Source organism: Thermomonas sp. XSG (genome assembly GCF_014678725.1).
Taxonomy (GTDB): domain Bacteria; phylum Pseudomonadota; class Gammaproteobacteria; order Xanthomonadales; family Xanthomonadaceae; genus Thermomonas.
Window position 1 is genome coordinate 622,660 of record NZ_CP061497.1, and the last position, 54,979, is coordinate 677,638.

Annotated in this window: 57 protein-coding genes, 1 tRNA gene and 1 pseudogene (2 of these 59 running past the window's edge); 28 read left to right on the forward strand and 31 right to left on the reverse strand. The window is 68.2% G+C overall.

Translation table 11 applies throughout. From position 1 onward, the window contains the following. Positions 1–824 carry the 3' portion of an archaetidylserine decarboxylase gene (asd, locus tag ICG51_RS02865; protein WP_190281559.1) on the forward strand. It extends 19 nt beyond the left edge of the window, so 824 of the gene's 843 nt are visible here — the last part of the coding sequence; the start codon falls outside the window, past its left edge; it ends in the stop codon at positions 822–824. A 6-nt stretch (positions 825–830) separates the two neighbouring features. On the opposite strand, the gene ICG51_RS02870 is transcribed toward asd, so the two are convergent. Continuing rightward, a complete protein-coding gene (locus ICG51_RS02870) occupies positions 831–2,045 on the reverse strand; it encodes an FAD-dependent oxidoreductase (RefSeq protein WP_190281560.1) in 1,215 nt (404 codons plus the stop codon). Between the two features lie 140 nt (positions 2,046–2,185). Here ICG51_RS02870 and ICG51_RS02875 point away from each other — a divergent pair, with 140 nt between their 5' ends. Then, complete coding sequence (locus ICG51_RS02875) at positions 2,186–4,294, forward strand: catalase (protein ID WP_190281561.1); 2,109 nt, start codon at positions 2,186–2,188, stop codon at positions 4,292–4,294. 185 nt (positions 4,295–4,479) lie between these two features. Here the strand turns inward: ICG51_RS02875 and ICG51_RS02880 are convergent, their stop codons facing one another. The 4 genes from ICG51_RS02880 to ICG51_RS02895 form a co-directional block, all read right to left on the reverse strand. Next, complete coding sequence (locus ICG51_RS02880) at positions 4,480–6,171, reverse strand: AarF/UbiB family protein (protein WP_223809553.1); 1,692 nt, start codon at positions 6,169–6,171, stop codon at positions 4,480–4,482. 180 nt (positions 6,172–6,351) lie between these two features. After that, positions 6,352–6,690 carry a hypothetical protein gene (locus tag ICG51_RS02885; protein ID WP_190281563.1) on the reverse strand — a complete coding sequence of 113 codons (339 nt, stop codon included), beginning with the start codon at positions 6,688–6,690 and terminating at the stop codon, positions 6,352–6,354. A 138-nt stretch (positions 6,691–6,828) separates the two neighbouring features. Continuing rightward, positions 6,829–7,218: an MAPEG family protein gene (locus ICG51_RS02890; RefSeq protein WP_190281564.1), complete on the reverse strand. Its 390-nt coding sequence runs from the start codon at positions 7,216–7,218 to the stop codon at positions 6,829–6,831. A 172-nt stretch (positions 7,219–7,390) separates the two neighbouring features. Beyond that, the gene (locus tag ICG51_RS02895; RefSeq protein ID WP_190281565.1) at positions 7,391–8,386 is read right to left on the reverse strand and encodes a S41 family peptidase; all 996 of its coding nucleotides are present in this window, start codon (positions 8,384–8,386) and stop codon (positions 7,391–7,393) included. 64 nt (positions 8,387–8,450) lie between these two features. Between ICG51_RS02895 and ICG51_RS02900 the strand changes: the two genes are divergently transcribed. Both ICG51_RS02900 and ICG51_RS02905 read left to right on the forward strand, forming a co-directional pair. Continuing rightward, positions 8,451–8,765, forward strand: coding sequence for a DUF1153 domain-containing protein (locus tag ICG51_RS02900; RefSeq protein WP_180883440.1), 315 nt, complete (start codon positions 8,451–8,453; stop codon positions 8,763–8,765). Then, a complete protein-coding gene (locus ICG51_RS02905) occupies positions 8,765–9,583 on the forward strand; it encodes an IS3 family transposase (protein WP_223809406.1) in 819 nt (272 codons plus the stop codon). Before ICG51_RS02900 ends, ICG51_RS02905 begins: the two co-directional genes overlap by 1 nt. Here ICG51_RS02905 and ICG51_RS02910 read toward each other — a convergent pair. The 11 genes from ICG51_RS02910 to ICG51_RS02960 all read right to left on the reverse strand — a co-directional run bounded on the left by ICG51_RS02910 (position 9,572) and on the right by ICG51_RS02960 (position 17,216). Beyond that, entirely contained in the window at positions 9,572–9,838 is a 267-nt protein-coding gene (locus tag ICG51_RS02910; RefSeq protein WP_190281566.1) for a hypothetical protein, read from the reverse strand. The genes ICG51_RS02905 and ICG51_RS02910 overlap by 12 nt on opposite strands. Positions 9,839–10,097: 259 nt before the next feature. Then, positions 10,098–10,322, reverse strand: coding sequence for a hypothetical protein (locus ICG51_RS02915; protein ID WP_190281567.1), 225 nt, complete (start codon positions 10,320–10,322; stop codon positions 10,098–10,100). Between the two features lie 172 nt (positions 10,323–10,494). Continuing rightward, positions 10,495–10,842 carry an excalibur calcium-binding domain-containing protein gene (locus tag ICG51_RS02920; RefSeq protein ID WP_190281568.1) on the reverse strand — a complete coding sequence of 116 codons (348 nt, stop codon included), beginning with the start codon at positions 10,840–10,842 and terminating at the stop codon, positions 10,495–10,497. A gap of 106 nt (positions 10,843–10,948) precedes the next feature. Further along, on the reverse strand, positions 10,949–11,326 hold the full coding sequence (locus ICG51_RS02925; RefSeq protein ID WP_190281569.1) for a nuclear transport factor 2 family protein: 378 nt from the start codon (positions 11,324–11,326) through the stop codon (positions 10,949–10,951). Positions 11,327–11,501: 175 nt separating this feature from the next. Further along, the gene (locus ICG51_RS02930; protein ID WP_190281570.1) at positions 11,502–12,155 is read right to left on the reverse strand and encodes a hypothetical protein; all 654 of its coding nucleotides are present in this window, start codon (positions 12,153–12,155) and stop codon (positions 11,502–11,504) included. A gap of 271 nt (positions 12,156–12,426) precedes the next feature. Then, the gene (locus ICG51_RS02935; RefSeq protein ID WP_190281571.1) at positions 12,427–13,041 is read right to left on the reverse strand and encodes a hypothetical protein; all 615 of its coding nucleotides are present in this window, start codon (positions 13,039–13,041) and stop codon (positions 12,427–12,429) included. Positions 13,042–13,494: 453 nt separating this feature from the next. Then, positions 13,495–14,160: a hypothetical protein gene (locus tag ICG51_RS02940; RefSeq protein ID WP_190281572.1), complete on the reverse strand. Its 666-nt coding sequence runs from the start codon at positions 14,158–14,160 to the stop codon at positions 13,495–13,497. A gap of 97 nt (positions 14,161–14,257) precedes the next feature. Then, the gene (locus tag ICG51_RS02945) at positions 14,258–14,548 is read right to left on the reverse strand and encodes a lysozyme inhibitor LprI family protein (RefSeq protein ID WP_255428739.1); all 291 of its coding nucleotides are present in this window, start codon (positions 14,546–14,548) and stop codon (positions 14,258–14,260) included. Between the two features lie 145 nt (positions 14,549–14,693). After that, complete coding sequence (locus tag ICG51_RS02950; RefSeq protein WP_223809505.1) at positions 14,694–15,041, reverse strand: DUF488 domain-containing protein; 348 nt, start codon at positions 15,039–15,041, stop codon at positions 14,694–14,696. A gap of 230 nt (positions 15,042–15,271) precedes the next feature. Beyond that, on the reverse strand, positions 15,272–15,619 hold the full coding sequence (locus ICG51_RS02955; RefSeq protein WP_190281574.1) for a TfoX/Sxy family protein: 348 nt from the start codon (positions 15,617–15,619) through the stop codon (positions 15,272–15,274). 82 nt (positions 15,620–15,701) lie between these two features. Beyond that, on the reverse strand, positions 15,702–17,216 hold the full coding sequence (locus ICG51_RS02960) for a lytic transglycosylase domain-containing protein (RefSeq protein WP_190281575.1): 1,515 nt from the start codon (positions 17,214–17,216) through the stop codon (positions 15,702–15,704). 74 nt (positions 17,217–17,290) lie between these two features. Here ICG51_RS02960 and ICG51_RS02965 point away from each other — a divergent pair, with 74 nt between their 5' ends. Beyond that, complete coding sequence (locus ICG51_RS02965; RefSeq protein ID WP_255428740.1) at positions 17,291–18,862, forward strand: helicase HerA-like domain-containing protein; 1,572 nt, start codon at positions 17,291–17,293, stop codon at positions 18,860–18,862. 7 nt (positions 18,863–18,869) lie between these two features. Next, complete coding sequence (greB, locus tag ICG51_RS02970) at positions 18,870–19,376, forward strand: transcription elongation factor GreB (protein WP_190281577.1); 507 nt, start codon at positions 18,870–18,872, stop codon at positions 19,374–19,376. A 38-nt stretch (positions 19,377–19,414) separates the two neighbouring features. On the opposite strand, the gene ICG51_RS02975 is transcribed toward greB, so the two are convergent. Beyond that, entirely contained in the window at positions 19,415–19,762 is a 348-nt protein-coding gene (locus ICG51_RS02975) for a hypothetical protein (RefSeq protein ID WP_190281578.1), read from the reverse strand. 309 nt (positions 19,763–20,071) lie between these two features. Between ICG51_RS02975 and ICG51_RS02980 the strand changes: the two genes are divergently transcribed. From ICG51_RS02980 to ICG51_RS03025, 10 genes and pseudogenes are all read left to right on the forward strand, one after another. Next, the gene (locus tag ICG51_RS02980; RefSeq protein ID WP_190281579.1) at positions 20,072–21,394 is read left to right on the forward strand and encodes a DEAD/DEAH box helicase; all 1,323 of its coding nucleotides are present in this window, start codon (positions 20,072–20,074) and stop codon (positions 21,392–21,394) included. A gap of 108 nt (positions 21,395–21,502) precedes the next feature. After that, positions 21,503–21,691: a hypothetical protein gene (locus ICG51_RS02985; RefSeq protein WP_190281580.1), complete on the forward strand. Its 189-nt coding sequence runs from the start codon at positions 21,503–21,505 to the stop codon at positions 21,689–21,691. 52 nt (positions 21,692–21,743) lie between these two features. Then, the gene (locus ICG51_RS02990) at positions 21,744–22,214 is read left to right on the forward strand and encodes a hypothetical protein (protein WP_190281581.1); all 471 of its coding nucleotides are present in this window, start codon (positions 21,744–21,746) and stop codon (positions 22,212–22,214) included. Positions 22,215–22,312: 98 nt separating this feature from the next. After that, positions 22,313–24,106, forward strand: a complete 1,794-nt coding sequence (locus ICG51_RS02995) for an acyl-CoA dehydrogenase C-terminal domain-containing protein (RefSeq protein ID WP_190281582.1) — start codon at positions 22,313–22,315, stop codon at positions 24,104–24,106. A 191-nt stretch (positions 24,107–24,297) separates the two neighbouring features. Beyond that, positions 24,298–24,861, forward strand: a pseudogene (locus tag ICG51_RS03000) (HNH endonuclease); the annotation flags it as partial. Between the two features lie 202 nt (positions 24,862–25,063). Beyond that, positions 25,064–26,110, forward strand: a complete 1,047-nt coding sequence (locus tag ICG51_RS03005; protein ID WP_190281584.1) for a hypothetical protein — start codon at positions 25,064–25,066, stop codon at positions 26,108–26,110. Between the two features lie 67 nt (positions 26,111–26,177). Then, the gene (locus ICG51_RS03010) at positions 26,178–27,326 is read left to right on the forward strand and encodes a polyamine ABC transporter substrate-binding protein (protein WP_223809506.1); all 1,149 of its coding nucleotides are present in this window, start codon (positions 26,178–26,180) and stop codon (positions 27,324–27,326) included. A gap of 1 nt (position 27,327) precedes the next feature. Then, positions 27,328–28,476: an ABC transporter ATP-binding protein gene (locus ICG51_RS03015; RefSeq protein WP_190281585.1), complete on the forward strand. Its 1,149-nt coding sequence runs from the start codon at positions 27,328–27,330 to the stop codon at positions 28,474–28,476. A gap of 119 nt (positions 28,477–28,595) precedes the next feature. After that, on the forward strand, positions 28,596–29,462 hold the full coding sequence (locus ICG51_RS03020; protein ID WP_223809555.1) for an ABC transporter permease subunit: 867 nt from the start codon (positions 28,596–28,598) through the stop codon (positions 29,460–29,462). After that, entirely contained in the window at positions 29,459–30,262 is an 804-nt protein-coding gene (locus ICG51_RS03025) for an ABC transporter permease subunit (protein WP_190281587.1), read from the forward strand. Before ICG51_RS03020 ends, ICG51_RS03025 begins: the two co-directional genes overlap by 4 nt. Positions 30,263–30,274: 12 nt before the next feature. Here the strand turns inward: ICG51_RS03025 and ICG51_RS03030 are convergent, their stop codons facing one another. Genes ICG51_RS03030 through ICG51_RS03040 form a run of 3 tightly spaced genes read right to left on the reverse strand, consistent with a single transcriptional unit; the run spans position 30,275 to position 33,214 of the window. Further along, positions 30,275–30,511, reverse strand: a complete 237-nt coding sequence (locus tag ICG51_RS03030) for a hypothetical protein (protein ID WP_190281588.1) — start codon at positions 30,509–30,511, stop codon at positions 30,275–30,277. Positions 30,512–30,552: 41 nt separating this feature from the next. Next, a complete protein-coding gene (gene rlmKL / locus ICG51_RS03035) occupies positions 30,553–32,685 on the reverse strand; it encodes a bifunctional 23S rRNA (guanine(2069)-N(7))-methyltransferase RlmK/23S rRNA (guanine(2445)-N(2))-methyltransferase RlmL (protein WP_190281589.1) in 2,133 nt (710 codons plus the stop codon). Positions 32,686–32,689: 4 nt separating this feature from the next. Beyond that, positions 32,690–33,214, reverse strand: coding sequence for a hypothetical protein (locus ICG51_RS03040; protein ID WP_190281590.1), 525 nt, complete (start codon positions 33,212–33,214; stop codon positions 32,690–32,692). A gap of 22 nt (positions 33,215–33,236) precedes the next feature. Here ICG51_RS03040 and ICG51_RS03045 point away from each other — a divergent pair, with 22 nt between their 5' ends. The 4 genes from ICG51_RS03045 (at position 33,237) to ICG51_RS03060 (ending at position 41,224) form a co-directional block, all read left to right on the forward strand. Further along, a complete protein-coding gene (locus ICG51_RS03045; protein WP_190281591.1) occupies positions 33,237–33,794 on the forward strand; it encodes an N-acetylmuramoyl-L-alanine amidase in 558 nt (185 codons plus the stop codon). A gap of 110 nt (positions 33,795–33,904) precedes the next feature. Further along, positions 33,905–39,448 carry an IPT/TIG domain-containing protein gene (locus tag ICG51_RS03050; RefSeq protein ID WP_190281592.1) on the forward strand — a complete coding sequence of 1,848 codons (5,544 nt, stop codon included), beginning with the start codon at positions 33,905–33,907 and terminating at the stop codon, positions 39,446–39,448. Between the two features lie 112 nt (positions 39,449–39,560). Then, on the forward strand, positions 39,561–40,424 hold the full coding sequence (gene tesB, locus ICG51_RS03055) for an acyl-CoA thioesterase II (protein WP_190281593.1): 864 nt from the start codon (positions 39,561–39,563) through the stop codon (positions 40,422–40,424). Then, a complete protein-coding gene (locus tag ICG51_RS03060) occupies positions 40,421–41,224 on the forward strand; it encodes a hypothetical protein (protein ID WP_190281594.1) in 804 nt (267 codons plus the stop codon). Before tesB ends, ICG51_RS03060 begins: the two co-directional genes overlap by 4 nt. A 72-nt stretch (positions 41,225–41,296) precedes the next feature. Here ICG51_RS03060 and ICG51_RS03065 read toward each other — a convergent pair whose 3' ends face one another. Next, positions 41,297–41,881, reverse strand: coding sequence for an EF-hand domain-containing protein (locus tag ICG51_RS03065; RefSeq protein ID WP_190281595.1), 585 nt, complete (start codon positions 41,879–41,881; stop codon positions 41,297–41,299). 111 nt (positions 41,882–41,992) lie between these two features. Between ICG51_RS03065 and ICG51_RS03070 the strand changes: the two genes are divergently transcribed. After that, positions 41,993–42,712 carry an arginyltransferase gene (locus ICG51_RS03070; RefSeq protein WP_190281596.1) on the forward strand — a complete coding sequence of 240 codons (720 nt, stop codon included), beginning with the start codon at positions 41,993–41,995 and terminating at the stop codon, positions 42,710–42,712. Between the two features lies 1 nt (position 42,713). On the opposite strand, the gene ICG51_RS03075 is transcribed toward ICG51_RS03070, so the two are convergent. Next, entirely contained in the window at positions 42,714–43,058 is a 345-nt protein-coding gene (locus ICG51_RS03075) for a hypothetical protein (protein ID WP_190281597.1), read from the reverse strand. Positions 43,059–43,133: 75 nt separating this feature from the next. Between ICG51_RS03075 and ICG51_RS03080 the strand changes: the two genes are divergently transcribed. The 7 genes from ICG51_RS03080 (at position 43,134) to ICG51_RS03110 (ending at position 48,134) form a co-directional block, all read left to right on the forward strand. Then, positions 43,134–44,045, forward strand: a complete 912-nt coding sequence (locus ICG51_RS03080) for a hypothetical protein (protein ID WP_190281598.1) — start codon at positions 43,134–43,136, stop codon at positions 44,043–44,045. A gap of 93 nt (positions 44,046–44,138) precedes the next feature. After that, complete coding sequence (locus tag ICG51_RS03085; protein ID WP_190281599.1) at positions 44,139–45,023, forward strand: SPFH domain-containing protein; 885 nt, start codon at positions 44,139–44,141, stop codon at positions 45,021–45,023. Between the two features lie 3 nt (positions 45,024–45,026). Next, positions 45,027–45,206, forward strand: coding sequence for an Arc family DNA binding domain-containing protein (locus ICG51_RS03090; protein WP_190281600.1), 180 nt, complete (start codon positions 45,027–45,029; stop codon positions 45,204–45,206). Then, on the forward strand, positions 45,203–45,385 hold the full coding sequence (locus ICG51_RS03095) for a DUF4177 domain-containing protein (RefSeq protein WP_190281601.1): 183 nt from the start codon (positions 45,203–45,205) through the stop codon (positions 45,383–45,385). Before ICG51_RS03090 ends, ICG51_RS03095 begins: the two co-directional genes overlap by 4 nt. A 1-nt stretch (position 45,386) precedes the next feature. Beyond that, positions 45,387–46,700, forward strand: coding sequence for an alpha/beta fold hydrolase (locus tag ICG51_RS03100; RefSeq protein WP_190281602.1), 1,314 nt, complete (start codon positions 45,387–45,389; stop codon positions 46,698–46,700). A gap of 3 nt (positions 46,701–46,703) precedes the next feature. Next, positions 46,704–47,273, forward strand: coding sequence for a PH domain-containing protein (locus ICG51_RS03105; protein ID WP_190281603.1), 570 nt, complete (start codon positions 46,704–46,706; stop codon positions 47,271–47,273). A gap of 27 nt (positions 47,274–47,300) precedes the next feature. Continuing rightward, positions 47,301–48,134 (forward strand): M15 family metallopeptidase, encoded by an 834-nt coding sequence (locus tag ICG51_RS03110; RefSeq protein WP_190281604.1) that lies wholly within the window; start codon positions 47,301–47,303, stop codon positions 48,132–48,134. A 15-nt stretch (positions 48,135–48,149) separates the two neighbouring features. Here the strand turns inward: ICG51_RS03110 and rfbD are convergent, their stop codons facing one another. The 9 genes from rfbD to pheS form a co-directional block, all read right to left on the reverse strand. Then, complete coding sequence (rfbD, locus tag ICG51_RS03115; RefSeq protein WP_190281605.1) at positions 48,150–49,046, reverse strand: dTDP-4-dehydrorhamnose reductase; 897 nt, start codon at positions 49,044–49,046, stop codon at positions 48,150–48,152. After that, entirely contained in the window at positions 49,043–49,603 is a 561-nt protein-coding gene (gene rfbC / locus ICG51_RS03120) for a dTDP-4-dehydrorhamnose 3,5-epimerase (protein WP_190281606.1), read from the reverse strand. Before rfbC ends, rfbD begins: the two co-directional genes overlap by 4 nt. Then, entirely contained in the window at positions 49,600–50,502 is a 903-nt protein-coding gene (gene rfbA / locus ICG51_RS03125) for a glucose-1-phosphate thymidylyltransferase RfbA (RefSeq protein ID WP_190281607.1), read from the reverse strand. The genes rfbC and rfbA overlap by 4 nt, the downstream gene beginning before the upstream one ends. After that, the gene (gene rfbB / locus ICG51_RS03130; protein WP_190281608.1) at positions 50,499–51,554 is read right to left on the reverse strand and encodes a dTDP-glucose 4,6-dehydratase; all 1,056 of its coding nucleotides are present in this window, start codon (positions 51,552–51,554) and stop codon (positions 50,499–50,501) included. Before rfbB ends, rfbA begins: the two co-directional genes overlap by 4 nt. 106 nt (positions 51,555–51,660) lie before the next feature. Continuing rightward, positions 51,661–51,737, reverse strand: a tRNA-Pro gene (locus ICG51_RS03135). Between the two features lie 51 nt (positions 51,738–51,788). Further along, entirely contained in the window at positions 51,789–52,145 is a 357-nt protein-coding gene (locus tag ICG51_RS03140; RefSeq protein ID WP_138348861.1) for a MerR family transcriptional regulator, read from the reverse strand. Further along, positions 52,138–52,440, reverse strand: a complete 303-nt coding sequence (locus ICG51_RS03145) for an integration host factor subunit alpha (protein WP_028839024.1) — start codon at positions 52,438–52,440, stop codon at positions 52,138–52,140. The genes ICG51_RS03140 and ICG51_RS03145 overlap by 8 nt, the downstream gene beginning before the upstream one ends. Before the next feature lie 12 nt (positions 52,441–52,452). Further along, a complete protein-coding gene (pheT, locus tag ICG51_RS03150; protein WP_190281609.1) occupies positions 52,453–54,837 on the reverse strand; it encodes a phenylalanine--tRNA ligase subunit beta in 2,385 nt (794 codons plus the stop codon). Between the two features lie 9 nt (positions 54,838–54,846). After that, on the reverse strand, positions 54,847–54,979 hold the end of the coding sequence (gene pheS / locus ICG51_RS03155; protein WP_190281610.1) for a phenylalanine--tRNA ligase subunit alpha. Its footprint extends 878 nt past the window's final position; only the last 133 of its 1,011 coding nucleotides appear in the window; the start codon falls outside the window, past its right edge — the gene reads right to left on this strand; its stop codon occupies positions 54,847–54,849.

Below are 54,979 nucleotides of genomic sequence, written 5' to 3' on the forward strand. Positions count from 1 at the left end.
TCACCTACGTGCTGCCGCACCGCCTGCTGTCCTCGCTGGCGCGCCGACTGGCCTATTCCACCAACCGCGGGCTCAAGCAGTGGCTGATCGACACCGTCACCCGCCGGTTCGGCGTGGACCTGTCGGAAGCGGCGGAGCCTGACCCCACCGCCTATCCCAGCTTCAACGCCTTCTTCACCCGTGCGTTGAAGCCCGGCGCGCGCACGCCCGATGCCGACCCGCGCGCCCTGCTGATGCCGGCCGACGGCCATATCAGCCAGTGCGGCGCGATTGTCGATGGCCGCATCTTCCAGGCCAAGGGCCAGGGCTTCACCGCTGCCCAGCTGCTGGGCAGCGAGGCCGATGCCGCGCCGTTCCGCGACGGCAGCTTCGCCACCGTGTATCTGTCGCCGCGCGACTACCACCGCGTGCACATGCCGTGGACCGGCACCCTGCGCGAAACCGTGCACGTCCCCGGCCGGCTGTTCTCGGTGGGCACCGACGCGGTGGCCAGCGTGTCCGGCCTGTTCGCCCGCAACGAGCGGCTGGTCTGCCATTTCGATACCGACTTCGGCCCGATGGTGCAGGTGATGGTGGGCGCGCTGCTGGTCTCCGGCGTGGAAACCGTGTGGAGCGGCGTGGAGATCCCCGCCTACGGCGATGCCATCACCCGCAAGGACTACCGCGGCAAGGGCATCACCCTGGAACGCTTCGCGGAAATGGCGCGTTTCAACTACGGCAGCACCGTGATCGTGCTGCTGCCCCCGGGCGTGGCCACGCTCAGCCCCGACCTGCATGCGGAATCCCCCGTGCGCCTGGGCCAGCGTCTGGCCACCCGCGGCTGAGGCGGATCAGCGCGCGGCGCGCTCGAAGCCGAACAGCGCCCCCAGCGGATGCTTGCGGCGCTCGATGATGGCGCGCAGCAGGCCGGCACCCAGCATCGAATAGGTGATGCCGTTGCCGCCGTAGGCCATCGCGAAGAGCACCCGCGGGCCGTGCTGTGGGTGCGGCCCGAACCACGGCAGGCCGTCTTCGGTTTCGGCAAAGGTGCCACCCCACGCGAACGCGGGCGTGACCGGCAGGTGCGGGAGCATCGCGGCGACCCGTTTGGCCAGTTTGCGCGCCCTGCGATCCACTACGGCATCGCGGCGGGCGGGGATATCGATCGCGTCGTCTTCTCCCCCCACCAGCAGGCGGCCGTCGCTGGTGGTGCGCAGGTACAGATAGGGCCGCGCGGTTTCCCAGACCAGCGTGTGGCGCAGCGGGCCCAGCAGGTCCGGGTCGATGGGATCGGTGACGAAGGCATAGCTGCTGCGGTTGACCGCCACCTTGCGGTCGATCAGGCCCTGCGCCTGGTAGCCGGTGGCCATCACCAGATACTTCGCCTTCACGAGGGTGCCGTCGGCGCACTCCAGTTCCACGCCGCGCACGCGCGGGGTGAAGCGCACCACGGTGGTGCGGTCGTGCACCGCCACCCCGCGCCGCTCCAGTTTCACCAGCAGACGGTAGGCCAAGCGGTAGGGATCCACGCGCGCGGCGTCGGCGGACAGGATCGCGGCGGGCGCGTCGAACCCGAAGCGCTCGCGCACCCGCCCGGCGTCCAGCCAGGCGACATCCAGGCCATGTTGCCGCCGCATTGCGAATTCCGATCGCAGCGACGGCAAGTCGCGCCGGCGGCTGGCGAAATACAGGCTGCGGGCCCGCGCGAAGCCGACGTTGCCGGCGTATCGCGACACATCCTGCAGACGGTCGATGGCCTCCACGCAGCTGCGGTAGGCCAGCACCGCGTCGGCCTCGCCGTAGCGGTCGCGCAGGTCGGTCATGTGGGTGTCGATCTCGTACTGCAGCATCGCCGTGCTGGCGGCGGTGCTGCCCCAGCCCACGTCGCGCGCGTCCAGCACGCACACGGAATGGCCATGGTCGGCCAACTCGCTGGCGATCAGGGCGCCGGTGATGCCCGCGCCCATGATGGCCACGTCGCAGTGGGTGTCCCGCGCCAGCGGCGGGAAGGCGTGCAGCAGTCCATTGCTGACCGCCCAGAAGGGATAACCGCTTTTCAGGTCCATGGGGTTCGCTGTGCTCCGGCCTCGCCGCAGCGGCGATTAGCCGGCGTGCCGCGTGCAAACAACGTCAACGACCCGCGTCGTTTCCCCCGCTTCACATGCCGTGGCGGACCCTTGGGAACTCCCCCGCCAAGGAAACGCGCATGGCCACCAGGAAGACCCCCGCCCGCCCCGAGCAGAAACCGCGCAAGGCCGACACGCCGTCGCGCCGCGGCAACGGCGGTGAACCCCGCCAACAGGCCGAGGACCGCTACGACACGTTGACCACCGCCCAGGGCATCCCGGTCTCGGACAACCAGAATTCGCTGCGCGCCTTCGAGCGCGGGCCGACGCTGCTGGAGGATTTCATCCTCCGCGAGAAGATCACCCACTTCGACCACGAGCGCATTCCCGAACGCGTCGTGCACGCGCGCGGCTCCGGTGCCCACGGCTATTTCCAGCTCAACAAATCGCTGGCGAAATACACCACCGCGCGCCTGCTCACCGAGACCAAGGTGCGCACGCCGGTGTTCGCCCGCTTCTCCACGGTCGCCGGCGGCGCCGGCAGCGTGGACACCCCGCGCGATGTGCGCGGCTTCGCGGTGAAGTTCTACACGCAGGAAGGCAACTTCGACCTGGTGGGCAACGACTTCCCCGTGTTCGCCATCCAGGACGCGATGAAGTTCCCGGATCTCGTCCACGCCCTGAAGATGGAGCCCGATCGCGCCTTCCCGCAGGCCGCCAGCGCCCATGACACCTTCTGGGACTTCGTGTCGCTCACCCCGGAAACCTGGCACATGACCCTGTGGGCGATGTCGGACCGCGGCCTGCCGCGCAGCCTGCGGATGATCGAAGGCTTCGGCATCCACACCTTCCGCCTGGTGGACAAGGACGGGCGCTCGACCTTCGTGAAGTTCCACTGGCGGCCGCACCTGGGCGTGCAGTCGCACATCTGGGACGAACACATGAAGATCCAGCACGCCGACAATGACTTCCATCGCCGCGACCTGTTCGAGGCGATCCAGGCCGGCGACTTCCCGGCATGGGACCTGGGGGTGCAGCTGTTCACCGAGGAACAGGCGGCCGAATTCCCGTTCGACCACCTGGACGCCACCAAGCTGATCCCCGAGGAACTGGTGCCGGTGCAACTGATCGGCACCATGGTGCTGGACCGCTGGCCCGACAACTTCTTCGCCGAGACCGAGCAGGTGGCCTTCTGCCCGGCCAACATGATCCCCGGCATCGATTTCTCCGACGATCCGCTGCTGCAGGGGCGCCTGTTCTCCTACCTCGATACGCAGCTGCTGCGCCTGGGTGGGCCGAACTTCACCCATCTTCCGATCAACGCGCCCAAGTGCCCGTTCGCCAACCACCAGCGCGACGGCCACATGCAGACGATGGTGCCCAAGGGCCGCGCCGCCTACGAGCCCAATTCGCTTTCGCAGCCGGGCGACGCCACCGCGCGGGAAACCGCGGCCGGTTTCCGCAGTTTCCGCGCCGCCGCCGGGGAAGACGGCAAGCAGCGCATCCGCGCCGAGCTGTTCGCCGACCACTTCAGCCAGCCGCGCATGTTCTGGAACAGCCTGACCGACATCGAAAGGGCGCACGTGGTGTCCGCGCTGGTGTTCGAGCTGTCGAAGGTGGAGAACGAGCACATCATCGTGCGCACCGTGGCCCAGGCACGCAACATCGATGAGGCGCTGGCGCAGCGCGTCGCCGACGGCCTGGGGATGCCGCTGCCGGCGCGCATCCCGCCGGCGCGTGAACCGATCGACATGCCGCCCTCCCCGGCCCTGTCCATCCTGCGCAACGCCAAGGACACGCTGCAGGGACGCGCGGTGGGCATCCTGGTGTCCGAAGGCAGCGACGTCGCGCAGGTCAACGCGCTGCGCAAGGCTGCGGAGAAGGCCGGCGCGCAGGTCAAGCTGATCGGCCCCAAGCTGCACGTGGCGCTCTCCGACGGCAAGCGCCGGCGCCTGGACGGCAAGGTCGACGGCATGCCGTCGCTGGTCTTCGACGCGGTGGGCAGCGTGCTGTCGCTGGACGAGGCCAAGAAACTGGCGAAGGAAAGCGCGGTGATCGACTTCTTCCGCGACGCCTTCGGCCACCTCAAGGCGATTGCCGCCTGTGGCGGCACCCGCGCGCACATCTTCAAGGCCGCCGGCATCAAGCCGGATGCCGGCGTGGTGGAGCCCGAGGACACCGCAGGCTTCGTTGCCGCAGCCAAGGTGCGGCAGTGGGCGCGCGAGCCCACCCTGCGCACCCTGCCATGAGGTGATGTGCAAAGGCCCGCTTCCTTCGGGAAGCGGGCCTTTGTTTTTTTTGGGGGAACCGGAGGCGCGTTGCCGCCGGCGCGGGCGCGAAATCAAGGAGGAGAGGCCGACGCCATGTCGGCATCGGGGGACATTCGCGCCCGCACCGGCGGCAACGCGCCCTTTCTGATTTCGACCGCGACGTCTCAGCCCGTGCCCGGCGTTTCCTTCGGCTTGGCCCGCCGGTCGCGCAGCAGCGCACTGACCACGATGCCCAGCCCCAGCACGGCCGCCACGATGAAGAAGACCAGCGCGATCGCCGGATAGCCGAGCAGGCGGGCGCCACCTTCGTGGCGCATCAGCATGGCCGAGGCCAGGATCAGCGCGGCCACGATGATGCCGGTGCTGATCCGGTTGGCGATCTTCTGCATGTTCTCCATCAGCCGGGATTCCTCCAGCCCGGTGACCTTCACCTGCAGCCGGTTGTCGGCCAGCAGGCCGAGGATGTCGGAGACCCGTCGCGGCGCGCCGCGCACCAGCGCCTGCAGCTCCATCGCCTCGCTGGCCAGATTGGCGGGCGAGAACGATTTCTTGAGCCGCTGCCGCATGACCTGTTCCAGGTGGTCCTCGACCACCTGCTTGACGTCCAGCTGCGGGTCCAGCCCGTTGCAGACGGCTTCCAGGTTGAGCAGCGTCTTGCCCAGCAGGCTCAGTTCCGGCGGGGTGCGCAGGCCACATGCGCTGCCCAGCAGGACCAGGTCCAGCACCATCCGGCCTTCGGGGTGGGAGCGACCGCCAGTCAACGCGGCGTAGCGGGCGATCATCTGCCCCACTTCGCGGTGGTAGCGCTCGCTGTCGAAGCCTTCCAGCCGCGTGCCCATGGCGATGGCCTCGGCGGCCACGTCCTCGCCGCGCCCGTCCACCGCGGCGAACAGCAGCTTCAACAGCTGCTCGCGGCGGCGCGGCGGGATGTGCGCCACCATGCCCAGGTCCAGCAGCGCGATGCGGTTGTCGCGGGTGAGCAGCACGTTGCCCGGATGCGGGTCGGCGTGCACCTCGCCATGCACGAACACCATGTCGAGATAGGCGCGCATCACCGCCTCGGCCAGCGCGCCCAGGTCCTGCTCGGTGCGGCGCAGGCCGGTGATGTCGGTGACCTTGATGCCGTCCGCAAGATCCATGGTCAGCACCCGCTCGCGGGTGTAATCCCACACCGGCTGCGGCACGACGATCTCGGGGTAGTCCGCGAAATGGGTGCCGAAGCGCACCAGGTTGTCGGCCTCCACCCGGTAGTCGAGCTCGGCCAGCAGCGACTTGCGGAATTCGTGCACCCAGTCGGCGAAGCCCACGCGACGCCCCACGTCGGTCCAGCGGTCGGCGCGCGCGGCAATGTCCGCCATCGCATCCAGATCGGCCACGATGGCCTGCAGCACGCCGGGGCGCTGCACCTTGACCGCCACCGGGCGGCCGTCACGCAGGCGGGCGCGGTGCACCTGGGCCAGCGAGGCGGCGCCCAGCGGCTCGGGGTCGAAGTCGGCGAACGCCTGCGACAGCTTCACGCCCAGCGCCTCCTCCACCAGCGCGCGCACGTCCTCCACCGGCATGGGTGACACATCGTCCTGGATGCGCTCCAGCGCGACCAGATACTCCGGCGGCAACATGTCGGGCCGGGTGGAGAGCGCCTGCCCCAGCTTGATGAAGGTGGGACCCAGTGCCTCCAGGTCATCCACGAAGGCCTCGGGCCCGGCCTCGCTGTCAGACTGCACGGCGGGGGCTTCGCCGAGATACCCATCCAGTCCCGCGAACACGCCGGCACGGCGGTACTTCAGCAGGAAGCCCAGGATCTGCGCGGTGCGCGCAATCCCGCTGGACGGGGTGGCAGTGGAGTTGTCGGGCATCTTGAACGGTGCAACCGGGGTTTCCGGCACGTCCTGCGGATGATGCGGATCTGGCATGGCGGGTCCATTCGATGAGTGGGCCGCCACGCGCTGCAGCGTGCGTGGCACGTGCGCGGCGTGGCGCTGGTGCCAGCCTGCGACAGCGCCGGTGTGACCTGCGTGAAGCAGCCAGCAGCCCGCTCAGTGCCGACGCCGTCCCAGGCGCGCGGCATTGGCGTCCACCCGCCTGGCGTAGGGCACCAGCACGGCGCGGGCGGCGCGCTCGATCTGGGCGGGGCTCAACGGCTGTCCCAGCAGGCATTGCGCCCATGCCTGCAGCGCGTGGTGACCCAATGCCGCCCAGCTTTCCACCGCTGCGGCCTGCTTCTCCAGCACCATCCGGCTGGCTTCGCGGCGGGTCCGTGCGGACGGCGGCACCATCGGCACCATCCAGTCCCCCATCCGCGCCGCCATCACCAATGGCGCCTGCAGCGCCATATGCATCATCTGGCCCGCAAGCCCTGCGTAAGGAAACAGCATCGCCCTGCTCCGTGAGATCGGATGCCAGTGTCCGTGCCGCGGGCTCAATGGCGCGTGAGTTCGCGCACGCAGCTGCGCAGGTCGCGTGATTGCCCGGGGAGACCTGGCGCAATCACACGGCCCGCGGCAACGGCCTGCTTACTTGCTCGCAACGCCGCCGACGAGGGCCACCAGCACACCCAGCAGCAGCGCCATCACCGGCATGATGGAAAGCCCGAACCCCAGACTGCGGCTGGCAGGCGCTGCCACGTAGCTGCGCCAGTAGACAAACCGCCCTGCCACGAAGACCGCGCCGACTGCCGCAACCCAGGCCTGCGGCCAGTATTTCGCGGCAATGAACAGCAGCGGCAGGAACGCCACCAGCAGCTCCAGCGTGTTCATCTGCACGCGATAGGTGCGTTCGAACAGCTCATGGCCGGTCACGGCAGGGGCCTTGACGCCATGCCTGCCGCGGGCGCGCCCGACAAGCACGCCGAAGAACACGAACTGGGCGATCGCAAGAATGGCGACCAGATCAACGTAGTTCATAACCTTCCAGACTGGAGACGGGAAAGAGTCGATTTTCAATCACCCACCCGGCCCGCGGAAGCCCGTCCCGTCCCTGGATTGCAGCCCCCGGATTTCATTGCGCCGGAATCCCGGGCCAGTCCAACCGGTGTCCGATTCGATGACAGGGCTGGATGCGGGCCCGCGCCGCCGTTCAGGGCGCGCGGCGTTGACCGTTGCCCGCTTCCAACGCCGCCTGCAGCGCCCCCGCTTTCTCCGCGGCGTCGGAGGACTGCATCGGCAGGGCCACGTCCGGTCGCAGGCCTTCGATCTCGTTGGTGCCGTCGTCCAGGAAGCGCGCGCAGTTCGGCATCCGCACGTCGAACGGTGCGACCGTCAGCTGCGTGCGGCTGCCGCCGTCCACGTAGCCGCAGCCCGCGCCGGCAGTGGTTTCGCCCAGCACCGTCGCCACCCGGTTCTGCTGCAGCCAGGCGATGAAGTCCTCCGAGGCCGAGCCGGTGCGGCGATCGGCCAGGATCAGCACCGGGCCGGTCCATGCGCCGGTGCCCTGCAGGCGGGCGCGCCCTGCGCCCGGTTGCAGCACCGGACAGGGGGCCGGCGCACCGCGCCAGATCGCGGAGCGGTCGCAGCGCGGCGCCAGCAGCCGGGGCTCCGCGCGCGCCAGTGCGCGGTCGGTCAACAGCGCCACCACCTCGGTCACCCATTCGGTGCCGCCGCCGTTGCCGGACACGTCCACCAGCAGCCGGCGGGCACCGCGCCGCTGCAGCTCGCGGATCGCCTGCACCAGCCGGCGCTGCTGCAGTTCGCGGACGGCCAGCTGCAACGCACGCTCGCCCATGCCGGCGCGGAACACCTGCGCGCAGGCGCCGGCGTACTGGTCCTCGCCGAACTGCGCGATGCGCAGCACGCCCACGTCGCCCAGCAGGCCGGTCGGGAAGTCGCCGCCCTGCAGCGGGGTCCAGCCGGCCATTGACGCGAACGGGAACCAGAAGGCGTGCTCGCCCTCCTCGTAACCCGCGGCGCCGCAGTCCTTGCCGGCAGGCGGATCGACCGCCTCCGCAGCCGCCGTATCGGCAGCTGCCGCGCCGTCCGTGGCCGGCGTCGCGTTGCCGCGCTTGCCCGGCACCAGCCGCAGGTGCGGATCGGCGAAGGCGCGGGTGAACCGGCGCAGCGCCAAGAACGCCCGCACATGCGAATGCGTGTAATGACCCAGTGATTTCCTGCTCAGGTGCTACCTTTTCACGGAGAGCACGATGAGCCAAGTGATGGAAGAAGAGATCAAGCGTTGGACGGCGCGGCGGAAGTCGGCGTTGGTGCTGGAGATCATCCAAGGGAAGACGACGGTGGCCGAGTCGAGCCGGCAGTTCGATCTAACGCCGTCGGAGATCGAGAGCTGGGTTGATGACGCCAAGCGCGGCATGGAGAACGCCCTGCGAGCGAAGCCCGAGGATGTGCGGGAGCAGTACGAGCGGCAGCTCAAGGAGCTTCAGGAAGCCTATGGCGAGGCGATGCTGGAGCTGCGCGCCAGAAAAAAATTGGCGTCCCTGTTGGGCAAGGACGAGAGCTGATGCTATCGATCCAGCAGGGACTGCGTGCGGAGGGCTTTGAGGTCTCGATGGTGAAGTTGTGCCGGTGGTTCGGGGTGGCGCGGCGTACGGTGTATTACCGGCCGACGAAGGCGCCGCCGACGGTCAAACCGGCGCTGGCGGATCCCATCAAGGCGCTGATCGAAGAGGAGCCATCGTTCGGCTACCGCACGGTGGCCGGACTTCTGGGCATGAACAAGAACACGGTGCAACGGATCTTCCAGCTCAAGGGTTGGCAGGTCCGCAAGCGTGCGGTGGGTCGGCGGCCCCGCATCCAAGCCTTGCCATCGGTCGCGCAGGGGCCCGATGAGCGTTGGGCCACCGATCTGTGCCGCATCTGGGGCGGCCGGGATGGGTGGCTGACGCTGGCCCTCGTCATCGATTGCCACACCCGTCAGTTGCTGGGCTGGCAGCTCTCGCGGAGCGGCAAGGCCAGCACGGCCGCTGTGGCCCTGGAGCAAGCCTTGATCACCCGCTACGGCACGCTCGGGCGCGTCCCCGTGCCGTTCCTGCTGCGCTCGGACAATGGATTGGTGTTCACCAGCCGCCACTACACGCGGCTGGTGCGCAGCTATGGCTTGCAGCAGGAGTTCATCACGCCGCATTGCCCGCAGCAAAACGGCATGGTCGAGCGTGTCATCCGCACGCTGAAGGAGCAGTGTGCACACCGCCATCGCTTCGAGAGCCAGCAGCACGCGATCCGGGTGATCGGCGACTGGATCCAGTTCTACAACCACCGGCGTCCGCATCAGGCGCTGGGCATGAAGACGCCTGCTGAGGCCTATGCTTTAGCAGCCTGACCTGTGCAGAAACCGCTGGGTCATTACATGCGCGCCCTGCAGGGCAGCGCTGGTGTCGCGGTCCAGCGCCACCAGATCAAGCCCGCGGCGCTCCACCATCCAGTCCAGGTTGGCGTAGCCCTGCGCCATGTCGCGCTTCAGCCGCGCGTAGTCCGCCAGCCACGGCTTTGCGTCGTAACTCGCCACGTCGGTCACGGCGGCGGCAAGCAGCAAACCGGTCAACACGAACAGCGAGCGGCGGACGAAACGATGCATGGCGGATTCCGGTAGCGGCGGGCACCCGGCTCCCCAGTGGAGCCGGCGGGCGCCATCCTAGGCAGCCGGCAGCGCAACCGGCCCGGCGTTGCGACGAAGACGGGAACCACCGGCGCGAATGCGGGAAAACCGACGCCGGGCCGCGTCCGTCAGCGGCGGATGACCCGCATTTCCCGCCGACACCCCGACCTGCCCCTGCAGAGCCGCTGCCGCGCCCAGAACAGAAGACCCGCATCGCTGCGGGTCTTGGGTGCGGTCGTCAGGCGGCTGCCGTTCCGGGCCCGGGCCGCCAGCCCAGCAGGCGCGCCGGCAGGAACAGCACCGCCTGCAGGAAGGCGAACAACGCCGAGAAGGTGATGCCCACCAGCCGGAACGGCAGCGCGATCAGCCAGACCAGCGGCCACAGGACCAGGGCCAGCAAGGCAAGCGGCCAGCACAGGACGAACAGCACGCACCAGACCAGCAATGCCAGCAGCGCTTTCATGTCGGGCTCCCAAGGGCCTGATTGGAGCGCCTACGTTGCTGTCGGCAGCAGGCACCGGCAACCGTCGCGCGACGAAGCTGCCGGAATCCGGGACGGAATCGGGAAAGCGGCGACGAATGGCCCGCGTGCAGCGCCAACTATCCGGAAGCGGCGTCCAGGCGGCTGCCGCCAATCAGCCGCACCACTGCTGCTCGCAGGGCACGCCGTCGTTGTCCCCGTCCATCTTGGTGCCGGGGCAATGCTGGAGGAAATACTGCGCTTCCCCGCAGGAGCGCATCTGCGAGCACATCGTGCGCCCGTCGCACTGGTAGGGGGATGCCGCGGCAGCCGCCGGCTGGCCGTCCCTGGGCTTGATCCACGAGCGGTCTTCCACCGGATTGGCGTTGACCACGATCTTCCTCGGCGCCGGCGCAACCTCGGCCACGGCCGATGGCGCCACCGCGCGCGGCCGGAAATGATCGTAGGCGGCCAGACCGCCCACCGCCACGACCACCATCACAAGCAATGTCTGCAGCCGCATGCGCTCCCCCGCACAACGAATGTCAAAGCCCCGCCCCTGCACCTGCCGGCGGGCACCAATCACAACAGCAAACGCGGACTCCCCCGCTTTCCGCAACCGTCGCCGGCTAGAACATCCCCAACGCGTTCGGCGAATCCTTCGGGATCACCTGCCCCACGTCCCACATCTCCACGATCCTACCGCCCGAGAACCGCAGGATGTGCACCACTGCGATATCGATGTCGGCCTGCTCGCGCCGCACCCGCGACAGCACCGCCACCCGGTCGCCGCTTTCGATGGTCTGCTTGACCTCGAACGACTTGTTCGGCTCCGTGCGTGCGCTTTCCTCCATCCCCCGCAGCAGCGAATCGCGGTCGCCCGGGAACCAGGCGTTGTGGTGGCGGAAATCCTCCGCCACATGGCGGTCGTACGCCTCCCGCACCTGCCCGGAAGCACACAGGCACAGGAACTCGGTGGCGATGGCGGCAAGGGTGGGAGTGGACATGGCGGCTCTCATTGAAGGGAAACCGGCGCCAGTCTCGCGCATCCGGTGTCGTTACAAACCTGCTGAACTTCGCAAAAAAATACTTTGAAGCCGTTCCCCCACAATGATGCGGACCTTTCGCGCTAGGAGAAACGATAATTAGGAAGTGAACCTGACCCCGTTATGACGTTAGGACTCACCCCGCGATTGTGTGAAAGAAGATCTTGAGCTCTTGCCAAAAATTTAGTGTCAGCCAACACATCGCAACAGTAGAAAGCAACAGGATGTGCCCAATGGCGCCCTTGGGGCGAAGTGCGCCTAAATATTGAGTTCCAGCGATAACTAGACTTCGCTGAGTCTCGTTGAGGCCAATGTACCTGAAGATGTAGTTGCGTGCGAGCCAAACAATATGTCCTGCGGCGAGCGCACCCAGTGTAGCGCGGAACACAAACAGGAGATCGATTTCACCATGCAAGTACTTTCGATAGCCAAGCGATAGCACTCCGATTGCCACGGCTGTGCCAATAGCTATTGTTGCATTACGGATTGCGGATTGCTTTTGCTCATCAGCGGCGGCAGTAAGCTCTCGACGAACCTCCCCAACTTTTTCCGTGACGAGATTCGCTATCTCCACCTTGGCAGTTTGAACTCGAGTGTCGATTGACTCCCCGAAACGAGTAGCCGCGTAGTCAATAAGTTCCTTAACGTCCGTTTTTGTGAGCGTTCGCTGCACATTCAGGTCGTCCCCAATTTTGTCAACGTGACGTTGAATCTCGATGCTGGCCTTTTGAATTGAGGCATCGACAGTGGTGCCGAACTGTTCGATCTCTTCTTTGAACCAGTTTGCCAAGTTTCCCCCTTCCTAGCTCTTGATCTATGTGTTGACTTCGAAGCTGTGAAGCGGCTCGGAGTCAACGGATTACCAAATGAGTGCGACGATTGCCACAACTAACGATGACGCTGAGAGGGCAAGGCTCGCAAAAACAGCTGCTTTGTAAGTTGCGACCTGCCGCTTTGCTGAGCTGGCCGCTTCATCCGCGTGAGCGCCCCGCGGGGATTCACATGAGCGCTAACGCCTGAATTAAGCCGCGCCGCGAAGCGGCGTCGGCTTGAATGAATTGTTAGGGCGCAATAGCCCGGATTGGCTCAAGCTTTTGAACAATCTGTCCTGCGATTTCAAGTAGCTGATAGTAGGTTGAGGGATAACCATTGGCGACCCTCAGGCGGTGCAATTGAAGAACGATGTTGTCGAACCGATTCTCGAATTCGTCGGCGTTCTCCGAGCCGGCAGGATGGCTTGCTCCAAGAACGTTTGCAACGCGCTTTATGAGCATTTCCCGCGACAACATCGCGTGTGGGTGACCGTCTGTTTCAGACGGAACTTCTACCACGCCAGCCGCAAGCCACTCGGCAAAGTTCATTTGCGAAACGGTTGCGACTGGTGGTCCAGCCATGGCCCGACGCTTGATCTCTTCCGGGGACAGTGCCCGGTTTGTGATACGAATCCCTTGGATCTGCACGCCAGGACTCTCAACGCCAGAGGCAAGCGGCATTGAGATGTGAGTGGCGCCCTGCAGCGAGCGCTTGATGAACTTTGGCGGCGTGTGATGCGGAAGGCCGAGGGAAATGCCATGCGCCTTAGCGATGGCCGTGACTGGCGCCTTGAGCTCTACCCAAATCCTCAACACATGGGCTAGATCAAGGAAAGCAATCTCATCGCCGCCTGCCAACGCCATCTGGAGGTGCCGCTTAAGACGGTCATACTGCAAGTGGATGTGAGCTAGTTCCATTGCGCCCTAACGCCTGAGTTAAGCCGGACCGCTGCGCGGCCACGGCAGAGTCACAATCCTACGGGACTTTGCCGAGGCCGCGCAGCGGTCTCGGCTTGAACGAATTGTTAGGCCGCTGAAGGCGATGCTCTTTTGCCCGGACAACCCTGGAACTGAGAGTGCCTTGGCCTGCGTGAACCCGCAACCCACTGCGGAGGCATAGCGGGTTTTAGCTATGCCGGAGACTGGGCGGTGCTGTTCAAGGGCGGGTCGCCTGCAGTCAAAAATTTTCTTTAAGAACTCTTTGACCTGATCTCTGGTTCTGCGGCCTAACGCCTGAGTTAAGCCGGCCCGCCCGATGCGGATCCGGTCGGTCCGAGACCGCGAAGCGGGCTCGGCTTGAACGAATTGTTAGGCGGCTTATAGTTGCGGAAAAGCAGTGGAGAATCCAGTGACATGGGCGTGTTCACGATGGACTGGAAATAGATTCAATGTTTGGTCTGTAACTGACGCCAGCTGCAGTGGGAACTGCACGGAGCCATCAAGTTTTGAGATTCTATCCATTGATCGAATGGCCCACTCATCAAGATGAAATTTCTCATTCGAGCTTTTTAGCTCGTGAATAACAATTGATGCTTCTTGAATGACCAAATTGGTGTTGGATCCCGTGAAGTACGGCTGGCCAACTGTTTTTATCCAGAGTGGCTTGAAACTTTGTGCGCTGCCTAATGCGCAGATAAAGCCTTTTCCTTCATCATCTCTGCCCGCCAAGATGCAGGTGAGTGGGATTTTGTGGCCTGGCACCAAAATCAGTGATTGCGCATAAGCGGCTGAGAATATCTCTATCGCTTTTTCAACAACGGCTGATGTTGTCTGGTTATCCAACTGGACGGCTGATATGAGTTCATCACGAGCTTGGTGCCCTATGGTTCCAAGTCCGCCGGTAGCGATGAGGATCCCATCTCTCAAACACTCGATTTTCTTTACGGGCGCTTTCTCCAGTTGTCCAGAATCAACATTCATTCGAGCGGAATCAGCGGCCAAAAATGCCCCGTTTTCTCTACAGAACCCGATAATTGCCGTCATGTTGCCGCCTAACGCCTGAGTTAAGCCGGACCGCAGCCGGCAAGTGAATCACGCGCGAGACCGCGAAGCGGTCTCGGCTTGAACGAATTGTTAGGCACTACAGCCCGAAAGACGTGATCCAGCTTTTGAGATCCTTGGTTCTGGCCTCTGTGAGTTGAGTCAAGCATGTGTCTCGTAGCAGTGGCTGCATTGATCCACCCTCTGCACTGGACGATTCAAACTTGCAGTTGAGGTCTTTGAACTTGATCCATGCCAGTTGAATAGCTTTGACTTCAGCTTTCTGGTTCGCATCCAGCTGAGTCATTAGCTTCTTGTAGCTTGCGTTGAGCTGCGCATCTGCACGTTTTAGGTCAGCCGCAGCGCACTGATTCATTTCCATTTGGGTCATTGGATCTTTGCAATTCGCCATGACCGGGATGGTGCATGACAAAAGCATAGTTGCTACGAAAATACGCCTTTTCATATTCTCTCCAAGTAGTGCCTAACGCCTTAATTAAGCCGACCCGCGAAGCGGGTTCGGCTTGAATGAATTGTTAGGTGCCGCGCTCCAGAAGCTGCTTGAGCACCACTGCGTCATTGTGGACCTCGTCTTTAGCTGCGTACACAAGGGTGAGATCCTTCTGGTGGGCGAGGGATTGAAGCTCAGCCCATGCTGGGTTGTTCTTCAGCTCAGCGCGATACCGCCTTTTGAACTCAGGCCATTTTTCCGGATCGTGTCCAAACCATTGGCGTAGTTCGGTTGATGGTGCGACCTCTTTAAGCCAAAGATCAATCTTGGCTTTAATCTTGGCCACTCCCCGCGGCCAGAGACGATCGACAAGCACTCTGTAGCCATCATTCTTGGAAGGTGATTCGTAAGCTCGTTTGAGGATCACGTTCACGATTCACTCCATGCGGCACCTAACGCCTGATTAGCCCTCAAAAATGAAGACTAATCCAGATGATGAAATTCCCCACCCACCCCGCCAACGCGAAGCAGGCACCCCGCCGCCAGATCGCTCCAAACGAAGCGCCGCGCCCCCTCAAACACAAACGCGCCCAGAACCACGGCAGCGCAACACCCCATTTACGGAACATATCGCCCCAACCAGCCCCCCTGCAAATCCGCGGGCTACTTTTTCTTCGCCTTCCCGGCCGCCTTCGCCTTCTTCACCTTCGGCGCCGGCATCAGCACCGCCGTTTCCAGCAGCAATTCCCGCAGGCGCTCGCCGTCGTCCAGCAGCTCGTCGGCTACCGGGTAGTCCTTGGCGCCGGGGTACGGCGGGCGCTGCGGCAGGTCCGGGGCCAGGCGGGTGGCGGCGGCTGAGGGTTTGACGAACAGGCTGTTATCGCAGGCGAAGGCCACCACCTTCTCGTCCACGTACAGGGCGTATTCCCCGAACATGCGGCGGTGGGTCAGGCGGGCGCCAAGGCCGGCCTGCTCTTCCAGATAGGCGATGAAATCGGTATCGGTGGCCATGGCGCGGGGCGTGCGGCCGGGCTGGCCGGCGGGGCCCCACCATAGCGCCGGACGGCGGGCGCCGTCCGGTCTGGACGCGGTATCAGCCGCAGCCGGCCAGCGTCAGGCTCTGTCCGGGCTTGATGGCGTACTGCGGCTTCTTCAGACGGTTGGCCTTGGCCAGGTCGCCGATGTCGCAGCGCAGTTTGCGGGCGATGCCGCCGAGGGTGTCGCCGCGCTGCACCTTGTAGGTCTTGGGCTTGGCCGGGGCGCGTACCGGAGTGACGGGCGCGGCCGGCTGGGCGGCGGCGGCAACGCCGGCGGGCATGGGGTCGCCCACGCGCACCAGCGCGGAGCGCACGTCGCTGGTCATCAGCTGCTGGGCCAGGTCCAGGCGCTTGCCGCGGGTGCAGTTGAAGCGGTACAGCCAGGCGATGCGGGTGGTGGCGTTCAGCGCGGTACCGGCCGGCAGCAGTTCGCCGGGCTGCCAGCGCGGGTTGAGGTTGCGCAGCGCGCGCAAGTAGCCGTCGCGCGAGCCCCAGTTGCCCAGGCAGATGGTGAGCTGGTACAGCGAGGCCGGCTGCGACAGGGTGACGGTGGCCGGGCGGGCGCTGACCCGCGGCCAGCGGATGCCGTAGTCCTTCGGGTGCAGGAACAGCCACGCGGCGGCGATCACCATCGGCACGTAGTCCTTGGTTTCGGCCGGGAACTGGTTGTACACGTCCACGTCCCAGAAGCTGCGCCCGCCGGTTTCGCGGAACACGCGCAGGGCGCGGCCCTCGCCGCCGTTGTAGCCGGCCAGCGACAGCTCGATGCTGTTGTTGAGCTGGGCCATGCGTTCCTGCAGGTACTGCGCGGCGGCATCGGCGGAGGCGCGCGGGTCGTAGCGGGTGTCGAAGCCGCTACCATCGTTGCCCAGGCCGAAGCGGCGGCCAGTGGCCGGCATGAACTGCAGCGGCCCCACCGCGCCGGCGCGCGAGCCGGCGTGCACCTTGCCGTTGGACTCCTTCGCCATGATCCCGAACAGCAGCGCTTCCGGCAGGCCGTGCTGCTTGAACGCCGGCGACATCAGGTGCTGCATGTAGCGGTAGTTCTCGTAGCTGTCCATCAGCGACGGCCGCATGTCGGTGAGCCAGCGGCGGATGCCGGCCTGCACCGCCGGGTTGAACTGCACCATCTTCACGAAGCGCTGGCCTTCCTCGCTGAGCAGCGAGGCGGCGTTGGCGGAATCGGGCACGTCCACGTCGTCCAGGTCGGACTCGTCGATGGGGTCGGCGTTGCCGTCCTCGGCGGTGGCGTCGTCGAACTGCGGGGTGGCCAGCAGCAGCCGCTCGTAAGTGGCCAGCATGGTTTCCACCGAGCAGCCGCGCTGCTTCGCGCAGGCATCCACCACGCCCTTCATTTCCGCCAGCGCGGCCTTGGTGGCGTTGGCCGCCGCTTCCTCGTCCACCGCCAGCATGGCATCGCGGTAGCGCTTCTCGGCGGCGTCCATGCGCTGCTGCAACACCGCCACCGCGGCCAGCTCGCGTTTGGACTCCGCCTGCGCGGCGGGCGCGCACAGCCCGGCCAGCAGGGTGAGGAAAAGCGCGGCGATCACGGGCAACGGGCGAAGGGACATCAGGCGTGGTCTTGCGAAAGGGGCTGGCAGGGTAGCCGCGCCCGCTGCGCGGGGGCAACCCGCGCCATCCATGAATGCGCACGCGTTCGCATAGAATCCGGCGACCCTCCCGGATGACGCGCGCCATGGACCCCATTTTCGTCGGCAAGGCCATCACCACCGAGACCAGCGGCAGCGCGGCCTTGAACAACGTCTATCTGCTGCCGAAGTACGGCAACCGCCACGGGCTGGTGGCCGGCGCCACCGGCACCGGCAAGACGGTGACGCTGATGACGCTGGCCGAAGGCTTCAGCCGGATCGGCGTGCCGGTGTTCCTGGCCGACGTGAAGGGCGACGTGGCCGGGCTGGCGGTGCCGGGCACCACCAATGAGAAGCTGCAGGCGCGCATCGACCAGATGGGCATCAGCGACTACCGCAACGAAGCGGCGCCGGTGGTGTTCTGGGACCTGTGGGGCAAGTCCGGGCATCCGGTGCGCACCACCGTCAGCGAGATGGGCCCCACCCTGCTGGGCCGCATCCTGGAGTTGAACGACACCCAGAGCGGCGTGCTCGACATCGTGTTCAAGCTGGCCGACGACCGCGGCCTGCTGCTGCTCGACCTGGAGGACCTGCGCGCGCTGCTGGGCCTGATCGCCGACGAGCGCAAGGACATCAGCACCTCCTACGGGCTGGTCAGCGCGCCGTCGATCGGCGCCATCCAGCGCGCGCTGCTGCGGCTGGAACAGGAAGGCGCGGAGCTGTTCTTCGGCGAGCCGGCGCTGGAGCTGGCCGATCTGATGCGCACCACCCCCGACGGCCGCGGCGTGGTCAACATCCTCGCCGCCGACCAGTTGATCCTGAAGCCGCGGCTGTATTCCAGCTTCTTGCTGTGGCTGCTGTCCGAGCTGTTCGAGAACCTGCCGGAAGTGGGCGACCTGGACAAGCCCAAGCTCGTGTTCGTGTTCGACGAGGCGCACCTGCTGTTCGACGACGCCCCGCCCGCGCTGCAGCAGCGCATCGAACAGGTGGTACGGCTGATCCGCTCCAAGGGCGTGGGCGTGTACTTCTGCTCGCAGTTCCCCGACGACGTGCCGGCCAACGTGCTGGGCCAGCTCGGCAATCGCGTGCAGCACGCGCTGCGCGCCTACACGCCGCGCGACCAAAAGGCGGTGAGGACCGCCGCGGAGACGTTCGTCAGCAACCCGGACCTGGACGTGGCGCAGGCCATCGGCCAGCTGGGCACCGGCGAGGCGCTGGTGTCGATGCTACTGGACAAGGGCGTGCCGATGCCGGTGGAGAAGACCCTGATCGCGCCGCCGCGCTGCCGGATGGGCGCCATCACCGATGCCGAGCGCATGCAGGTGCGCGCCGGCAGCCCGGTGGGCATGAAGTACGACAACCGCATCGACCGCGATTCCGCCGCCGAGCTGCTGGCGCAGAAGGCCGAGGCCAAGGCGGTGCAGGCGCAGGCCCCGGCCGCGAAGACGGCGGAAGCGGACGACGGCAACGGATTCGGCCAGACGGTGAAGGACGCGCTGTTCGGCACCAAGCGCCGCCAGGGCATGATCGAGACCATGGCCAAGCAGACCGCGCGCACGGTGGGCAGCCAGGTGGGCCGGCAGATCCTGCGCGGCCTGCTGGGTGGCATCTTCGGCGGCAAGCGCTGAGCCGCGCATGGGCCGCTGGCGTCCCCCCGCCGAGAAAAGCACGGCGCTGATCACCCGCGAAGGCCACGACCGGCTGAAGGCCGAGCTGGACGAACTGTGGCGGGTGAAGCGCCCGGAAGTGGTGAAGGCGCTGGCAGCAGCCGCCGCCGAGGGCGACCGCTCCGAGAACGCGGAATACACCTATCGCAAGAAGCAGCTGGGCGAGATCGACCGCCGCGTGCGCTACCTCAGCAAGCGGCTGGAGGTGCTGAAGGTGGTGGACGCCGCGCCGTCCGACCGCGAGGCGGTGTTCTTCGGCGCCGAGGTGGAGCTGGAAAACACCGCCAGCGGCGAGCTGGTGCGCTACCGCATCGTCGGCCCGGACGAGACCGACGCCAAGCTGGGCTGGGTCAGCATCGATGCGCCGCTGGCGCGGGCGATGCTGAAGAAGCGCGTCGACGACGAGTTCGAAGCACCGCTGCCGGGCGGCACCGTGCGTTACGCGATCATCGAAGTGGCCTACCCGTCCGCGTAGGCGGGCGACACGCACCCGCCGCCCACGGAAAACCCGCGTCAGCGGCGCTTGGCGCCGCCGGCGCCGGACAGCAGCACCAGCCCGCCCACCAGCCCCATGTTCTTCATGAACTGCAGCAGCTGCGTCATCTGGGTGCCGCCGGAGAACTTCCAGAACGGATGCGACAGCGCGGCATCGGCCAACAGCAGGGCGGCGGCCAGCAGCGCCACCGCGCGCAGCTGCCAACCGGCGGCGAGCAGCACGCCCAGCAGCATTTCGGCGGTGCTCAGCAGCAGGGTGTCGTTGCCGGTGGGCACGCCGCGCAGCGCCTGCCACAGGCGGAAACCACCGGCAACGAGGAAGACGGCGGCCAGCAGCCACTGGGCAAGGCGGACTTCAAGCTTCATGCGTTGATCGGACTCTGCGGGAAGCCGGAAGAGTGGCATGCCAACCTGAACGACGGAAGGGGCCAAGCGGCGCGATGGGGCTTTTCGCGTACAATGCCCGCTGTTCTGCGCACGGCTGATCTCCTTTCCTCCGCGAAAGGTGCGTTTTTCCTGATCGAGCCGGCCGCCCCTAGCGGCTTTCTTCCCGTACGCCTTTCGTCGCGCAGACACGGCCCGGATCACCGGCGTCGTGCCATCTGCCTGCGGCGCGGTTCAACAGGAACGCCCGGGCCGCCCCGTATCCGTACGGGGCACCAAAGGAGTTCCTCCATGTCGTTCGAATCCCTGGGCCTTGCGCCCGCGTTGCTGCGCGCGCTTGCCGACAACAACTACACCACCCCGACCCCCATCCAGCAGCAGGCGATCCCGCTGATTCTGGCCGGCCATGATGTGCTGGGCGGCGCCCAGACCGGCACCGGCAAGACCGCCGCGTTCGGCCTGCCGATGCTGCAGAAGCTGGCCGAGATGCCCAAGCCCGAGGGCCTGCACCGCCCGCGCGTGCTGGTGCTCACCCCCACCCGCGAGCTGGCCGTGCAGGTCAGCGAGAACCTGCGCAGCTACGCCAAGCACCTCCGCCTCAACGTTACCGCGCTGTTCGGCGGCGTCGGCATGCAGCCGCAGGTGGAAGCGTTCCGCCGCGGCGTGGACGTGCTGGTGGCCTGCCCGGGCCGCCTGATCGACCACCTCGAGCGCGGCACCTGCAAGCTCGGCAACGTGCAGATGCTGGTGCTGGACGAAGCCGACCGCATGCTCGACATGGGCTTCCTGCCGTCGATCAAGCGGGTCATGAAGCACGTGCCCGCGCAGCGCCAGACCCTGCTGTTCTCGGCCACCTTCGAGCCGCGCATCAAGGCGCTGGCGCTGGAGTTCATGAAGGACCCGCAGCAGGTGCAGGTGGCCGCGCAGAACACCGTGATCGAGACCATCAGCCACCACGCCCACCCGGTCGACGGGTCGAAGAAGCGCGACCTGCTGATCGACATCCTGGCCCGCCGCCACACCGAGCAGGTGCTGGTGTTCGGCAAGACCAAGCACGGCTGCAACCGCCTGGCCGAGCAGCTGGAAAGTGCCGGCCTGCCGGCGCTGGCGATCCATGGCAACAAGAGCCAGGCCGCCCGCCAGAAGGCGCTGAACGAGTTCAAGTCGGGCAAGACCCGGATCCTGGTGGCCACCGACGTGGCCGCGCGCGGACTCGACATTCCGGACCTGCCGCTGGTGATCAACCACGACCTGCCGATGGTGGCCGAGGATTACGTCCACCGCATCGGCCGCACCGGCCGCAACGGCGCAACCGGCGAAGCGATTTCGCTGGTGTCGCCGGACGAGGCCAACCTGCTGCGCCAGATCCAGAAGCTGCTGGGCCGCGAGATCGCGATGGAAGTCGTGCCGGGCTTCGAGCCTTCGCGTTCGATCCGCAGCGACGCCAAGCCGTTCGACAACGCGCCGCGCAGCCCGCGTCCCGCCCGCAACCGCCGTCCGCACGGCAAGCCGCGTACCGCCGAGGCGCATGCGCACGCCGGCCCCAAGCAGCCGCGTGACGGCCGCCGCGGCAACGCGCCGGGCGCCGGGCGCCGCGATTCGCGACAGGGCTGATCCGGCCCCAGCGCAGCACCATCACCGCCGGCACGGCAGACGCCTGCCGGCGGGTTCCTGCAGGCGCGTCGCGGGTGTATGTTCGCCACTTCCTCTGGGGAGCCCCGTATGGACATCCACGACATCGCCCTGACCCTGTTCGCCCAGCTGGTGGGCGCCCACCGCGGCGCCCCGCTGGATGCCGATGCGCGCATGGAACTGGGCCGCGAAGCCTACCGCTGCGCCGAGGCGTTCATCGCCGCCAAGGACCTGTACATCCGCGAACTGCCCGTTCCCGGCGGCGAGCAGATCTACTGATGCCTGCGACACGCGCGGGTATGCTGCGGCCTTCCTCCCACGGAGCCTCCGCATGATCCGCCGGCTTGCCTGTTTCGCCACCCTCGCCCTGCTGCTGGCCGGTTGCGGCAGCGGACCGGTGCGGCGCGTCTCCGAACCCGCGGCCAGCATCCAGCAGCTCACCGTGCGTGCCGATGGCCGCTGGGACGTGGCGCTGCGGCTCAACAACTTCAGCAGCGTGGCGATGCGTTTCGACAGCACCGCGCTGGAAATCGCCTTCGACAACGGCGCCGCGGCGCGGCTGGACCTGCAGCCGAACCTGGAAGTGGCACCGGAATCCGCCGACGTGCACACCGCCGTGGTCACCCCCACGCCGGCCGGGCGCGCGCGCCTGGCTACCGCGCTGGCCGACGGCCGCGGGCTGTCCTACAGCCTGCGCGGCACGCTCCAAGCCGGCCCTCTGGACGGCAAGCCGCGCAGCTACGAGATCAAGCGCGAAAGCGCGCTGTCACCGGTGCCCGGACTGCCCGGCGCGCTGCGCTGAGCCTGCCCCGGCGGGCATTTCACCGACACCATACGCTGTAGTATGCTCAAGGTTCCCGCGGGCCGGATGGCGGCCCGCCCATGCCAGGAACCGCACGCATGAGCACCTACAAGGCCCCTCTCGACGATCTCCGCTTCGCCCTTTACGACGTGCTGGGCGCCGAAGCGCTGTTCGCCCGGCTCGGCCATGCCGACGCCAACCGCGAGCTGGTGGACGCGGTGCTGGATGAAGCCGCGCGCTTCAGCGAAACCGTGCTGGCCCCGCTCAACCGGATCGGCGACGAGATCGGCTGCAGCTACGACAAGGCCACCGGCAACGTCACCCCGCCGCCGGGCTTCAAGGACGCCTTCGACAAGTTCGTCGAGGGCGGCTGGACGGGACTGACCAACGCGCCGGAGCACGGCGGCCAGGGCATGCCCGCGCTGCTGGGCGGCGTGCTCACCGAGATGGTGGACAGCGCCAACCTGGCCTGGGGCAACTTCCCGATGCTCAGCCACGGTGCGGTCAAGGCGCTGGAGACCTACGGCGAGGACTGGCAGAAGACCGTGTTCCTGGAGCCGCTGGTGGCCGGCAAGTGGACCGGCACCATGTGCCTGACCGAGCCGCACTGCGGCACCGACCTCGGCCTGCTCAAGACCCGCGCCGAACCGATTGCCGACGGCAAGTACGCGATCACCGGCACCAAGATCTTCATCACCGCGGGCGAACACGACCTCGTCCCGAACATCGTCCACCTGGTGCTGGCCAAGCTGCCGGACGCGCCCCCCGGCGCCAAGGGCATCTCGCTGTTCGTGGTGCCGAAGTTCAAGGTGGCGCGCGACGGCACCGTCGGCGAGCGCAACGCGGTCCGCTGCGGCGCGATCGAACACAAGATGGGCATCCACGGCTCCGCCACCTGCGTGATGAACTTCGACGGCGCCGAGGGCTATCTGCTGGGCCAGCCGCACAAGGGCCTGCAGGCGATGTTCGTGATGATGAACTCGGCCCGCCTGGGCGTGGGCGTGCAGGGCCTGGGGCTGTCCGAGCGCGCTTACCAGAACGCGCTGCGCTATGCCCGCGAGCGCCTGCAGTCGCGTTCGCTGTCCGGCCCGAAGAACCCCGACAAGCCGGCCGACCCGCTGCTGGTGCACCCTGACGTGCGCCGCATGCTGCTGACCCAGAAGGCGCTGATCGAAGGCGGCCGCCTGCTGTCGATGCAGGCCTACGCGCTGCTGGACCAGGCCGAGAAAGCCGCCGATCCCGCCGAGCGCGAGCGGGCCGAGACCCTGGTCAGCTTCCTCACCCCGATCTCCAAGGCCTGCCTGACCGAATGGAGCATCGAGAACACCTACAACGCCCTGCAGTGCTTCGGCGGCCACGGCTACATCCATGAGCACGGCATGGAGCAGTACGCCCGCGACGCCCGCATCACCACGCTGTACGAAGGCACCACCGGTATCCAGTCGCTGGACCTGATCGGCCGCAAGACCGCGGCGACGCAGGGCGCGGGGCTGAAGCTGTTCATCGCCGAGGTGGAAGCCTTCGCCAAGCAGCACGAAGGCGACGCCGCGCTTGCCGAATTCATCGCACCGCTGCGCGCCAAGTGCGGCGAGTGGGGCAAGCTCACCATCGAGACGCTGACCCGCGCGGCCAGCAATCCGGAAGAGCTGGGCGCGGCGAGCACCGACTACCTGTTCTATTCGGGCTACGTGGTGCTGGCCTACTGGTGGGCACGCAGCGTCGCGGCCGCGAATGCATCCGACCGCCCGCAGGCGTTCAAGGACGCCAAGCGCGACACCGCGCGCTTCTACTTCGGCCGCATCCTGCCGCGCACGCTGGCGCACAAGGCCGCCATCGAAGCCGGCGCCGGCACGCTGATGGCGATGCCGGACGAGGGCTTCGGCGCCTACTGACCCCCAACACGCGCCCGGCACCCGCCGGGCGCGTCGTCTGCGCCTCCGGTACACAAACCGTCATCGAAGGCGTATAAGCTGGTTTCCCGATGGAGACCGATACAGCGACATATCGCACGGCCCATACCGGCGACCCGACCGCTGCACTGCACGCGGACAGCTTCGTTTCCGCCGACGCCACCGGTTTCTCCCCGCATCTGCGCCTGCTCGGGCTCGACGCCCACGGCCGCGCGCTTGACTGGCTGAGCTGGCAGGACGCCACCTGCCTGTATGCCCGCGGCGCGGTGGCATGGACGCTGGGCGACCCCTGCCTCAGCATCCACGGCGGCATCAGCCGCCGCAGCGGCGAGCGCAGCGTCCTGCACCTGCATCCCATCATCGCCGCGCGCGGCCACGTCCGTCCGGCGGCGATCGACCCCACGCCCACGCTCACCAACCAAGCGCTGTTCGCCCGCGACCAGCAGCTGTGCCTTTACTGCGGCCGCCAGTACCACCGCGGCACGCTCACCCGGGACCATGTGCAGCCGGTGTCCAAGGGCGGCCTCGACATCTGGGAGAACGTCGTCACCGCCTGCTTCCCATGCAATTCGCGCAAGGGCAACCGCACCCCACAACAGGCCGACATGCCGCTGCTGGCCGTGCCCTACCGACCCAGCTGGGTGGAGCACCTGATCCTCTCCAACCGGAACATCCTGGCCGACCAGATGGCTTTCCTGCGCGCGCAGCTGCCGAAGAATCCGCGCCGCGGCCCGTGAACCGCCACGCGGCCAGGAACCCGCCCGCCAAACCTGCGCATCCCGCCATCCCGGCGCAAACACCACTCCGCGCGCCCCGATGCCCCGCTGACGGCGCCGCTGCCTTCACGGGCGCCGTGCAGGCGGCGTATGTGATTCCGCATTGACGCACGCGCCGCGCTTGGCAACACTCGAACCGGGTTTACCGGCTGTGGGGACGGGGATGGCACTGACGCTTGGCACTACGGGAATGGATCGCGCGACCGAGGCGGAGGTTGCCGCCGCGTTCAAGATCGCCAATGCGGAAACCGGCCACCGCTGGAGCTTCGTCGAAGGCGATGCGGCCGATTACGTGATCATCGATATGGACAGCCTGTACGGCCCGATGAGCTGGCTGCGCCTGCACGGCCTGGGCCGCAAGGTGATCGCGCTGACCTCGGCGGACCGCCAGCAGACCGACTACCGCCTGCCGCAGCCGGTCAGCGCCACCGACCTTGCGGTGCTGCTCAGCGAGATCGCGGGCGATGCGGACGCTGCGCCCGCCGGCATCCCATCCAAGCCCGCGCCCGCCCCCGAGCCCGAACCGGCCGCAGTACCGGAACCCGCGCCCATCGTGGCGCAGGCTCCGGAGCCCGCGCCGGAGCCCCCGCGCATGTCGGATCCGGAGCCGGAGCCTGCGCAGGAACCCGATCAGCCCACACCTGCCGCTGAACCTGCACCACCTGCGACGCGAACGCTGCAGCAGTGGCTGGCTCCCGGCGCGCTGCATCAGCGGGTCCGCCTGCAGCGCCCCGACGCCCCGACGTTGCTGATCGACCCACAGGCCGGCAGCTGGCATGGCCCGGCCACGCTCAAGCCGCTGGCGCCCTGCTTCGCCGACGAGCTACTGGAAAGCGACTTTGCCACGCCCGACGCCGCGGCCTGGGAGGCCGAAGCCGCCGCGCAGGGCCCGGCCCAGCCGCTGTCGCGCCTGCAATGGCTGGGCGGACTGGTGTCCGGCGCCGCCGTCGAAGGCCGCTACCTGCTGAAGAAGTGGCCACAGACCGAGCGCGAATATCCCAAGCACTTCCGCATCGCCACGGTGATGATGAAGGGGCCGGCCGATGTCGCCGAGATCGCCGAGGCCAGCGGGGTGAGCCCGGCGGAAGTGGCCGACTTCATCAATGCCAACCTCGCCACCGGCTACGCCGAAGTGGCGGAGGTGCCGGCGCCGCCGGCGCCGCCATCGCCGCGCACCACCGGGTTGTTCGGGCGCATCCGCGGCCACTGAGCGCCGCGCCGCTTCATCGCGGCGCTTCAGCGCGTACCATTTGCAGACTCACTTCCCGGAGACTGCCGTGACCCTGCGCCTTGCCCCCCTTGCCTGCGCCGTGCTGCTGCTGACCGCCTGCGGCGGCAAGCCCGACGCGACGGACGCTGCCGCCCGCCCGGCTGGCCCGGAAGAGAAAGTCCTCAACGTCTACAACTGGTCCGACTACATGGCCGAGGACACCATCGCCAACTTCGAGAAGGCGACCGGCATCAAGGTCAACTACGACGTCTATTCCGAGAACGAGACGCTTGAGACCAAGTTGACCGCCGGCAGCAGCGGCTACGACGTGGTGTTCCCGTCCGCGCGCCCGTTCGCGCAGCGCCAGATCAAGGCCGGGCTGTACCTGCCGCTGGACAAGGCGAAGGTGCCGAACCTGTCGCACCTCGACCCCGCGATCCTGCAGGGGCTGGCCGACATCGACCCGGGCAACGCCTACGTGGTGCCGTACATGTGGGGCACCACCGGCCTGGGCATCAACGTTGACAAAGTGAAGGCGGCGCTCGGCGAAAACGCGCCGATCGATTCGTGGAACCTGCTGTTCGACCCGGCCAACGCCGCCAAGCTGGCCAAGTGCGGCATCAGCGTGCTGGACGACGACCAGGAGGCCTTCGGCGCCGCGCTGATCTGGAAGGGCAAGGACCCGAACGCCGGCGCCGCCGACGAGATCGACACGGTCAAGCAGGTGTATGCCGCGATCCGCCCGCACATCCGCACCTTCAACAACGCCGAGTACAAGGACGCGCTGGCCAACGGCGACGTGTGCGTGGCGATGGGCTACTCGGGCGACATCCTCGGTGCCGCCGACGCCGCGGCCGAAGCGGCCGAAGCCACCGGCAAGCCGGCGCCCGACATCCGCTACGTGATCCCGAAGGAGGGCGCGATCCGCTGGGTGGACGTGATGGCGATCCCCAAGGACGCCAAGCACCCGGGCAACGCGCAGGCCTTCATCGACTACCTGCTGGACCCGAAGGTCTCCGCCGCGATCACCGACGCGGTGGGCTACGCGAACCCGAACAAGGACGCCACCGCGCTGGTCGACCCCGACATCGCGAACAACCAGGGCGTGTACCCGCCGGAAGCCGTGCGCGCCAAGCTGGTCGACCCCAAGTCCCTGCCGGAAGCCGTGCAGCGCCAGCGCGTGCGCGCCTGGACCGCGATCAAGAGCGGACGCTGAGGTGGCGCTGGCCATCCGTTCCGCCGCGCCGCTGGAGCCGTGGAAGGACCCGGCGGCGCAGCCGTTCCTGCGGATCGAGGGCATCACCAAGACCTTCGGCAAGCTGTACGCCTGTGATGACATCTCGCTGGACGTGTACCGCGGCGAGTTCTTCGCGCTGCTGGGCGGGTCCGGTTCCGGCAAGAGCACCCTGCTGCGCATCCTGGCCGGGCTGGAAACGCCCGACCGCGGCCGCGTGCTGATCGACGGCGTCGACGTCACCGCGCTGCCGCCGTACCAGCGGCCGGTGAACATGATGTTCCAGAGCTATGCGCTGTTCCCGCACATGAGCGTGGCGCAGAACATCGCCTTCGGCCTGAAGCAGGACGGCCTGGGCGCGGGTGAGATCAAGGATCGCGTGCAGCAGATGCTGGAGCTGGTGCAGATGCCGCAGCTGGGCGCGCGCAGGCCGGCGCAGCTGTCCGGCGGCCAGCGCCAGCGCGTGGCGCTGGCGCGTGCGCTGGCCAAGCAGCCCAAGCTGCTGCTGCTGGACGAACCACTGGGCGCGCTGGACAAGCGCCTGCGCGAGCGCACCCAGTTCGAGCTGGTCAACATCCAGGAGCGCGTGGGCACCACTTTCGTGATGGTCACACACGACCAGGAAGAAGCGATGACCATGTCCAGCCGCATCGCGGTGATGGACGCGGGCCGCATCGTGCAGGTGTCCACGCCCGCCGCCCTGTACGAATACCCCTCCACCCGCTTCGTCGCCGAGTTCATCGGCGGCATCAACCTGTTCGAAGGCCGCGTGCTGGCGCATGACGCCGACGCACGCGTGGCCCGCATCGCCTGCGACGCGGTGGACGGCGGCGCCCTGCTGGCCCGCCACGCCGACCCGCTGCCCGAAGGCACCGCCGTCAGCGTCGCGGTGCGTCCGGAGAAGATCGACGTGCACGAGTCACGCCCGCAGGCCGACAACGTGGCGGTGGGCAAGGTGCGCGACATCGCCTACCTCGGCGACGTCTCCATCTACCACGTCGAAACCGAGACAGGCGCGGTGATCCGGGTCCAGGAAACCCACGTCGAGCGCAGCTCCGAGCCGCACTACGACTGGGGCGAAACGCTGTGGCTGAGCTGGCCGGCCAGCGGCGCGGTGGTGCTGACCGCATGAGCAGCGCCCCCAACGGCACGTGGACGCAGCTGTGGGCGGAGGTCGTGCGCAACCTGTTCGGCTGGTTCCGTGCGGTCGGCACCGAGTTCCGCACCCGCCGCGGGCGCTTCCTCGTCACCATGCTGCCGATGCTGTGGCTGCTGCTGTTCTTCGCGGTGCCGTTCCTGATCGTGCTGAAGATCAGTTTCGCCGAGGCCGTGTTCGGGCAGTCGCCGCCGTACACGCCACTGGTGGAGCAGGCCGCCGATGGCGCCACCAGCCTTCGCCTGCACGCCGGCAGCTACGCGCTGCTGCTGCAGGACCCGCTGTACGTCGCCGCCTACCTGAAGTCGCTGCTGTTCGCCGGCGTGTCCACCCTGTTCTGCCTGCTGCTGGGCTACCCCATCGCCTACGGCATCGCCCGCGCGCGGCCAACATGGCGGATGCTGCTGCTGGTGCTGGTGATCCTGCCGTTCTGGACCAGCTCGCTGCTGCGCACCTACGCGATGATCGGCATGCTCAAGGCCAATGGCGTGCTGACCGGCGCGCTGGCCGCGATCGGACTGGTCGAACCCGGCACCGCGATCCTGCATACCGATCTCGCCGTGTACATCGGCATCGTCTACAACTACCTGCCCTTCATGATCCTGCCCCTGACCGCCACCCTGATGCGGCTGGACTTCGACCTGCTGGAGGCCGCCGCCGACCTCGGCGCCAGGCCATGGCAGGCGTTCGGGCGCATCACCCTGCCGCTGTCGATGCCCGGCATCATCGCCGGCAGCCTGCTGGTGTTCATCCCGGCGGTGGGCGAGTTCGTGATCCCCGACATCCTCGGTGGCCCCGACGCGCTGACCATCGGCCGGGTGCTGTGGACCGAGTTCTTCACCAACCGCGACTGGCCGCTGGCGGCCGCGGTGGCCGTGGCGATGCTGCTGTTGCTGGTGATCCCGACCCTGCTGTTCGAGTACGTCGAGAACCGCCGCGAGCGCCGCGAGGCGCAGGCATGAAGCGGCGCAACTGGGGGCTGTGGGCGGCCATGGCGGTGGGCTACGCGCTGCTGTACGTGCCGATCGTGTCGATGATCGTGTATTCGTTCAGCGCCTCGCGCATGGCCACGGTGTGGGCGGGCTTCTCCACCCGCTGGTACGTGGCGCTGCTGTCCAACGAGCAGATCCTGCAGGCGCTGGCGCGCAGCCTGACCATTGCCGCGGTGGCCGCCAGCGCGGCCACCGTGCTGGGCACCGCCTGCGGGCTGGCGCTGTCGCGCTTCGGCCGCTTCCCCGGTCGCGGCCTGCTCAGCCTGATGAACTCGGCGCCGATGGTGATGCCCGACGTGATGCTGGGCCTGTCCTCGCTGCTGCTGTTCGTCACCCTGCAGCAGGCGCTGGGCTGGCCGGAGCGCGGCATGGGCACGATCATGATCGCACACATCACCCTGACCACCTGCTATGTGACGGTGGTGGTGCGCTCGCGCATGAGCGCGCTGGACGACAGCCTGGAGGAAGCGGCGATGGACCTCGGCGCGCGCCCGTGGCGGGTGTTTTTCCGGATCACCCTGCCGCTGGTCGCCCCGGCCCTGCTGGCCGGCTGGCTGCTGGCGTTCACCCTGTCGCTGGATGACCTGGTGATCGCCAGCTTCACCTCCGGTCCCGGCGCCAGCACCCTGCCGATGCTCATCTACTCCAAGGTCAAGCTGGGCGTGACCCCGGAGATCAACGCGCTGGCCACCCTGATCGTCACCGCGGTGGGCATCGGGGTGATGGTGGCCGGCATCGTGATGCACCGGCGCGAGCAGCGCCTCGATTGAGCCGGGCAGCGCTCATTCCTCGTTCTTGGACACGCCCCGCAGGTTGAGGGCGAACAGGCCGGCCTGCAGTGCGATGAGCGCCCAGGCATGCGCGTGCCAGCCCCAACACACCCACAGCAGGTTGCTGGCCACGAAGCACCAGAAACCCACGACGCGCCGGCGGCGCGTGCGCGAGCCGACCAGCCAGGCGGCGACCAAGGTCACCGCCATCGCGGGCCATTGCAGCAGATCCAGCCATTGCGCTTCCATGCGCCCATGGTGCGCGGGGCGGGTGAAGCCGACGTCGCTGGTCAGCCGCGCGCGGTCAACCGCCAGGCGCGATGAATGCGCGCGTTGCGGGCAAAATCCGGCGGGATGGTGGAGGCGCTGATGTCCTCCACCTGCGCGAATTCGGCCAGTGCGGCTTCATCCAGCCGGAAGCGACGGAAATTGTTGCTGAAGTACAGCACGCCGCCCGGCGCCAGCCGCGCCACCACCGCGCGCAGCAGGCGCACGTGGTCGCGCTGCACGTCGAAGTCGTCGGCGCGCTTGGAGTTGGAGAAGGTGGGCGGGTCGCAGAACACCACGTCGTACTCGCCGGTGTCGGCTTCCAGCCATTTCAGCGCGTCGGCCTGCGCGATGCGGTGGCGGGTGCCGCCGATGCCGTTGCCGCGCAGGTTGTCGGCCAGCCATTCCAGATAGGTGGCGGACAGGTCCACGCTGGTGGTCTGCGCAGCGCCCTGCACCGCAGCCTGCACGGTGGCCACCCCGGTGTAGCAGAACAGGTTGAGGAAGCGCTTGCCGCGCGCTTCCAGCGCCATCTTCGCGCGCAGCGGGCGGTGGTCGAGGAACAGCCCGGTGTCGAGGTAGTCGAACAGGTTGACCTGCAGTTTCGCCGCGCCCTCCTCCACCGTGAGGAACTGCCCGCGATGGTCGAAGTGGCCGTACTTGCTGCCGCCCTTGCCGGTGCTGCGGGTCTTCACGGCGACCTTCTCGCGCGGCAGGCCGAACACCTCGCGCACCGCCAGCAGCAGGTCGCTGAGCCGCTTGCGGGTGGTCGCTTCCGGGATTTCGGCCGGCGCGGCGTATTCCTGCACGTGCAGCCAGGTCTCGCCCTCGACGGTGGTGTATACGTCCACCGCGCAGGCGTATTCGGGGATGTCGGCGTCGTAGGCGCGGAAGCAGCTGACCTGCTCCTGCTGCCGCCAGCGCGCCAGCTTGTCGAGGTTCTTGCGCAGGCGGTTGGCCACCATCTGCGCGCCTTCCGGCAGCGCGCGCTTCTCGATGCCTTCGCGCTGCGGCGGCGCGATCGGATCCACCGCGATCAGGCTGCATTCGATGGCGCCGTTGAACAGCTGGTAGCTCTTCTTTGCGCGCAGCCCGGTGGCACGGGCCAGTTCGCCGTCACCGCACAGCAGCGCCGCACGCCACTGCGGCGCCACGCGCTTCAGCGCATCTCCCAGAGCGCGGTACAGCGCCGGGTCGGCGGCCAGGCGGGCATCGTAGGGCGGATTGCAGGCGACCACGCCGCGCGGGTTCTCCATCGGCGCCAGGTCGACGATGTCGCGGACGGAGAAGCCGATGGCATCGTCCACGCCCGCCGCCTGCGCGTTCTCATGTGCGGCGCGGATGGCGTGCGGGTCCACGTCGCTGCCGTGGAAGCACGGCCGCAGCGTGGCGCGGCCACGCGCTTCACGCGCGATGGCCTCCACCCGCAGGCCCGCCCAGGCTTCGCCGTCGAAGCCCAGCCAGCGGCTCGGCGGCACGTCACCGTGGCGGCGCAGCCCCGGCGCCACGTCGGCAGCCATAAGCGCGCCCTCGATCAACAGCGTGCCGCTGCCGCACATCGGGTCGAGCAGGTCGCCGCCTTCGGCATAGGCCTGCGCCCAGCCGGCCCGCGCCAGCACCGCCGCGGCCACGGTTTCCTTCAGCGGCGCCGCGCCCTGCACGCGCCGCCAGCCGCGCCGGTGCATCGGCCCACCGGACAGGTCGATGGACAGCGTGGCGCGGCCCTTGCGGACGACCAGGTTGATGCGGACGTCCGGCGACTCCACGTCCACGTCCGGCCGCTGGCCGGTGCTGGCGCGCAGGGTGTCGACGACGGCGTCCTTCACCCGCTGCGCGGCGTAGCGCGCGTGGGTGATGGCGCTGCCGGAGACGTGCGCGTCAATGGCGAAGGTATGGCTGGGCGAGAGATGGCGCGTCCAGTCCACCGCGGCCGCACCGGCGTACAGCGCGTGCTCGTCGGCGCACTCGAACTCGGCGATCGGCCACAGGATGCGGCTCGCAAGACGCGACCACAGCACCGCCCGCTGGGCATCCAGCAGGCTGCCCTCGACGTTGGCACCGGCGATGGTGGCGGTGGCGCGCGCGCAGCCGAGCGCGACCAGTTCGTCGGCCAGCAGGTATTCCAGGCCCTTGCCGCAGGAAGCGAAGAATTTCATGGCGTCACAGCGCCGCCAGCAGCGCGGCGAACGCCTCGGCGCTGGCCTGCACGTGGTCGGACAGGCGGTGGGAATCGTTCACCAGCAGCAGCCGCGCATCGCGCGCCGCCGCCCATTCCACCACCTGCGCGGCGGGGATCAGCTCGTCGTGCCAGCCGTGGATGATCGAGGTCGGCACGCTGGCCGCCTGCATCGGCGGCGCGCCCTCCATGACCACCGGCGGCGCCATCAGGAACAGGCCGGCCACCGGCAGCTGCCGCGACACGTGGCCGCTGATGTAGGCGCCGAGGCTGGAGCCGGCCAGCACCAGCGGGCCACGCGCGGCAGCGGCCTGCGCCAGCGCCTGCAGGCGGGCGATGCGGGCGGCCACGTCGCCCAGCGGCGTCACCTCACGGCGGGCGTCGAGATCGGTGTAGTCGGGGCGTTCGTGGGTCCAGCCCAGGCGCTCGGCCACGTCGGCCAGCGCGGTCACTTTGGTCGCATCGGGACCGCTTTCGAAGCCGTGCGACAGGATGCAATGTCCTCTCATGGGTCAATGCTAGCATCGGCGCATGCCCGCCCCGACGATCCACGCACGCCACCTGCCCTATGCGGAGCTGCTGGCCGCACGTGCGCCGGACGCCATCGACACCGTGGTCATCCACTGCACGGAGCTGCCCGACCTCGCCACCGCGCGCGAGTACGGCGAACGCGTGCTTTACGAGTCGGGTACCGGCAACAGCGGGCATTACTACATCGACCGCGACGGCCGCATCGAGGAATATGTGCCGCCCGCGCGCAGCGCCCACCACACCCGCGGCTGGAATGCGCGCAGCATCGGCATCGAGCTGGTCAACACCGGCCGGTTCCCCGACTGGCTGGATTCCCGCCGGCAGGCGATGGACGAGCCGTACACCGACGCGCAGATCGCCGCGCTGACCGCCCTGCTGCAGCGGCTGTGCAAGGAAATCCCGTCGCTGGCGCAGATCGCCGGCCACGAGGACCTGGATCGCGACGAGGTCGAAGCCAGCGACGACCCCGCCTTGAAGGTGCGGCGCAAGCGCGACCCGGGGCCGCTGTTCCCGTGGCGGGCCGTGCTGGACGGGGTGACGCTGCGGCGCATCGCATAGTCGCTCCCCGGCTCCCCTCCGTCATATCGGCGACAAGGCGAAACGGTTACAGTTCGCATCTGGCCAGCCCGCCATAGCGGCGGCAGCGCGAACGGGACAGGGGATTTGTGATGACGAAATCGGGCATGGGCCGGAGCTTCCGGCGCATCTGGGCTGCGCTGTGCGCTCGCGGGCTGATGCTGATCCTGACGGGGCTGTTCGGTCTGATGCAGGCCGCGCCCGCGGGGGCGGCGTCACCCGGCTGCATCGCGATCCAGGCCCATTGGGGCGGTGGCGTCGTCTTGACGTCTCCCCAAGAGGACTGGTTCGGAGGCAATGTCGTCCAAGCAGGCGAGGTCATCACCTACGATGTCACCTCGACCGGAACCACCAACACACCGCCGGACAACTACAGCGGCTCCGGGTTTGCCCTCTACAGGAACGGCGCGGACTCAAGTCCCCCGCTTGAAGCCTATTCGTTGGCAGGAAGCGAGCTCAACCTGCATGGCACCTACACCATTCCGGCGGGTGGGCTGGCGGACTTCACGGTGTATGCCTGGACAAGCTCAATTTCCCCGACCGCGACGGTGACGGCCACCGTGACCTGCGCTGCGCCCACAACGCCCCCCACCGTTTCCGGCATCTCGCCTACCGCCGGCCCGACCAGCGGCGGCACGTCTGTCGTCATCACCGGCACCAACTTCAGCAGCGTCACCGGCGTGACCTTTGGCGCCACGCCTGCCACCGGCTTCACGGTCAACAGCAGCACCCGGATCACCGCCACCGCGCCGGCCGGGAGCAGCGGTACGGTGGACGTGCGCGTCACCACGGCCGGCGGCACCAGCGCCACCAGCGCCGCGGACCAGTTCACCTATGTCGCCGCACCCACGGTCACAGCGATTTCGCCCGCGTCCGGCCCAACCAGCGGCGGCACCACGGTGGTCATCACCGGCACCAACCTCACCGGCGCCACCGCCGTCACCTTTGGCGGCACGGCTGCCACCAGCTTCACGGTCTACAGCGGCACCCAGATCACCGCCACCGCGCCGGCTGACGTCATCGGCACGGTGGATGTGCGCGTCACCACCGTCGGCGGCACCAGCGCCACCAGTGCGGCAGACCGGTACACCTACGCCGCCCCACCCACGGTCACAGCGATTTCGCCCGCGTCCGGCCCAACCAGCGGCGGCACCACGGTGGTCATCACCGGCACCAATCTCAACGGCGCCACCGGCGTTATCTTCGGCGGCACGTGGGCCACCAGCTTCACGGTCAACAGCAGCACCCAGATCACCGCCACCGCGCCATCCGGCAGCGGCTTGGTGGATGTGCGCGTCACCACCGCCGGCGGCTCCAGCGCCACCAGTGCGGCGGACCAGTACACCTATATCGGCGCGCCCACGGTCACTTCGATCTCGCCCAAGGCGGGCGCGACCAGCGGCGGCACCGCCATCGACATCAACGGCACCAACTTCACCGGCGCCACCGCCGTGACCTTCGGCGGCACGGCGGCCACCGGCTTTACCGTCATCAGCGGCACCCAGATCACCGCCACGTCGCCGGCCAATGCCGCCGGCACGGTCGATGTCCGGGTCACGACGACTGGCGGCACCAGCGCCACCAGCGCCGCCGATCAGTTCACCTTCATTGCCCCGCTCATGGTCTCGCCGGCATCGGGCGCGCTGCCAGGCGGCACCGTAGCCACTGCCTATTCGCAAACGTTCACCGCCAGCGGCGGTACTGCGCCCTACGCCTTCAGCGCCAGCGGCACGTTGCCGACGGGTCTGACCCTGTCCGCAGGGGGCGTGCTGTCCGGCACGCCCACGGCCTCGGGCACGTTCAATTTCATGATCGAGGTGTCCGACAGCTCGGCAGCCCTCATCGGCAGTGCCCTCGCCGCGAGCACGGCCTATTCGATCACCATCACCAAAGCCTCGCAGACGATCTCGTTCGCAAATCCCGGCACGCAGCTCTTCGGCACCAGCCCCACCTTGACCGCCACGGCGACATCCGGCCTGACGGTTACCTTCACCTCGAGTACGACTGCCATCTGCACCGTGTCGGGCGCCACGTTGACGTTCATCGCGAACGGCACCTGCACGATCAATGCCGATCAGGCGGGCGATGCGGCCTACAGCTCCGCACCGACGGTGTCGCAAAGCTTCACCGTGACGCCCGCGCCTCTGACGATCACTCCCGCTGCGGCCACCGGCCTGAAGGTGGGCGCCAGCTACAGCCAGCAGAACACCGCTTCGGGCGGCACCAGCCCCTACACGTATTCGCTTTCCGCGGGCGCCTTCGTGCCCGGCACGTCGATCGACTCGGGGACGGGCACGGTCGCAGGCACGCCCACGGTCGCTGGCAGCTTCAGCTATATCGTCCGGGTCACCGACAGCCAGCCGCTGACCGCCACTACCCCGGTCACCACTGTCACCATTGCGAAGGGCGACCAGACCATCGGCTTCACTTCCACGGTGCCAGCGGCAACCGTGGGGGGCACGCCCTACGCGGTAAGCGCGAATGCAAGCTCGGGCTTGGGCGTCACCTTTGCGCTCGACGGCGCCAGTACCGGCTGCACGCTCTCCGGCAACACCGTGACGTTCACCAGCACCGGCACCTGCACGATCAACGCGAATCAGGCCGGTGACTTCAACTGGAATGCCGCGCCGCAGGCGCAGCAGAGCTTCGCGGTGGACGCCGCCAGCGCCGTTACTGCCACTCTCGACTTCTCGCCGACGCCGCTGGGCGCCGGCGACACCGGCACGGCGACCATCACCTTCAGCAATCCCAACGCGTCGGCCACGCCGGCCGTCGCGCCGCTGCTGGCCGGCTCTGCGTTGCTGACCCGCACCGGCGCGATCGGCGGCAGCTGCGGCGCCACCGGCGCCGATGCGGGCGCGAACGTCCAGTTCAACGCCTTCCAGATCCCGTCGGGCATCTGCACCGTGACCCTGGCCTACACGGGCGCGGTCGCCGGATCGTCCGCGGGCATGCAGCTCGGCGCCTTCACGCCGAGCGGCTACCCCACTACCCCCGCGACCGCCGGCAACGCCTTCGCTGTGCTGCCGACCATCACCGGCGTCTCGCCCAATTCGGGCCCGGTCAGCCAGGTGGTGACGATCAGCGGCACCGGCTTCAGCACGACGCCGGGCAACAACAGCGTCCTTTTCGGCGGGTCGGCCGGCACGGTCACGGCGGCGAGTGCGACCTCGCTTACCGTCACCGCGCCCGCCACCGGCAGCGGCGCGGCCAGCGTGACGGTCACTGTCAATGGCCAGACCAGCACCGGCGGCGCCACCTACACATTCATCGACAAGCCGGTAGCAGCGGATATGCCCGGCGTTGCAGTGGCGTACAACAGCGGCGGCACTGCAATCGACCTGTCGGCCTCGATCAGCGGCGGGGCGCATACCAGCATCGCCGTCGGCACCGCACCCACGCACGGGAGCACCGCCATCGTCGGCGACGTGGTGACCTACACGCCTGCGACCGGTTACTTCGGCGCGGACAGCTTCACCTACACCGCCAGCGGCCCCGGCGGTACGTCGAACGTCGCCACCGTGGGTATCACGGTGGCAACGCCGCCCGCGCCCGTCGCGGCGGATCGCAGCGGCGTGCCGGTGCCGTTCAACAGCCCGGGCGTGGCCATCGACCTGTCGGCCTCGATCACCGGCGTGCACACCAGCATCGCCATTGCCAGCGCACCCGCGCACGGCACGACGAGCGTGGCTGGCGACGTGGTGACCTACACCCCGGCGAACAACTACGCCGGCGCCGACAGCTTCACCTACACCGCCACCGGTCCCGGCGGCACCTCGGCACCGGCCACGGTGGGCGTGCAGGTCGCCAAGGGTGGGCAGACCATCGCGTTCGCGAACCCCGGCCCGCAGGTCTACGGCGTCAGTGCCACCCTGTCGGCCACGGCGAGCTCCGGCCTGACGGTCAGCTTCAGCTCCGCCACACCCGCGGTGTGCACGGTCACGTCCGCCGGCTCGCTGAGCCTGGTGGGCACCGGCACCTGCACCATCAACGCGAACCAGGCGGGCGATGCGTCCTACGAGCCTGCGCCGGAGGTCAGCCAGAGCTTCGTCGTGAGCGCGGCCGTACAGGTCATCACCGGCTTCGTCGCCAATCCCGCCAACCCGGTCTACGCGCCGAACGGCACCTTCAGCGTAACCGCCACGCCCGGCGCCTCCACCAGCCCGGTGGTCTTCGCCTCCACCTCGCCCGCGGTCTGCACCGTCAACGCCAGCACCGTCACCATGCTTTCCGCCGGCAACTGCAGCCTCACCGCCAATCAGGGCGGCGATGCCAACTACACCGCTGCACCCCAGGTGGCACTGGATGTGGTGATCGGTGCCGCAACCCCGGCCATCACCTGGGGCGGCGCGATCCACAAGACCGAGGGCGAGGCCGCCTTCGAGCTGCCGGAGCCGACCAGCACCAGTCCCGGTGGGTTCACCTACGCCAGCAGCAACCCCGCCGTGGCGACGGTCAGCGGGCGCACAGTGACGATCACCGGTCCCGGCGCCGCCATCCTGACCGCCACCCAGGCCGCCACCGCCAACTACACGGCCGGCGCCGCAAGCCTGGAACTGACGGTAGGCGCGCGCCCGAACCCGACCAGCGATCCGTCCGTCGGCGAGGCCTTGCAGGCGCAGGTGGATGCCAGCCTGCGCTTCGCCCAGGCCCAGCAGGGCAATGTGCTGGATCGCCTGCGCCAGCTGCGGCATGTGGCAGGCACGCCGTCGAGCCAGAACCTGCGCTTCAACGCCACCAGCCTGAACGGCGGTCTCTCGCTGCCGTTGGGCGCGGCATCGGGCTCGCAGCAACACGGCTTCGGTGTATGGACGGCGGGCAACATCATCCTCAGCCAGCACGACGGCAGGCCAGGCCGCAACGGGTTCGACCTGCGCAGTGACGGCGTCACCCTGGGTGCGGATCGCGCGTTCGGCGACTTCGTGTTCGGCGGCGCAGTCGGCGCCGGCTGGAGCGATGCCGATTTCGCCGACGAGCGCTCCGGCCAGGACGCCACGCAGAAAGCCTTCACCGCCTACGGGCTGTGGCGCGGCGACGACCATTGGTACATGGACGGTCTGATGGGCTGGGGTCGGCTGGACTTCGACCTGAGCCGCTGGAGCACCACCGCCAATGCGCTGGCGACCGCCCGGCGCAAGGGCGACCAGCTGTTCGGCGCGTTGAGCGTGGGCTATACCCGCCAAGGCGGGTCGATGGAACTGACCGGCTACGGCCGGCTGGAAGCCAGCCGCACCACCCTGGACGCCTATCGCGAGTCCGGCCTGGGCATCTACGATCTCGCCTACCGCGAACAATCGATCGATGACAGCGCAGTCGCGCTGGGCGTGGAAGGCCGCTGGCGGATGCGCACCATCCGCCCGTACTGGTCGCTGGAGTACCGCGACGCGCTGCGCAACGGCACGGACGCCGCGATCAATTACGTGATCGCCCCCGCGGCCGGCGACTCCCTGCTCGGCCTGCGCAGCATCGCCAACCGGATGTGGACGCTGGGCGCTGGCTTCGACATGCAACTGGCCTCCGGCTGGCAGGTGTCGTTCCAGTACCGGCGCGAGCAGGCCAGCGACATGACCGGCAACAGCGTCGGCCTGCGCTTCACACTCGGCTCGCTGCAGCCGTTCGGGGCTTCGGCGCGCTGATCCGGGCGCCCATGTGATGCGGAAACGGCGGCCGGAGGGCCGCCGTTTCCATTTGGGGGCAACCCGCTCCGGTTGCGGGGCAGCTACAGCCCGGCCCGTATAATTCCGACCCATGAACGCCCCCGTCTCCGAACTGATCGAACTGCTGTCGCTGGAACGCCTGGAAGACGACCTGTTCCGCGGCCAAAGCCGCGACATCGGCACCAAATACGTGTTCGGCGGGCAGGTGCTGGGACAGGCGCTGTCGGCGGCGCAGGCCACCATGACCGAACCGCGCAACGCGCATTCACTGCACGCCTACTTCCTCCGCGCCGGCAACATCGAGGCGCCGATCGTCTACCACGTGGACCGCACCCGCGACGGTGGCAGCTTCTCGGTGCGGCGGGTCACCGCGATCCAGCACGGCAAGGTGATCTTCTTCTGTGCCGCCTCGTTCCAGGACGAGGAGCCGGGCGCGGAGCATCAGCTGTCGATGCCGGACGTGCCCAAGCCCGAGGACCTCGAGCCCGCGCCGGCGATCCCGCCGGAGAAGCTGGCGCTGCTGCCGACCAAGGTGCAGCGCTGGCTGGACCGCGCCGGTCCGTTCGAGTTCCGCCACGTCTATCCGCGTGATGAGCTGAACCCGCCGAAGCGCCCGCCGTTCCAGCAGGTGTGGTTCCGCCTGACCGAGAAGGTGGGCGATGCGCCGGAGCTGCACCGCGCGCTGCTGGCCTACGCCAGCGACTTCCATCTGCTCGGCACCGCCACCTTCCCGCACGGCATCAGCTACTACCAGCCGAACGTGCAGATGGCGTCGCTGGACCACGCGCTGTGGTTCCACCGCAGTTTCCGCGCTGACGACTGGCTGCTGTATTCGATCGACAGCCCCAGCGCCCAGGGCGCGCGCGGGCTGGCGCGCGGCCAGGTATTCGATCGCAGCGGCCGGCTGGTCGCCAGTACCGCGCAGGAAGGCATGATCCGGGTGCTGGCGCCGTGAGGAAGGTCTTCTCCAGCCAGCGCCTGGAAAACGTCGAAGCCGTGGCCGAACTGCTGCGCGCCGAGGGCATCGCGGTGAAGATCGCCAACGGCCGGTCGTATCGCGGCCGCCGCCGCGGTGGCTTCAGCTACGACAGCCGCCGCATCCCCGACGACATCCCCGCGGTCTGGATCGTCCATTCCGAAGACCAGCCGCGCGGCCGCCAGCTGCTGCGCGAGATGGGCCTGCTGGAAAGCACCCGCGACCCGGCTTCGAGCTACCTGCCCAGCGGGCGCCACGGCGAGGCGGCGGGCGGCGGCTACTTCAACGCCAAGCGGGTGAAGGTGGGGCTGCTGTTGCTGATCGCCGGCGGCATCGCGCTGATCGTGTTTGCCACCCGCAAGCAGGCGCCGGACGCAATCGTCGCCGCCCCTGCCGCGCCCGCGGCCCCATCGGCGCCGCCGCCCCTGGTGCCCGAGGCGATCACCGACGTGCAGGTCCATCGCGTCGATGTCCCCACCGCGCTGGCGCAGCTGCTGGTGGCCGACACGCTGGACCGGCGCAAGCCGGCGCAGGCCTGCCTCTCGGTGGATGGCGGGGATCCGTCGGCAAAGCTGCTGCAGGCGCTGCCGACCAAGCCTGCCGCCCTGTTCCCGGCTTCGGCCTGCCCCGGCAAGGACGCGCTGGCCATCGCGGTGGACGACTACCGCACCGATGGCAGCGGCAGCGGCGAGGTGCAGCTGACGGTGGGCAGCGGCAAGCCGCGCGTGCTCGAGGTGGAACGCAACGGGACCGTCTGGCGGGTGGTGCGCCGGCGCTGATACACGCGCCATCCGGCAAGACAAGAACGGCCCGCATCGCTGCGGGCCGTTTTCATTACTGGTGCTGCCGATTCAACGCTTCGGCATCTGCGCCGGATGGCCGTCGTGCGACATCCGGCCCGCCTTACCGTCGCGGCCGCGACCGCAGGCCTCGCCCATCTTGTCGAACTCGGCGCGGCTGAGCTGGCCGTTCTTGTCGGTATCGGCCTTGGCGAAACACTCGGCGCGACGCTCGGCCATCCGCGCCTGACGGTCGGCCTTGTCGATGTAACCATCCTTGTTCACGTCCATCTGCGCGAAGCGCTGGTCCATGCCGCTCTTGCCGGCCTGCATCTCGGCGCGGCTGATGCGGCCGTCGCCATCGGTGTCCAGCGCCCGCATGCCGCCGTGCTGGCCACGCATGCCGCCCGCCTGCCCTCGCATTCCGGCGCGATGCATCGGCATTTCCGCGCGAACCAGCTTGCCGTCCTTGTCCTTGTCCAGCTGCGCGAACTTCTCCGCAAGGCGCGGGAACTTCGCGGCCTCTTCCTTGGTGATGACACCATCAGCGTTGGCGTCGGGCTTGGCCTGCATGCGCGGCGCGGCGGTCTGGGCGAACGCCAGGGTCGACACCAGCGCGGCGGCAATGGCCAGGGTCAGGATGTGCAGCTTCTTCATCGGTCTTCTCCTCCCGGCACCAGCCGGGCTTGTCATGGAAAACGCTCCGCTGCCACGGCGGTTGACCGGCCATGCCTGCCCGCCGCTGAACGGCGGCGTTATCCTGCGGCCATGGGCAGCGACGACGACAACCTGCGACTGTTCCACAGTGCCCCGCATCCCTGCGGCTACTGGCCGGATCGCGAAGCCCGCGACCTGGTCCTGGACCCGCGCGACGAGCGCCTGCCGAGGCTCTACCCGATGGCGCTGGCGTGGGGGTTCCGCCGCAGCGGCGACATCGTCTACCGCCCGGGCTGCAGCGGCTGCCGCGCCTGCGTGCCGGTGCGGGTGCCGGTGGCCGCCTTCGCCCCGGACCGCAGCCAGCGGCGATGCCTGGCCCGCAATGCGGATGTCGAGACGCATGTGGTCGCGCCTGCCTGCACCGACGAATACCTGGCGCTGTACCGGCGTTACCTGTCGACCCGCCACGCCGACGGCGGCATGGACGACCACGGCGCGCTGGAGTTCGAGCAGTTCCTGATCGGCGCTTGGAACGAGAGCCGCTTTCTGGAGCTGCGCGAACGCGGCAGCCACCGGCTGCTGGCGGTGGCGGTCACCGACCTGGCGCCGGATGCCCTGTCGGCGGTCTACACCTTCTACGACCCGGATGAGGCCGCGCGCGGACTGGGCACCCTGGGCGTACTGCGCCAGCTGGCATGGGCGGCGCGCGATGGCCGCGCCCACCTGTATCTGGGCTACTGGATCGCCGGCCACCCGAAAATGGACTACAAGCGCCGCTTCCGTCCGCTGGAGGGGTTCGACGGCCGCGCCTGGCGCCGGCTGGAAGCCTGACTCAGGGCTTGGGGGCCGGCTCTACCGGGCTCACCGGCGGCATCCCCGGCTCCAGCGTCACCAGGCCGGCGCGGTTGCGGTCGTAGAACCCGAACTCGGCGTCGCTGCGCACGGACACGATCATCCGCACCATGTTGCCGGGCACCATCAACTCCAGCGCGACGGCGCGGCCATCGGGCGCACTGCCTTCCAGCGTCATCTCGATGAAAGCACCTCCCGTATCCACTTCGCGGCACTGCACGAAGGGGCCCGCAGGCCCCTCCTGCAGGTAGGGCTTGACGGCATCACCTAGCGCTTCCAGCGCCGGCGGGAAGAAGAACACGGCATATCCGGACCATTCGCTCATGCCGACATCCTTGCATACCCCCGGTGATGAGGGGATGCGCTTCGCCCCGCGCGCCGGCCATGCGATCCTGTGCGGATGCCGATTTCGCCCCTCCCGCGGATCCTGCTCGTGGCCGCGCTGCTGCTCGGCATCGCCGCCTGCACGCCCCCCGCATTGCCGTTCGCGCGGCTGGCCGGACTGGTGACCAGCAGGCAGCTGGGCGAAGTCAGCGGCCTGGCCGCCTCGCACGCCCATGACGGCGTGCTGTGGGCAATCAACGATGGCGGCAACCCGGCCCGTCTGTACGCGATCAGCAGGCGGGGGCGCCTGCTCGCCCGCTACCAGATCGAAGGCGCCAGCAACCAGGACTGGGAAGACCTGGCCAGCTTCGAGCTGGACGGCCGTCGCTACCTGTTGCTGGCCGATACCGGCGACAACGGGGGGCGCCGCCGCGGTTTTTCCCTGCACGTGTTCGAAGAGCCGGCGAAGCTGGCCAATGGCACCCTCAAGCCGGCATGGACGATCCGGGCGCGGTGGCCGGACGGGCCACGCGACTGCGAGGCGGTGGCGGTGGATGCCGCCGCCGGACAGGTGCTGCTGGTATCGAAGAAGCGGGTGCCGCCGGAACTGTTCTCGCTGCCGCTGGCAGACCCCCGTGGTGCTGTGGTGGAAGCGCGGCGGATCGGGCGGCTGGCGGGCATGCCACAGGTAAGCGAGGAGTTGCGGCGCAAGGACCCCAAGCTGGCCGCCCTCTTCTCCCAGGTCACCGCCGCCGACATCGCCCCTGATCGCCGCAGCCTGGCGGTGCTGACCTACGGCAACGTGCTGTTCTACCGCCGCAGCGAAGGCGAGGGCTGGGCCGATGCCACCGCCCGCGCGCCGGAAGCCCACGACATCCCGCCGATCCCGCAGGCCGAGGCGCTGGCCTGGAGCGCCGGCGGCGGCGGGCTGTACGCGACCGGCGAATTCACGCCGGCGCCCATTTTCTATCTCGTTCCCCTGCAGTGAGACCGCGGCGGCGGCAACCGCCCGTCGGGAAGCGCTTGCCTTAACTGATATCATTTTGATATCAATAAGCAACACGAACCCTGGGGCCCCACCATGAAAGAGAATCCCGTTTCCTCGCTGCCCGGCATCCCGTTCCTGCTGGCGGTGCTGGCCACCGCAGCCGTTTCGGTCTGGCTGATCGGCACCGGCATCGGCCCGGACCCCGACAACCTCGGCGTCGCCTCCGGCACCAGCATCCTCGGCGGACTGCTGCTGGGCGCACTGGCCTTCCTCAGCCTGATCGGCCTGTACAAGGTCGAGCCCAACCAGGCGGCGGTGCTGAGCCTGTTCGGCCGCTACGTCGGCACGGTCAAGACCGACGGCCTGCGCTGGAACAACCCGTTCTTCAGCAAGAAGAAGATCTCGCTGCGGGTGCGCAACTTCGAATCCGGCAAGCTCAAGGTGAACGAACTCGACGGCAGTCCCATCGAGATCGCCGCGGTCATCGTGTGGCAGGTGCAGGACAGCGCCGAAGCCGTCTACAACGTAGACGACTACGAAAGCTTCGTGCACATCCAGTCCGAATCGGCGCTGCGCGCGATGGCCACCAGCTATCCCTACGACCAGCACGAGGAAGGACAGCTGTCGCTGCGCAGCCATGCCGCCGAAATCAGCCAGCACCTGCTGAATGAACTGCAGGAACGGCTGGCCGATGCCGGCGTGCAGGTGCTGGATGCGCGCATCAGCCACCTCGCCTATGCGCCGGAAATCGCACAGGCCATGCTGCAGCGCCAACAGGCCAACGCGATCATCGCCGCGCGCACGCGCATCGTCGCAGGCGCGGTGGGCATGGTCGAGATGGCGCTGGCCGAACTGCAGAAGAACGGCGTGGTGCAGCTGGACGAGGAGCGCAAGGCGGCGATGGTCAGCAACCTGCTGGTGGTGCTGTGCGGCGAGCGCAGCACTCAGCCCATCGTCAACGCCGGCACGCTGTACTGAGCCATGTCCGAAAAAAAGGCCTATCCGCTGCGCATCAACGCCGAGGTATTGGCGGCGGCACAGCGCTGGGCGGACGACGAACTCCGCAGCCTCAACGCGCAGATCGAATACGTGTTGCGCGACGCGCTGCGCAAGGCCGGGCGGATGCCCGCGCCCAAGACAAGACCGGAGGATGAAGCGTGAGCAGGAACTGGAAATACCTGGTGGTGGAAGTCAAGACCGGGCTGATGGGCGGCTTCAAGCTGGCAACACTTCAGGAGGAACTCGACAAGCACGGCCGCGCCGGCTGGGAACTGGTCAACGTGGTGCATGCCACGCCGACCGTGTCTTCGCCCACGCTCGTTTTCAAGAAGGAAGCCTGACATGCGTCGCACCCTCCTTTCCCTCGCATTCGCCACCTCGCTCGCGCTGGCGGCCGGCGCCAGCGCGCAGGCCGCCGATCCCGTGGCGATCGCCCGCCAGGCACTGGACCGCATGGACGCCGGCGACTACGCGCAGGTGGAACGCACGTTCGGCGAAAAGATGGCCGCGGCAGTGCCGGCGGACAAGCTGAAGGCCGTGTGGGAATCGCTGCCGGCGCAGGTTGGCAAGGCCACCGGACGCGGCGAAGCCGTCGTGTCCGCACAGGGCGACGCGACGCTGGTGAAAATCCCGCTGCACTTCGAGAAGGCCGAACTGGTGGCGACCTTCGCCATCGATGGCGAAGGCAAGATCTCCGGCTTCGTGGTGCAACCGGCGCAGACTGCCGCGCCCGCGCCGGCAGTGGCCAGCGATGCGGCCTTCCTCGAGCGCGACATGATGGTCGGCGAAGGTGAGCGCGCCCTGCCTGCCACGCTGGCCCTGCCGAAGGGTGATGGCCCCTTCCCTGCCATCGTTTTGGTACATGGCTCGGGCCCGCATGACCGCGATGAGACCATCGGCCCGAACAAGCCCTTTCTCGACATCGCCCGTGGCCTGGCCGCGCAGGGCATCGCCGTCCTGCGCTATGAGAAGCGCACCAAGGCCAGGCCGCAGGATTTCACCGGCGGCACCTTTGGCGTGGATGAGGAAACCACCTTCGATGCCGTGCACGCGGTGGACGCGCTGCGCAAGGCCGAAGGCATCGACCCCAAGCGCGTGTTCGTGCTGGGCCACAGCCAGGGCGGAATGATGGCACCGCGCATCGCCGCCATGTCCGGCCACGTCGCCGGGCTGGTGCTGCTGGCGGCTCCGGCGCGGCCGCTGCTGGACATCGTAATCGAGCAGAACCGCCGCCTTGCCGTGCTCGAAGACGGCAAGACCAGCGACGCCGAACGCGATGCGATCAGCGCACTGGTCCAGCAGGTGCGCAGCGTTCGCGATGCAGCGACCGATGCTGCGGCGAAGGGGCCGATGGGCCTGTCGGCGGGCTACTGGCGCAGCGCCGACGGCGTGGACGCGGTGGCCGAAGCACAGCGGGTGAATCTGCCGATGCTGGTCCTGCAGGGTGCGCGCGACATCCAGGTGGTGGATGCCGACTGGCAGCGCTGGAAAAGCGCCTTCCACGACGATCCCGCGGTCGCATTCAAGCTGTTCGACAGGCTCAACCACCTCGGCATCGCCGGCGACGGCGACGGATCGCTGGCCGAATACCAGCAGCCGGGGCATGTCGATGCCACGCTGATCGACGACGTCGCGGCCTGGATCAAGAGACACTGAGCGATGAAACACCCCGACACCAGGACGGGCGCCGCCGGGCAAGCGGTGTCGAGCCGCGATTTCCCGCCGGCCCCGCTGCACCATGTGACCTGGCCGCTGGTACTGGGCTTGTGGGTGGTGCTCCTGCTGGCCGCGTTCCTGACCAGCCCGCACCAGCAGTCCCCCCACAACCCGGTGCCATGGTGGTTGATGCTGGTGTTCGGCACCGCACTGGTGCCGGCCGGACTCGCCTCGATGCTGGCGCACCGCGCCATCACCCTCCGCGCAGGCCAGCTGGAGGTCTCGGGCGCCCTGCTCTTCAGCCGCAGGGTGCCGGTCACCGATCTGGTACTGGACAAGGCACGCATACTGGATCTGGACGAACACACCGAGTACAAGCCAATGCTCCAGCTCGGCGGCTTCAGCCTTCCCGGTTTCAGTGCCGGGCACTACCTGCTGCGCAACCGCAACCGCGCGTTCTGCCTGCTCACCGCGCGCCGCAACGTCCTGCTGCTGCCGCAGCGCGATGGCAAGCTCATCCTGGTCAGCCCGGAAAAGCCGCAGGCCCTGCTGGACGCCTTGCGCGGGCACTGAGCGACCCGCGGGGGTATCCTGCATCGCATGCCGCAACTGCCGCCGCTTCCGCTCAAAGTCGCGCTGCTGAACACCCCGGAGATCGAGCTGTGGCCGGCCGGCCTGCTGCGCGCGCGAGGCAATGCCCATGCCCGCCTGCTCGCCCGCGCCCGCCGCGTACTGCGGCGCAAGCGCGACGGCGCGTGGCTGGCCGCCGAACTGGAAGATGGCCTGCACCCGCTGCAACCGGGCCTGCATCGCGAACCCGGCATGGCGGCGGCAAGGCGCGCCCTGGACGCGCATCAGCCGCATCTTCGCAATGGAATCGAACACACCGGGGTGCTGCCCCTGCACCGCCTGGCGCAACGCCTGCAGCTGCTGGGCCTGGATGCCCACGGCTACGCCATGCGGACCGGCCTGAGCCTCACCCATGAACCGGATTGGCTGGCGCTGGCGGATTTCGATCGCTGGCAGCGCCCGCTGTGGCTGCGCATCGACGCCGCCCGCGCCTGGCGACACATGCGGGATGCCGCGCTGGCCGACGGCATCGTGCTGGAAGCGATCTCCGGTTATCGCAGCCACGCCTACCAGCTGGGCATCTTCGCGCGGAAGCTGGCGCGCGGGCTGACCGTGGAGGAGATCCTCGCGGTGAACGCCGCACCCGGCTTTTCCGAACACCACTCCGGGCTCGCGCTGGACATCGGCGCCATCGACGAACCGCCAGCGGAGGAATCGTTCGAACGCACGCCGGCATTCGGCTGGCTGCGCGACAACGCAGGCGGCTACGGGTTCTCGATGAGCTATCCGCGCGATAACCCGCACGGCATCGTGTACGAGCCCTGGCACTGGCGGTTCGACGCAGGCGCAACGCCTGCCGCGTAGACGCCGGATGCCGATCTACGGCGCGCAGCCCGCGGCGAGCCCTTCGATCACCGCATGCAGTCCGTCACGCCATTCCGGCGCGGCGATGCCGAAATCCCTGCGCAGACGGGTTGTGTCGAGGACGGAATAAGCGGGGCGGCGCGCAGGGGTCGGATAGTCCGCCGTGGTGATCGGCAACACGCGCGGCCTGCGCGCCAGCAGGCCCGCGGCCAGCGCCTCGTCGATGATCGCCTCGGCGAACCCGTGCCAGCTGGTCTCGCCAGCTGCAACCAGATGCCAGGTGCCGGATGCCGGCACGCCGTGCGCCACGATCCGCGCGCTGGCATCGGCGATCCATGCTGCCGGCGTCGGCGCGCCGATCTGGTCGGCGACCACGCGCAGCTCGTCGCGTTCGCTAGCCAAACGCAGCATGGTGTGTAGGAAGTTCTTCCCGTGCGCGGCATACACCCAGGCGGTGCGCAGGATCGCGTGGCGCGCGCCGCTGGCACGGACCGCCTCCTCGCCAGCCAATTTGCTGGCGCCGTAGACGCCCAGCGGCGCGGTGACGTCGTCCTCGCGATACGGACGCGAAGCGCTGCCATCGAACACGTAGTCGGTGGAGTAATGCAGCAGCAGCGCACCGGTTGCGGCGCAGGCCTGCGCAATCGCCGCGGGCGCCAGCGCGTTCACCCGGAACGCGGCGTCCGGCTCGCTTTCGGCGCGGTCCACCGCGGTGTGGGCAACGGCGTTGACCACCACGTCCGGGGCGATGCGCCGCACCAGTTCACCAACGCTGTCGGGCGCGTCGAAATCGGCGGCAAGCTCGCCCTCGGCGCCCGCGCGCGTGGCCACCACCACATGACCCAGCGCCGGCAGTGCGCGCCGCAGTTCGCGTCCGACCTGGCCGTTGCCGCCCAGCAGCAGCAGCTTCATGCGGGGTACTGCGGAAGCCGTTCCGGCGCGATGTCGGCCAGCAGCGGCGCCGCCGCGTCCTTGGCGGAGAGCGAGACTTCCGCCAGCGGCCAGTCGATCGCGAGCGCGGGGTCGTCCCAGCGCAGCGAGTTGTCGCTGGCGCGGTCATAGGGCGCCGTGCACAGGTAGGTGAACAGGGCCGTCTCGCTGAGCACCAGGAAGCCGTGGGCGAAGCCCTCCGGGATCCAGAAATGCCGCTTGTTGTCGGCGCTGAGGATCGCCGCCGCATGCTGGCCGAAGGTCGGCGAGCCGCGGCGGATGTCCACGGCGACGTCGTACACCTCGCCCTCCAGCACGCTGACCAGCTTGCCTTGCGCGTTGTGCGGCCACTGGTAGTGCAGGCCGCGCAGCACGCCCTTCTGCGAACGGCTGACGTTGTGCTGCACGAACGAAGTGGGCAGCCCGTGCTGACCGAACCGCTGCGCGTTCCAGCCCTCGTAGAAGAAGCCGCGCTCGTCGCCGTGCACGGCCGGCTCGACCACCACGCAGCCCGGCAGGTTCGTCTCGATGATCTTCACGCGACGCGTCCCTGCTCCGCCAGGCCCAACAGATACTGCCCGTAGCCGTTCTTCGCCAGCGGCTCCGCCAGCTCACGCAGGCGCGCGGCATCGATCCAGCCGTTGAAGAAGGCGATCTCCTCCGGGCAGCACACCCGCAGGCCTTGGCGCGCCTCGATCGTCTCGATGAAGGTCGAGGCCTCCACCAGCGATTCATGGGTGCCGGTGTCCAGCCAGGCGTAGCCTCGCCCCATCTTCTCCAGATGCAGGCTGCCGTCGTCGAGGTAGCACTTGTTGAGGTCGGTGATCTCCAGTTCGCCGCGCGGCGACGGTTTCAGCGCCGCGGCGTAATCGCTGACCCGGCCGTCGTAGAAATACAGGCCGGTGACGGCGTAGTTGGACTTCGGCTTGGCCGGCTTTTCCTCCAGCCCCACCACCTTGCCGGCGGCATCGAACTCGGCCACGCCGTAGCGCTGCGGATCGCGCACCCAGTAACCGAACACGGTGGCGCCGTGATTGCGCGCATCGGCGCGCTGGAGCAGGTCGGTCAGGCCGTGGCCGTGGAAGATGTTGTCGCCCAGCACCAGGCATGACGGCCCGCCGGCGAGGAACTCGCGACCGATCAGGAACGCCTGCGCCAGCCCATCCGGGCTCGGCTGCACTGCGTATTCGATGCGCATGCCCCACTGCGAGCCGTCGCCCAGCAGGCGCTGGAACAGCACCTGCTCGTGCGGCGTGTTGATGATCAGCACTTCGCGGATGCCCGCCAGCATCAGCACGCTGAGCGGGTAGTAGATCATCGGCTTGTCGTACACCGGCAGCAGCTGCTTGCTGACCGCCTGGGTGATCGGATACAGGCGGGTGCCGCTGCCACCGGCGAGGATGATGCCCTTGCGGCCACCGTTGCCCAGCGGGTTCATGCCGCCACCCCAATCCGCTCGAGGCGATAAGACCCGTCCAGCACGCGATTCACCCAGTCCTGGTGGGACAGGTACCAGTCCACGGTCTCGGCGATGCCCTGCTCGAAGCTGTACCTCGGCTGCCAGCCCAGCTCATCGCGCAGCTTGCTGGCGTCGATGGCGTAGCGGCGGTCGTGGCCGGGGCGATCGGCGACGTAGGTGATCTGCGAGGCGCGCGGCTGGCCATCCTCGCGCGGGCGACGCTGGTCCAGCAGCGCGCAGATCGCCATCACCACCTCGATGTTCTGCTTCTCGGCGTTGCCGCCGACGTTGTAGGTCTCGCCCACCCGGCCCTTGGCCAGCACGGTGCGGATGGCCTCGCAATGGTCGGCCACGAACAGCCAGTCGCGCACCTGCTTGCCATCGCCGTACACCGGCAGCGGCTCGCCGGCCAGCGCCTTGGCGATCACCAGCGGGATCAACTTTTCCGGGAAGTGGTACGGACCGTAGTTGTTGCTGCAGTTGGTGGTCAGCACCGGCAGGCCGTAGGTGTGGTGGAAGGCGCGCACCAGGTGATCGGACGCGGCCTTGGATGCCGAATACGGCGAGTTCGGGGCGTACGGCGTCGTCTCGGTGAACAGGCCGGTTTCGCCGAGGGAGCCGTAGACCTCGTCGGTGGACACGTGCAGGAAACGGAAGTTGTCCTTCGCGTCGCCGTCCAGCGCCTTCCAGTGGTCGCGCACCGCTTCCAGCAGCGCCAGCGTGCCCACCACGTTGGTCTGGATGAACGCCGCCGGACCATCGATGGAGCGGTCGACGTGGCTCTCGGCGGCGAAGTTCACCACCGCATCGGGACGGTGTTCGGCCAGCAGTTGGGCCACCAGCGCGCGATCGCCGATATCGCCGTGCACGAACAGGTGGTTCGGGTCGCCTTCGATGGACGCCAGGGTGTCGCGGTTGCCGGCGTAAGTCAGCGCGTCCAGATTCACCACCTTCACGCCGCGCGCCACTGCCTCCAGCACGAAATTGCCACCGATGAACCCGGCGCCGCCGGTAACCAGCCATGTCGTCATGCGTGAACGATCCCTGTGATGCGGCTTGCAAGTATCGCCCAAACGCGAAAACCCCGCCTGAAAGGCGGGGTTTCGTGGGCGTTCCTGCAGATGCGGAACGTCGTATTGGTCGGGGTAGCCGGATTTGAACCGACGACCACTTGTCCCCCAGACAAGTGCGCTACCAGGCTGCGCTATACCCCGAAGATTGGCCGGCGATTATACCCGAGCCCGCCCGCTTTCGGCGAGGCGGCTTCAGCGACGCAGGATCTGCAGCACTTCCTCCAGCTCGACGCGCACCTGGCGGACGATCTGGTTGCTCAGCGCCGACTCCTGCTTGCCGTCCTCGCCCTCCAGGCGCAGACGGGCACCACCGATGGTGTAGCCCTGTTCGTACAGCAGGCTGCGGATCTGCCGCACCATCAGCACGTCGTGTCGCTGGTAGTAGCGGCGGTTGCCGCGGCGCTTGGACGGCTCCAGGCTGGGGAACTCGGTTTCCCAGTAGCGCAGCACGTGCGGCTTGACCTCGCACAGCTCGCTGACTTCGCCGATGGTGAAGTAGCGCTTGGCCGGGATCGGCGGGAGCTCACGATTGCTGCCGGGATCAAGCATGGACGCCCCCGACGAAGGCTTCCACGCGTTCCTTCAGCTTCTGGCCGGGACGGAAGGTGACCACGGTGCGGGCTGAAATCGGGATCTCCTCGCCGGTCTTGGGATTGCGGCCGGGGCGCGGATTCTTGCGGCGCAGGTCGAAATTGCCGAAGCCGGACAACTTGATCTGCCGCCCCTGCTCCAGCGCCTCGCGCAACGCGTCGAAGAACGCATCCACGAATTCCTTGGCCTCACGCTTGTTGAGACCGACTTCCTCGTACAGCTTCTCGGCCATTTCCGCCTTGGTCAACGCCATTACCGCCCCCTGTCAGCGCCTGATGGCCGCACTGTGTTCCTTGTCCAGCGCGGCTACCACGGCTGCCACCACCGCATCCACGTCACGATCTTCCAGCGTGCGCGATTCATCCTGCAAAATCAAGCCGATGGCGAGACTCTTGAAACCCGATTCGATGCCCTTGCCGGCATAGCGGTCGAACAGCCGCAGCTCGCGCAGGATGGGGCCGGCGGCGGTTTCCGCGGTCGCCTTCATGGCCGCCCACGTCACCGCTTCCGGGACGACGAACGCAAGATCCCGGCGGACGGACGGATACTTGGACAGCGCCTTCGCGCGCGGCAGCGGGCGCGCCAGCAGCGCGTCCAGCGCCAGTTCGAAGCCGTAGACATCCACATCCAGGCCCAGCGCCTGCTGCAGGCGCGGATGCAGCTGGCCGATCCAGCCGATGCACGCAGCTTCGCCCGCTTCATCGATGCGATACACGTCGGCGCTGCGGCCCGGATGGGCGAACGGCTGCGTCGAGGCGCGGTATTCCAGCGCAGCGCCGGACAGCGCGGCCAGGCTGTCCAGGTCACCCTTCAGGTCGTGGAAGTCGAGCGCGCGCTCGGCCACGCCCCACTGCTCGGCGGTGGCCTTGCCGCAGGCAACGGCGGCGACACGGCGCGTCTCCTGCGGCGCGTCTTCGCTCGCCGCGAAGGTGCGGCCCAGCTCGAACAGGCGCACGCGCGGCTGCTGACGCGCCACGTTGCGCGCCAGCGCCGCCGTCAGTCCCGGCAGCAGGCGGGTGCGCATCACGCCAAGCTCGGCGCTGAGCGGATTGGCCAGCGCGACGCCGCCGGCATCCAGCTGCCACGTCTTCAACAGATCGGCATCGACGAAGGCGAAATTGATCGCCTCCAGATAGTCGCGCGCCACCAGCTGGCGACGCAGGTCGTGTTCGCTGCTGCGGCTTTCGCTGGGCGCGATCAACCGGGTGGAGCCGCCCGGCAGGGTGGCGGGAATCGCGTCGTAGCCGTGGATGCGGGCGATTTCCTCGATCAGGTCTTCCTCGATGGCGAGGTCGAAGCGGCGCGCCGGCGGCGTCACCTGCCAGCCGTCGGCGACCGCCTGCACTGCCAAGCCGAGCGCGCTGAGGATGCGCGCCACCTCCGCATCGGCCACCTGCGTGCCCAGCACGCGGGCCAGCCGCGCGCGGCGCAGCATGACCGGCTGCGGCTGCGGCAGGTGCTGGGCCAGCACCGCTTCCTGCACCGGGCCCGGCTTGCCGCCGGCAATGTCCAGGATCAGGCGGGTGGCGCATTCGATGGCGATCCGCGGCAGTTCCGGATCCACGCCACGCTCGAAACGGTGCGCGGCATCGGTATGCAGGCCCAGTTTGCGGCTGCGACCGATGATCGCCGCAGGCGCGAAGTGCGCAGCCTCCAGCAGCACGTTGCGGGTGGCGTCGCCCACCTTGGTGTCGTTGCCGCCCATGATGCCGGCCAGCCCGACCGCGCGATCGGCGTCGGTGATGACGAGGAAGCCCTCGTCCAGCTTCGCTTCGTCGCCGTTGAGCAGCACCACGGTTTCGCCAGCGCGCGCATGGCGCACGCCGACCGGGCCCTTGAGCAGGTCGCGGTCGTAGGCGTGCATCGGCTGGCCCAGCTCCAGCATCAGGTACTGGGTGACGTCGACAAGGAAGCTGACCGGACGCACGCCGCTGCGCACCAGCCGCTGCGCCATCCACACCGGCGTCTTCGCCGCCGGGTCCACGCCCTCGATCACGCGGGCGACGAAGCGCGGCGCATCGCTGCCCGCATGCAGTTCCACCGCCATCGCGCTGTCGATCACCGCCGGCACCGGGTCGGCCTGCAGCGGCTCCACCTCGCAGCCGGTCGCCGCCGCCACGTCGAAGGCGATGCCGCGCACGCCGAAGCAGTCGGCGCGGTTGGGGGTGAGCTTCAGCTCGATGGCCGCGTCCGGCAGGCCCAGGTAGTCGGCCAGCGGCTTGCCTACCGGCGCGTCATCCGGCAGCTCCAGCAGGCCCGAGGCATCGGCGTCGATGCCCAGCTCCTTCGCCGAGCACAGCATGCCGTTGGAATCCACGCCGCGCAGCTTGGCGGCCTTGATGGTAAGCGCGCCCACCGTGGTGCCGATGGTGGCCAGCGGCGCCACCAGCCCCGCGCGCGCATTGGGCGCGCCGCAGACGATCTGCAGCGGCGCATCCAAGCCGGCGTCCACCTGGCAGACCTGCAGCTTGTCGGCCTGCGGATGCTTCTCGGCGGACAGGATCCTCGCCACCACCACGCCGTCCAGCGCCTCGCCAAGCGGAGTGAGTTCTTCCACTTCCAAGCCGATGGCGGTCAGGGTGGCGGCCAGTTCGTCGCGCGTCGCCGTGGTCTTGACGTGCTGGCGCAGCCAGTTTTCGGAGAATTTCATCGCACTACCTCAGGCGAACTGGCGCAGGAAGCGCACGTCGTTGTCGAAGAAGGAACGCAGGTCATCCACGCCGTAGCGCAGCATGGCGAAGCGCTCGACGCCAAGGCCGAAGGCGAAGCCTGTGTACTTCTCCGGATCGATG

What these genes read in the sequence shown, in the direction of transcription:
- ICG51_RS02870 (WP_190281560.1), bottom strand. Translation starts at nt 2,045, where the DNA reads ATGGACCTGAAAAGCGGTTATCCCTTCTGGGCGGTCAGCAATGGACTG.
- ICG51_RS02875 (WP_190281561.1), top strand. Translation starts at nt 2,186, where the DNA reads ATGGCCACCAGGAAGACCCCCGCCCGCCCCGAGCAGAAACCGCGCAAG.
- ICG51_RS02880 (WP_223809553.1), bottom strand. Translation starts at nt 6,171, where the DNA reads ATGCCCGACAACTCCACTGCCACCCCGTCCAGCGGGATTGCGCGCACC.
- ICG51_RS02885 (WP_190281563.1), bottom strand. Translation starts at nt 6,690, where the DNA reads ATGCTGTTTCCTTACGCAGGGCTTGCGGGCCAGATGATGCATATGGCG.
- ICG51_RS02890 (WP_190281564.1), bottom strand. Translation starts at nt 7,218, where the DNA reads ATGAACTACGTTGATCTGGTCGCCATTCTTGCGATCGCCCAGTTCGTG.
- ICG51_RS02900 (WP_180883440.1), top strand. Translation starts at nt 8,451, where the DNA reads ATGAGCCAAGTGATGGAAGAAGAGATCAAGCGTTGGACGGCGCGGCGG.
- ICG51_RS02905 (WP_223809406.1), top strand. Translation starts at nt 8,765, where the DNA reads ATGCTATCGATCCAGCAGGGACTGCGTGCGGAGGGCTTTGAGGTCTCG.
- ICG51_RS02910 (WP_190281566.1), bottom strand. Translation starts at nt 9,838, where the DNA reads ATGCATCGTTTCGTCCGCCGCTCGCTGTTCGTGTTGACCGGTTTGCTG.
- ICG51_RS02915 (WP_190281567.1), bottom strand. Translation starts at nt 10,322, where the DNA reads ATGAAAGCGCTGCTGGCATTGCTGGTCTGGTGCGTGCTGTTCGTCCTG.
- ICG51_RS02920 (WP_190281568.1), bottom strand. Translation starts at nt 10,842, where the DNA reads ATGCGGCTGCAGACATTGCTTGTGATGGTGGTCGTGGCGGTGGGCGGT.
- ICG51_RS02925 (WP_190281569.1), bottom strand. Translation starts at nt 11,326, where the DNA reads ATGTCCACTCCCACCCTTGCCGCCATCGCCACCGAGTTCCTGTGCCTG.
- ICG51_RS02935 (WP_190281571.1), bottom strand. Translation starts at nt 13,041, where the DNA reads ATGGCGTTGGCAGGCGGCGATGAGATTGCTTTCCTTGATCTAGCCCAT.
- ICG51_RS02940 (WP_190281572.1), bottom strand. Translation starts at nt 14,160, where the DNA reads ATGACGGCAATTATCGGGTTCTGTAGAGAAAACGGGGCATTTTTGGCC.
- ICG51_RS02945 (WP_255428739.1), bottom strand. Translation starts at nt 14,548, where the DNA reads ATGACCCAAATGGAAATGAATCAGTGCGCTGCGGCTGACCTAAAACGT.
- ICG51_RS02955 (WP_190281574.1), bottom strand. Translation starts at nt 15,619, where the DNA reads ATGGCCACCGATACCGATTTCATCGCCTATCTGGAAGAGCAGGCCGGC.
- ICG51_RS02960 (WP_190281575.1), bottom strand. Translation starts at nt 17,216, where the DNA reads ATGTCCCTTCGCCCGTTGCCCGTGATCGCCGCGCTTTTCCTCACCCTG.
- ICG51_RS02965 (WP_255428740.1), top strand. Translation starts at nt 17,291, where the DNA reads ATGCGCACGCGTTCGCATAGAATCCGGCGACCCTCCCGGATGACGCGC.
- greB (WP_190281577.1), top strand. Translation starts at nt 18,870, where the DNA reads ATGGGCCGCTGGCGTCCCCCCGCCGAGAAAAGCACGGCGCTGATCACC.
- ICG51_RS02975 (WP_190281578.1), bottom strand. Translation starts at nt 19,762, where the DNA reads ATGAAGCTTGAAGTCCGCCTTGCCCAGTGGCTGCTGGCCGCCGTCTTC.
- ICG51_RS02980 (WP_190281579.1), top strand. Translation starts at nt 20,072, where the DNA reads ATGTCGTTCGAATCCCTGGGCCTTGCGCCCGCGTTGCTGCGCGCGCTT.
- ICG51_RS02985 (WP_190281580.1), top strand. Translation starts at nt 21,503, where the DNA reads ATGGACATCCACGACATCGCCCTGACCCTGTTCGCCCAGCTGGTGGGC.
- ICG51_RS02990 (WP_190281581.1), top strand. Translation starts at nt 21,744, where the DNA reads ATGATCCGCCGGCTTGCCTGTTTCGCCACCCTCGCCCTGCTGCTGGCC.
- ICG51_RS02995 (WP_190281582.1), top strand. Translation starts at nt 22,313, where the DNA reads ATGAGCACCTACAAGGCCCCTCTCGACGATCTCCGCTTCGCCCTTTAC.
- ICG51_RS03005 (WP_190281584.1), top strand. Translation starts at nt 25,064, where the DNA reads ATGGCACTGACGCTTGGCACTACGGGAATGGATCGCGCGACCGAGGCG.
- ICG51_RS03020 (WP_223809555.1), top strand. Translation starts at nt 28,596, where the DNA reads ATGCTGCCGATGCTGTGGCTGCTGCTGTTCTTCGCGGTGCCGTTCCTG.
- ICG51_RS03025 (WP_190281587.1), top strand. Translation starts at nt 29,459, where the DNA reads ATGAAGCGGCGCAACTGGGGGCTGTGGGCGGCCATGGCGGTGGGCTAC.
- ICG51_RS03030 (WP_190281588.1), bottom strand. Translation starts at nt 30,511, where the DNA reads ATGGAAGCGCAATGGCTGGATCTGCTGCAATGGCCCGCGATGGCGGTG.
- rlmKL (WP_190281589.1), bottom strand. Translation starts at nt 32,685, where the DNA reads ATGAAATTCTTCGCTTCCTGCGGCAAGGGCCTGGAATACCTGCTGGCC.
- ICG51_RS03040 (WP_190281590.1), bottom strand. Translation starts at nt 33,214, where the DNA reads ATGAGAGGACATTGCATCCTGTCGCACGGCTTCGAAAGCGGTCCCGAT.
- ICG51_RS03045 (WP_190281591.1), top strand. Translation starts at nt 33,237, where the DNA reads ATGCCCGCCCCGACGATCCACGCACGCCACCTGCCCTATGCGGAGCTG.
- ICG51_RS03050 (WP_190281592.1), top strand. Translation starts at nt 33,905, where the DNA reads ATGACGAAATCGGGCATGGGCCGGAGCTTCCGGCGCATCTGGGCTGCG.
- tesB (WP_190281593.1), top strand. Translation starts at nt 39,561, where the DNA reads ATGAACGCCCCCGTCTCCGAACTGATCGAACTGCTGTCGCTGGAACGC.
- ICG51_RS03065 (WP_190281595.1), bottom strand. Translation starts at nt 41,881, where the DNA reads ATGAAGAAGCTGCACATCCTGACCCTGGCCATTGCCGCCGCGCTGGTG.
- ICG51_RS03070 (WP_190281596.1), top strand. Translation starts at nt 41,993, where the DNA reads ATGGGCAGCGACGACGACAACCTGCGACTGTTCCACAGTGCCCCGCAT.
- ICG51_RS03075 (WP_190281597.1), bottom strand. Translation starts at nt 43,058, where the DNA reads ATGAGCGAATGGTCCGGATATGCCGTGTTCTTCTTCCCGCCGGCGCTG.
- ICG51_RS03080 (WP_190281598.1), top strand. Translation starts at nt 43,134, where the DNA reads ATGCCGATTTCGCCCCTCCCGCGGATCCTGCTCGTGGCCGCGCTGCTG.
- ICG51_RS03085 (WP_190281599.1), top strand. Translation starts at nt 44,139, where the DNA reads ATGAAAGAGAATCCCGTTTCCTCGCTGCCCGGCATCCCGTTCCTGCTG.
- ICG51_RS03090 (WP_190281600.1), top strand. Translation starts at nt 45,027, where the DNA reads ATGTCCGAAAAAAAGGCCTATCCGCTGCGCATCAACGCCGAGGTATTG.
- ICG51_RS03100 (WP_190281602.1), top strand. Translation starts at nt 45,387, where the DNA reads ATGCGTCGCACCCTCCTTTCCCTCGCATTCGCCACCTCGCTCGCGCTG.
- ICG51_RS03105 (WP_190281603.1), top strand. Translation starts at nt 46,704, where the DNA reads ATGAAACACCCCGACACCAGGACGGGCGCCGCCGGGCAAGCGGTGTCG.
- ICG51_RS03110 (WP_190281604.1), top strand. Translation starts at nt 47,301, where the DNA reads ATGCCGCAACTGCCGCCGCTTCCGCTCAAAGTCGCGCTGCTGAACACC.
- rfbD (WP_190281605.1), bottom strand. Translation starts at nt 49,046, where the DNA reads ATGAAGCTGCTGCTGCTGGGCGGCAACGGCCAGGTCGGACGCGAACTG.
- rfbA (WP_190281607.1), bottom strand. Translation starts at nt 50,502, where the DNA reads ATGAACCCGCTGGGCAACGGTGGCCGCAAGGGCATCATCCTCGCCGGT.
- rfbB (WP_190281608.1), bottom strand. Translation starts at nt 51,554, where the DNA reads ATGACGACATGGCTGGTTACCGGCGGCGCCGGGTTCATCGGTGGCAAT.
- ICG51_RS03140 (WP_138348861.1), bottom strand. Translation starts at nt 52,145, where the DNA reads ATGCTTGATCCCGGCAGCAATCGTGAGCTCCCGCCGATCCCGGCCAAG.
- ICG51_RS03145 (WP_028839024.1), bottom strand. Translation starts at nt 52,440, where the DNA reads ATGGCGTTGACCAAGGCGGAAATGGCCGAGAAGCTGTACGAGGAAGTC.
- pheT (WP_190281609.1), bottom strand. Translation starts at nt 54,837, where the DNA reads ATGAAATTCTCCGAAAACTGGCTGCGCCAGCACGTCAAGACCACGGCG.